53 protein-coding genes and 1 riboswitch (1 of these 54 running past the window's edge) are annotated in these 57671 nt (G+C 53.3%); of the genes, 14 read left to right on the forward strand and 39 right to left on the reverse strand.

The genetic code is table 11. The features are described 5' to 3' along the window. Positions 1-173 precede the first annotated feature (173 nt). The 20 genes from AC3WQH_RS13560 to AC3WQH_RS13655 form a co-directional block, all read right to left on the reverse strand. Positions 174-1088, reverse strand: a complete 915-nt coding sequence (locus AC3WQH_RS13560) for an LPXTG cell wall anchor domain-containing protein (RefSeq protein WP_492332086.1) — start codon at positions 1086-1088, stop codon at positions 174-176. 37 nt (positions 1089-1125) lie between these two features. Then, on the reverse strand, positions 1126-2091 hold the full coding sequence (locus AC3WQH_RS13565; RefSeq protein WP_122953018.1) for a hypothetical protein: 966 nt from the start codon (positions 2089-2091) through the stop codon (positions 1126-1128). Next, positions 2084-2959 carry a cell division protein FtsX gene (locus tag AC3WQH_RS13570; RefSeq protein WP_007778252.1) on the reverse strand — a complete coding sequence of 292 codons (876 nt, stop codon included), beginning with the start codon at positions 2957-2959 and terminating at the stop codon, positions 2084-2086. Before AC3WQH_RS13570 ends, AC3WQH_RS13565 begins: the two co-directional genes overlap by 8 nt. Further along, complete coding sequence (locus AC3WQH_RS13575) at positions 2956-3603, reverse strand: cell division ATP-binding protein FtsE (protein WP_007778250.1); 648 nt, start codon at positions 3601-3603, stop codon at positions 2956-2958. The genes AC3WQH_RS13570 and AC3WQH_RS13575 overlap by 4 nt, the downstream gene beginning before the upstream one ends. Then, positions 3603-4208: a hypothetical protein gene (locus AC3WQH_RS13580; protein WP_007778247.1), complete on the reverse strand. Its 606-nt coding sequence runs from the start codon at positions 4206-4208 to the stop codon at positions 3603-3605. Before AC3WQH_RS13580 ends, AC3WQH_RS13575 begins: the two co-directional genes overlap by 1 nt. Next, positions 4205-4852, reverse strand: coding sequence for a hypothetical protein (locus AC3WQH_RS13585; RefSeq protein WP_007778244.1), 648 nt, complete (start codon positions 4850-4852; stop codon positions 4205-4207). The genes AC3WQH_RS13580 and AC3WQH_RS13585 overlap by 4 nt, the downstream gene beginning before the upstream one ends. Before the next feature lie 44 nt (positions 4853-4896). Then, the gene (locus AC3WQH_RS13590) at positions 4897-5142 is read right to left on the reverse strand and encodes a hypothetical protein (protein WP_241752944.1); all 246 of its coding nucleotides are present in this window, start codon (positions 5140-5142) and stop codon (positions 4897-4899) included. A gap of 23 nt (positions 5143-5165) precedes the next feature. After that, entirely contained in the window at positions 5166-5723 is a 558-nt protein-coding gene (locus AC3WQH_RS13595) for an ATP-binding cassette domain-containing protein (protein ID WP_492332087.1), read from the reverse strand. 19 nt (positions 5724-5742) lie between these two features. After that, positions 5743-7458 carry a dipeptide/oligopeptide/nickel ABC transporter permease/ATP-binding protein gene (locus AC3WQH_RS13600; RefSeq protein WP_492332088.1) on the reverse strand — a complete coding sequence of 572 codons (1716 nt, stop codon included), beginning with the start codon at positions 7456-7458 and terminating at the stop codon, positions 5743-5745. Next, complete coding sequence (locus tag AC3WQH_RS13605) at positions 7455-8465, reverse strand: ABC transporter permease (RefSeq protein ID WP_005831122.1); 1011 nt, start codon at positions 8463-8465, stop codon at positions 7455-7457. The genes AC3WQH_RS13600 and AC3WQH_RS13605 overlap by 4 nt, the downstream gene beginning before the upstream one ends. Before the next feature lie 16 nt (positions 8466-8481). Beyond that, a complete protein-coding gene (locus AC3WQH_RS13610) occupies positions 8482-10143 on the reverse strand; it encodes an ABC transporter substrate-binding protein (RefSeq protein WP_007778231.1) in 1662 nt (553 codons plus the stop codon). Between the two features lie 398 nt (positions 10144-10541). Then, entirely contained in the window at positions 10542-11438 is an 897-nt protein-coding gene (locus tag AC3WQH_RS13615) for a LysR family transcriptional regulator (protein WP_492332089.1), read from the reverse strand. A gap of 157 nt (positions 11439-11595) precedes the next feature. Beyond that, the gene (locus AC3WQH_RS13620) at positions 11596-12162 is read right to left on the reverse strand and encodes a glycerol-3-phosphate responsive antiterminator (RefSeq protein ID WP_005831112.1); all 567 of its coding nucleotides are present in this window, start codon (positions 12160-12162) and stop codon (positions 11596-11598) included. Between the two features lie 20 nt (positions 12163-12182). After that, entirely contained in the window at positions 12183-12995 is an 813-nt protein-coding gene (locus AC3WQH_RS13625; protein ID WP_005831110.1) for a sugar phosphate isomerase/epimerase family protein, read from the reverse strand. 18 nt (positions 12996-13013) lie between these two features. Then, positions 13014-13817 (reverse strand): carbohydrate ABC transporter permease, encoded by an 804-nt coding sequence (locus tag AC3WQH_RS13630; RefSeq protein WP_007778221.1) that lies wholly within the window; start codon positions 13815-13817, stop codon positions 13014-13016. Positions 13818-13829: 12 nt separating this feature from the next. Then, positions 13830-14717, reverse strand: coding sequence for a carbohydrate ABC transporter permease (locus AC3WQH_RS13635; RefSeq protein WP_492332090.1), 888 nt, complete (start codon positions 14715-14717; stop codon positions 13830-13832). 33 nt (positions 14718-14750) lie between these two features. After that, complete coding sequence (locus AC3WQH_RS13640; RefSeq protein WP_005826898.1) at positions 14751-16100, reverse strand: ABC transporter substrate-binding protein; 1350 nt, start codon at positions 16098-16100, stop codon at positions 14751-14753. Next, complete coding sequence (locus tag AC3WQH_RS13645) at positions 16088-17233, reverse strand: ABC transporter ATP-binding protein (RefSeq protein WP_005826896.1); 1146 nt, start codon at positions 17231-17233, stop codon at positions 16088-16090. The genes AC3WQH_RS13640 and AC3WQH_RS13645 overlap by 13 nt, the downstream gene beginning before the upstream one ends. 90 nt (positions 17234-17323) lie before the next feature. Next, positions 17324-18130: an HAD-IIA family hydrolase gene (locus tag AC3WQH_RS13650; RefSeq protein WP_039970300.1), complete on the reverse strand. Its 807-nt coding sequence runs from the start codon at positions 18128-18130 to the stop codon at positions 17324-17326. Between the two features lie 194 nt (positions 18131-18324). Beyond that, positions 18325-18939 carry a TetR/AcrR family transcriptional regulator gene (locus AC3WQH_RS13655; RefSeq protein ID WP_005826892.1) on the reverse strand — a complete coding sequence of 205 codons (615 nt, stop codon included), beginning with the start codon at positions 18937-18939 and terminating at the stop codon, positions 18325-18327. A 313-nt stretch (positions 18940-19252) separates the two neighbouring features. Between AC3WQH_RS13655 and AC3WQH_RS13660 the strand changes: the two genes are divergently transcribed. The 11 genes from AC3WQH_RS13660 (at position 19253) to AC3WQH_RS13710 (ending at position 30988) form a co-directional block, all read left to right on the forward strand. Then, entirely contained in the window at positions 19253-19993 is a 741-nt protein-coding gene (locus AC3WQH_RS13660) for a (Fe-S)-binding protein (RefSeq protein WP_005826890.1), read from the forward strand. Then, positions 19980-21488 (forward strand): LutB/LldF family L-lactate oxidation iron-sulfur protein, encoded by a 1509-nt coding sequence (locus AC3WQH_RS13665; RefSeq protein WP_005826888.1) that lies wholly within the window; start codon positions 19980-19982, stop codon positions 21486-21488. The genes AC3WQH_RS13660 and AC3WQH_RS13665 overlap by 14 nt, the downstream gene beginning before the upstream one ends. After that, positions 21481-22161: a LutC/YkgG family protein gene (locus AC3WQH_RS13670; RefSeq protein ID WP_005826886.1), complete on the forward strand. Its 681-nt coding sequence runs from the start codon at positions 21481-21483 to the stop codon at positions 22159-22161. The genes AC3WQH_RS13665 and AC3WQH_RS13670 overlap by 8 nt, the downstream gene beginning before the upstream one ends. A gap of 103 nt (positions 22162-22264) precedes the next feature. Next, positions 22265-22981 carry a FadR/GntR family transcriptional regulator gene (locus AC3WQH_RS13675; RefSeq protein WP_025846912.1) on the forward strand — a complete coding sequence of 239 codons (717 nt, stop codon included), beginning with the start codon at positions 22265-22267 and terminating at the stop codon, positions 22979-22981. Positions 22982-23264: 283 nt separating this feature from the next. Continuing rightward, a complete protein-coding gene (efeO, locus tag AC3WQH_RS13680; protein WP_025846910.1) occupies positions 23265-24152 on the forward strand; it encodes an iron uptake system protein EfeO in 888 nt (295 codons plus the stop codon). Between the two features lie 4 nt (positions 24153-24156). After that, positions 24157-25431 carry an iron uptake transporter deferrochelatase/peroxidase subunit gene (gene efeB, locus AC3WQH_RS13685; protein ID WP_492332091.1) on the forward strand — a complete coding sequence of 425 codons (1275 nt, stop codon included), beginning with the start codon at positions 24157-24159 and terminating at the stop codon, positions 25429-25431. Between the two features lie 27 nt (positions 25432-25458). Then, a complete protein-coding gene (locus AC3WQH_RS13690; protein WP_492332092.1) occupies positions 25459-27246 on the forward strand; it encodes an FTR1 family iron permease in 1788 nt (595 codons plus the stop codon). 263 nt (positions 27247-27509) lie between these two features. Beyond that, on the forward strand, positions 27510-28436 hold the full coding sequence (locus AC3WQH_RS13695) for a decaprenyl-phosphate phosphoribosyltransferase (protein WP_035422928.1): 927 nt from the start codon (positions 27510-27512) through the stop codon (positions 28434-28436). A gap of 27 nt (positions 28437-28463) precedes the next feature. Further along, positions 28464-28820: an SMR family transporter gene (locus AC3WQH_RS13700; RefSeq protein WP_005826878.1), complete on the forward strand. Its 357-nt coding sequence runs from the start codon at positions 28464-28466 to the stop codon at positions 28818-28820. A 24-nt stretch (positions 28821-28844) separates the two neighbouring features. Further along, a complete protein-coding gene (locus AC3WQH_RS13705; RefSeq protein WP_007778189.1) occupies positions 28845-29279 on the forward strand; it encodes a divergent PAP2 family protein in 435 nt (144 codons plus the stop codon). A 23-nt stretch (positions 29280-29302) separates the two neighbouring features. Next, entirely contained in the window at positions 29303-30988 is a 1686-nt protein-coding gene (locus AC3WQH_RS13710; protein ID WP_327953402.1) for a hypothetical protein, read from the forward strand. A 112-nt stretch (positions 30989-31100) separates the two neighbouring features. Here AC3WQH_RS13710 and AC3WQH_RS13715 read toward each other — a convergent pair whose 3' ends face one another. From AC3WQH_RS13715 to AC3WQH_RS13730, 4 genes are all read right to left on the reverse strand, one after another. Then, positions 31101-32525 (reverse strand): aldehyde dehydrogenase family protein, encoded by a 1425-nt coding sequence (locus AC3WQH_RS13715; protein WP_005826871.1) that lies wholly within the window; start codon positions 32523-32525, stop codon positions 31101-31103. 18 nt (positions 32526-32543) lie between these two features. Further along, a complete protein-coding gene (gene gabT / locus AC3WQH_RS13720; RefSeq protein WP_005826870.1) occupies positions 32544-33893 on the reverse strand; it encodes a 4-aminobutyrate--2-oxoglutarate transaminase in 1350 nt (449 codons plus the stop codon). A gap of 196 nt (positions 33894-34089) precedes the next feature. Then, positions 34090-35493 carry a sigma-54 interaction domain-containing protein gene (locus tag AC3WQH_RS13725; RefSeq protein ID WP_005826868.1) on the reverse strand — a complete coding sequence of 468 codons (1404 nt, stop codon included), beginning with the start codon at positions 35491-35493 and terminating at the stop codon, positions 34090-34092. Positions 35494-35750: 257 nt separating this feature from the next. Beyond that, positions 35751-36548: an arylamine N-acetyltransferase family protein gene (locus AC3WQH_RS13730; RefSeq protein WP_005826864.1), complete on the reverse strand. Its 798-nt coding sequence runs from the start codon at positions 36546-36548 to the stop codon at positions 35751-35753. 600 nt (positions 36549-37148) lie between these two features. On the opposite strand from AC3WQH_RS13730, the gene AC3WQH_RS13735 reads away from it, so the two are divergent. Then, the gene (locus AC3WQH_RS13735) at positions 37149-38432 is read left to right on the forward strand and encodes a hypothetical protein (protein ID WP_005826861.1); all 1284 of its coding nucleotides are present in this window, start codon (positions 37149-37151) and stop codon (positions 38430-38432) included. A gap of 140 nt (positions 38433-38572) precedes the next feature. Here the strand turns inward: AC3WQH_RS13735 and AC3WQH_RS13740 are convergent, their stop codons facing one another. From AC3WQH_RS13740 to AC3WQH_RS13810, 15 genes are all read right to left on the reverse strand, one after another. Continuing rightward, entirely contained in the window at positions 38573-39664 is a 1092-nt protein-coding gene (locus tag AC3WQH_RS13740; RefSeq protein WP_005826859.1) for an acyltransferase, read from the reverse strand. Between the two features lie 14 nt (positions 39665-39678). Continuing rightward, positions 39679-41106 (reverse strand): hypothetical protein, encoded by a 1428-nt coding sequence (locus AC3WQH_RS13745; protein WP_005826858.1) that lies wholly within the window; start codon positions 41104-41106, stop codon positions 39679-39681. 293 nt (positions 41107-41399) lie between these two features. Then, complete coding sequence (locus tag AC3WQH_RS13750; RefSeq protein WP_005826855.1) at positions 41400-42452, reverse strand: enoyl-CoA hydratase/isomerase family protein; 1053 nt, start codon at positions 42450-42452, stop codon at positions 41400-41402. A 21-nt stretch (positions 42453-42473) separates the two neighbouring features. Beyond that, on the reverse strand, positions 42474-43256 hold the full coding sequence (locus tag AC3WQH_RS13755; protein WP_005826853.1) for an enoyl-CoA hydratase-related protein: 783 nt from the start codon (positions 43254-43256) through the stop codon (positions 42474-42476). Positions 43257-43292: 36 nt separating this feature from the next. Continuing rightward, positions 43293-44984: an acyl-CoA dehydrogenase FadE gene (locus tag AC3WQH_RS13760; RefSeq protein WP_005826851.1), complete on the reverse strand. Its 1692-nt coding sequence runs from the start codon at positions 44982-44984 to the stop codon at positions 43293-43295. A 128-nt stretch (positions 44985-45112) separates the two neighbouring features. After that, positions 45113-46021 (reverse strand): methylisocitrate lyase, encoded by a 909-nt coding sequence (prpB, locus tag AC3WQH_RS13765; protein WP_005826849.1) that lies wholly within the window; start codon positions 46019-46021, stop codon positions 45113-45115. A 13-nt stretch (positions 46022-46034) separates the two neighbouring features. Next, on the reverse strand, positions 46035-47474 hold the full coding sequence (locus AC3WQH_RS13770) for a bifunctional 2-methylcitrate dehydratase/aconitate hydratase (RefSeq protein ID WP_005826847.1): 1440 nt from the start codon (positions 47472-47474) through the stop codon (positions 46035-46037). 27 nt (positions 47475-47501) lie between these two features. Beyond that, entirely contained in the window at positions 47502-48611 is a 1110-nt protein-coding gene (gene mmgD / locus AC3WQH_RS13775) for a citrate synthase (RefSeq protein ID WP_122952405.1), read from the reverse strand. Further along, positions 48601-48846 carry a hypothetical protein gene (locus AC3WQH_RS13780; protein WP_122952404.1) on the reverse strand — a complete coding sequence of 82 codons (246 nt, stop codon included), beginning with the start codon at positions 48844-48846 and terminating at the stop codon, positions 48601-48603. The genes mmgD and AC3WQH_RS13780 overlap by 11 nt, the downstream gene beginning before the upstream one ends. Before the next feature lie 153 nt (positions 48847-48999). Further along, positions 49000-49199, reverse strand: a riboswitch (cobalamin riboswitch). A gap of 126 nt (positions 49200-49325) precedes the next feature. Beyond that, complete coding sequence (locus tag AC3WQH_RS13785; RefSeq protein WP_492332093.1) at positions 49326-52001, reverse strand: YhgE/Pip family protein; 2676 nt, start codon at positions 51999-52001, stop codon at positions 49326-49328. 207 nt (positions 52002-52208) lie between these two features. Further along, positions 52209-52754 (reverse strand): hypothetical protein, encoded by a 546-nt coding sequence (locus tag AC3WQH_RS13790; protein ID WP_005826838.1) that lies wholly within the window; start codon positions 52752-52754, stop codon positions 52209-52211. Positions 52755-52774: 20 nt separating this feature from the next. Continuing rightward, positions 52775-53488 carry an amidase domain-containing protein gene (locus AC3WQH_RS13795; protein WP_026557664.1) on the reverse strand — a complete coding sequence of 238 codons (714 nt, stop codon included), beginning with the start codon at positions 53486-53488 and terminating at the stop codon, positions 52775-52777. 402 nt (positions 53489-53890) lie between these two features. Then, a complete protein-coding gene (locus tag AC3WQH_RS13800; RefSeq protein WP_005826834.1) occupies positions 53891-54229 on the reverse strand; it encodes a zinc ribbon domain-containing protein YjdM in 339 nt (112 codons plus the stop codon). Positions 54230-54306: 77 nt separating this feature from the next. Beyond that, entirely contained in the window at positions 54307-55092 is a 786-nt protein-coding gene (locus tag AC3WQH_RS13805) for a gamma-glutamyl-gamma-aminobutyrate hydrolase family protein (protein ID WP_025846962.1), read from the reverse strand. Between the two features lie 86 nt (positions 55093-55178). Beyond that, complete coding sequence (locus AC3WQH_RS13810; RefSeq protein ID WP_286085948.1) at positions 55179-56666, reverse strand: alanine/glycine:cation symporter family protein; 1488 nt, start codon at positions 56664-56666, stop codon at positions 55179-55181. A 93-nt stretch (positions 56667-56759) separates the two neighbouring features. Here AC3WQH_RS13810 and AC3WQH_RS13815 point away from each other — a divergent pair, with 93 nt between their 5' ends. Together AC3WQH_RS13815 and AC3WQH_RS13820 are read left to right on the forward strand one after the other, a co-directional pair. Continuing rightward, positions 56760-57533 carry a transporter substrate-binding domain-containing protein gene (locus AC3WQH_RS13815; protein ID WP_005826827.1) on the forward strand — a complete coding sequence of 258 codons (774 nt, stop codon included), beginning with the start codon at positions 56760-56762 and terminating at the stop codon, positions 57531-57533. Positions 57534-57578: 45 nt separating this feature from the next. After that, a protein-coding gene (locus AC3WQH_RS13820; RefSeq protein WP_007778144.1) for an amino acid ABC transporter permease crosses the window boundary here: on the forward strand, positions 57579-57671 show its beginning. Its footprint extends 564 nt past the window's final position; only the first 93 of its 657 coding nucleotides appear in the window; its start codon is at positions 57579-57581; its stop codon lies off the right edge, out of view.

The raw sequence follows: 57671 nt of genomic DNA on the forward strand, positions 1-57671 counted from the left end.
TTTTTGGTTGTGTAGCTGAAAATGTCATTCAGAATACTTTGACAAATTACGAACGCATTTTTTATGCAACGCTAGTGAGGGCTGCCAGAAAAAAACAGGGGGGCCTCGCTTTCCGAAGCCCGCCCCGTTTCGTTCGCGTTCGCTTTCACTACGTCAACACCATAGCAGCGGCGTTATTTTCGTCTCCGCGCAAAAAGCCAGCCCCCGACGAGGGCGAGCAAAACGACCGCCACAACCAGCGGAACCATTGACGCCCCTGTCTCGTCGCCGCTCGCTGCCGCTGCGTGATCGGCATGGCCTGCGTGCGCGTGATCGGCTGTCGGCGCCTTTTCTGGTTGCGCGGATTGCCCGGAAGCGTCTGCGCTTTTGGCAAACAGGATCAGTTGAAGCTGTGGCTTGCCTGCCACGTTCATCAGCCACGCTTCCTCAACCGTTTTTCCTTCCCACTGCGCCGGATCGACCGCAGCCTGCAGCACGCGCGGATGCGCAGAGAGATCATGCACGGTGCCGGAGATAGTCAGCGAGTACACCTTGGAAGTTTTGCCTGCTGCATCTTTTTCTTCCCGGACCGCGACTTTTTCCACTTTGCCTGTCGGCCCGGCCACAAAACCGCGCCGGTCGTACAGGCTCTTGCCCTCGACGGCATCGTTTCTGTGCTCGAAGACAAACACGGCAAATTCTTCTTTGGTCAACTCGCGCGCGGCATCCTGCTCAGGTACAGCGAGCTTGCCCGCAAAATACGCCTGGTTGACATCCGCATAGGTGGCATTGCCGTCCAGCGAAGGCACGAGCCCTTTTTCCAGCGCAGCCGCCGTCACTTGCTCGCGGGCAGCCCCGCTCTCCTTCAGCTTCCAAAAAGCTCCTGCCCAATGCGCCAGTTCCTCGCGCGTCAGCTTTTCCTGTGGCGAAAACAGCGTGGAACCGTGATCGTAGGCAATGACCCCAAGCCCGCTCAATTGCACGATCTGCGGCGTGGCCTTGGAATATTGCAGGTCGTCGTACAAATTTTGTTCGTTGACGATGTGCGCCGATACGACCGTTGGCAACAGCAGCAAAAGCATCGCCAGCAAACACAAGCTCCTTCTCATGTCTTTCTCTCCCATCCAGATGGTGTGCCCGTTGCGGCTACTCTTTTGTCCGTACAATCAGCCCTCCGCTCGTTTGCTGGAGGTACAAAGGCACCTGTGCGTCCGGCAATTGCCCAAGCTGCGCGTACGGAATGCGGAAGCCTTGCAACTCCTCGATCAACGTCTCCGGCATCAAAAAGCCGTTGAAAAATCCCGCCTCAAAAACAAGCGCAGCCGCAGCGGGCGACTCTTCCAGCACCTGCCCGATCAAAATGACGTGCAAGTCCGGCTTTTGAAACACGACGTACACATGATCTGAGCGGAAAAAGTAGCGCAGCTCGCTGCGTTCGTTAAGCCAGCTCTCGTCCAGCCGATACGGATTCGGCCCGGAAACGGCTCGCGCAGAAGCCCAGGCGGCTGCCTCGTGTTCGGTCAAGGCGCGGTCTTTTGCCAATATCGCAAGCAAAGCCGGCTCGACCTCGGCCATCCAGTCGATGTCCAAATAATTGGCCAACTGCTCAATCGGCAGCTCCGGATTGTCCGCGAGAAACGCCCCTCTCGCTTGCAGATTCTCCTCGATGACGGCGAGCAGCTTTTCGTGTCCTTCCAGCGTCTCTTTGGTCGCGACCAGTTGCTTGTAAGCGAGGTACAGCTTGTCCAGCTCCGCCATGTAAGCGTCCAGATTGCGCTCGATCAGCCATTGGCTGCCGAGAATATCGACTGGCTCCTGCTCCTGCAGCAACAGCGTGACCCACGTATCCAGTCCCAGCTCGCTGTAAAATTGCAGCTTGTCGACCGCTACCTGCTGGTCGGCCTTGTAGCTTGCTTCCAGCTTCGCGATCTGCGGCATTAGCTCGGCAATCTGCTTTTTCGTCTGGGCTACTTCCTCTTTCAGCCGTTCGGTGGTGCTCTCGTCGTTGACCGTGACGAGAAAATTCGCAAACGCCCCCGTCAAATGAGCGTACGCCCCTGTGGCGCACAAAAGCAGCGCGACTGCCGCTGGTATGAACAGCTTTTTACGCATGATCGATCAGCTTCCTTGTCGACACGTAGCTGGCCGACAGTCCCACGAGAGAGCCTGCGACCGCCATGCCGCCCATCATTTCGTACACCATGCCCTGCGAAAAGTGGAACACCAGCGGAAAACTTTTTTGCAAAGGTAGCAGTATGCCCGAAAACAGCGCGTAAACAGCCAGCGCCGCGGGCAAGCTGCCGACGAAGCCGATCAGCCAGCCCTCAAACAAAAACTGCCCCCTGACGTGCCACGGATTCGCGCCGAGCAGCAGCCGGACGCGAATCTCCTGCTGCCGCTGGTACAAGGCCAGATTCATCGCGATAAACACCATGCCGAACGCCAGCGCCGCCATGCCGAGCAGAAGCCCCAGCCCATAGCGGTTCAGCTCGCTCGACCAGTGCAGGATCGTTTCGGCGAATTGCTGCGGATAGACGACCTTCGTGATGCCGTTCATCGCCTGTAGCTGCTCCGCGACGAGCTTCATCTGCGTCTTGTCTCGCAGCTCCAGCCGGATGGCGTCGGGAATCTGGCTCTCCTGAAACGAGACGAGCAGGTGCTCTCTCCCGGTAAAAAACGCCGCCAATCGGTCCAGCATCTGCTCCTTCGTCTCGATCTCAGCCGACTGGACGAAGCTTTTCTCCCGCAAAATGGTGGCAATCGCCTTCGTGTCCGCGGCAGGGTCTACATACAGCTTCATCGCTACCTGTGACTCCAGATAGCCCAGCAAATCCCCGACGCCGAACCGTCCGAGCAGCAGGATGCCCGCGATGAGCATTGCGACAAAAATCAGGACGGCTGCTGCCGCCGCAGCCCCGATGTTTCGCTGAATGCCTTCGCGCGCATCCCTGAGCATGTACATGCACGACTGTCTGTTCATACGACACGTACCCGCCCCTGCTCCATGATCCACGTCTTTGCCGGAAATTGTTCAATCAGACGCTCCGAATGCGTAACGATCAGCATCGCCATGTTTTCCTCCACGTGCAGCTCCTTTAGTAATTGCAAGACTTCAAAAGCCGTCTCGTTGTCCAGATTGCCTGTCGGCTCGTCTGCCAACAGAAGGCGCGGGCGATTCAGCAAAGCCCGCACGATGGCGACGCGCTGCTGCTCGCCCCCGGAAAGCTGGTCAGGAAAACAATCCTTCACGTCGGACAGCCCGACCCGCTCCAGCAGCCGGTTCGCCTCAGGCTCGATCTCCGCCCATGGCTTGCCGACGACCTCTCCGGCAAGCGCGACATTTTCCATGACAGTCTTTCGCGGGAGCAGCTCAAACGATTGAAAAATGACGCCCATCTTGCGCCGCAGCTCGAATTTCGGAATTTGCCCGATCGGGACGGCATCTATTTCGATGCGTCCCGTAAAATCGGTTTGCTCCCGGTACAACAGCTTGAGCAGCGTGCTTTTTCCCGAACCGGAGCGCCCTTGCAAAAAGGCGAACTCCCCTGCTTCCAAATGCAGGTGAAGGTCTTGTAAAATCACTCTTTTCCCATAGCTCTTGTACACATTTTCTAGCAAAATCATCAGACGTTCCCCTCTGCCAGCCACGGGAGGAAGCCGTCGAGGAACCGCTCTGTCGCTGGCATGAAGTACGAGCCGAAGTGGAAGTCCGGGTCGAGCGTGGTGACGATCCACGTCCCCGCCGTGCTGACTTTGTCGACGTAGAGTACAGCTCCGCCATCCTCGGTCGAGATCAGCACCTCCGCCCCTTCCGGCGGCCAGTAGACGCCGTGCTGGTGCCAGGTCGCATCCTCTAAGGTAATGTAGGAAAACAGGTCGTAGTCCGGCTTTTGCAGCACCAGTCCGCTCTTCGCGTTTTTGTCCAGCCACCACCAGAAATTCGTCGGGCGCAGCTCCCAGTTTTGTCCGGGAATCCATTCGCGCGGCTGCGGCCCGAATGCGACGACGATCCCGCCCCGCTCGGAAAACTCCCTGATTTTGTCGCGCGATTTCATCACCAGGCCCATGTGCAACTGCGAAGGGACGACTAATGCGTCAAATTCATCGAGAGACGTACGCTCCAAATCGGGCAGGTAGATGAGCTTTTCGTAATAGCGGCGGTATTTTGGTTCGTTCAGGCTGCGAAAATGCTGCGAGCTGCCGCCGTACAGGGCTGCGATTTTTCTCATACGTACGCGCCTCCTTCTTGAAGTTGCTGAAGCTGTCGGTATTCATCCCGCACCCACTTCGTGAGCTGGACCGCGATGCGTCCGGTTGATTTTCCCGGGTGGTTGTAGCCGAACAGGTCGTTTCCGGCATGGACGAGAATCGTTCCCTTCGTGCTGGTCCGGTCGATATAGGTAATCGGTTCGCCGCCTGGCAAGGTCAGCAGCACCTCGGCGCCTTCCGGGAGCGAGTGGTGTCCTCTGGCGAAAAAGCCTGCAACGCCTTTGTTGTACGTCATATCGTACGTCTCTACCCCGGCAAAAATCGGGTGTTCCTTGGCAATCCGCACGTCGTAGTCGGCATGGCTGCGAATTTGTTTCGGCACGAACCGAGACCCGCCCGGCAGCCAGGGCAAAAACAGGTTGCCGCTGAAAACGAGCACCTTTTTCTCGTCGAGAAAGCGGCGAATCTTGTCTTTTTGCCTGTACAAAAGCTCCTGGTCGATCAATCCGGTAATCACGAGGCATTTGTACGGCGACAAGTCGTGCTCCGGCAAATCGTACACATCAATGAAGGTAAAAAAATCCTGATAATTCGGGTCTTTCAGACGCGGCTCGCCAAAGCAGCAGCCCGAATCGAGCATCAAAAAATCGGTTGGTTGATTCATGTATGCCTCCTCGATCGTCGTTGTATCCGGTACAGCCGTTTCGGTTAAAACTGGTCAAGCTCCCGCACTGCCCCGATCAGCCGCAGCGTAAAAGGATGCTGCGGATTCTCCGCCACTTCCTCCGGCGTGCCTGTCTCCACGATCTGGCCCTGGTCGAGCACAAGCAGCCGATCGCAAAAGCCCCGCGTCAGCGCCAGGTCGTGGGTGATGAACAAATAGGCGATCCCGTGACGCAGGCTCAGCTCGCGCATGAGCCGCAGCAAATCAAGCCGCAGGGACGTGTCCAGCATCGAGGTCGGCTCGTCCGCCACGATCAACTGCGGGCGGGTGACAAAAGCGCGCGCCAGGCCGACACGCTGCCGCTCCCGCCAGACAGCTCATGGGCATAGCGGTGCATGTAGCGCTCAGGCGGCAGCGCGACTTCCTGCAACGCTTCCCGAACAAGCTCTGTCCGTCTTGCCGGGTCATTTTTGTACAGCCGGGCGATGACCAACGGTTCCGCGATCAACTGTGCAATCGTCATGCGCGCGGACAGCGACTCGTACGGGTCCTGAAAAATCATCTGGATAGACCGCGTGGCCTCCCTGCGCGCCTTGGGCTTCATCGACAGCAGGTCTTGCCCCTGGTAGATGAGCTTTCCCCTGTCAGCCTGCTCGATCCCCGCGACGATTCGCCCGATGGTGCTTTTTCCGGCGCCGCTCGAACCGACCAGCCCGACCGTTTCGTTTGCCTGTATGGAAAAGCTGGCCCCATTAATGACAGGCGCTGCCTGTTTGCCGGAGCTTTTGCCCTCGTAGGTCTTGTACAGTCCGGACACCTGCAGCAGTTCCTTTTGCCGCAGCATATCCCGCTCTTGTTTTTGCGCTTCCATCCTTCATGCCTCCGTGAGATTATCGTTGCTCCTGCAAGGAACGCTCCGGCGCAGGCGTCAGCCTGGGGATCGAATCAATCAGCCGCCGTGTGTACGGATGGGTGGACGTCTTCGCCAAGGCGAGCGTGTCGCCCTGATCGACAATTTTGCCCTGATTCATGATGATCGTGCGGTCAGCCAGGCTCAAAACGACAGGAAGATCGTGCGAAATGAACACCATGGACAGCCCGAGCGTGCGCTGCAAGTCCTTCAGCAGCTTGATGATCTCCACCTGAACCATGACGTCGAGCCCCGTCGTCGGCTCGTCGGCAATGACCAGATCGGGCTTGTTCATCAGCGCCATCGCGATGACGACCCGCTGGCGCATGCCGCCGCTCAGCTCATGCGGAAAAGCGGTGGCCCACTTCGGAGCGAGTCCGACTTGCGCAAGCACCTCGTCGATTCGTTTCTGCAACTCGTCCTTGGGCATTTGCTGATGCGATCTGACCGCTTCCGCCAACTGCTCGCGCACGCTCATCACAGGGTTGAGCGCGTTCATAGCCGCCTGGGGAATCAAGGCAATCCGGTTTCCCCGCAACTCCCTCATCTCCTCCGGGGAGAGCCGGGTCAGATCACGGCCCGCAAAATAAATCGCGCCGTGCGAAACGAGCGCTGGCGGCTTCAACAACTGCATGACTGCCGAAGTTACCGTACTCTTGCCGCTGCCCGACTCTCCGACCAGGCCGAGCACCTCGCCCTTGGACACCGTGAAGCTGACCTGATCCACCGCATTGACCACTCCGCTCTCTTTTGGATAGCGAACAGTCAGATTTTGGACTTCCAGCAGCGCCTCTGCTGTCGCGATCTTCGCAGCGGACGCGGACGGTCCGTTTTGCGGCGTCGTCTGGCCTCCCTTGGCAGAAGTCGCCTGATAAGCGCGCAGCCGCGGATTTACCCGCTCCTCCAAGTAGTAGCCGATCAACGAAAAGGCGAGCACCGTCACGACAATGCACAGCCCCGGCGGAATTACCCACCACATCCACGCCTCCGTCAAAAAGGCGCTGCGCGAGTTGGCGTAAAACAAAATGCTGCCCCAGCTTTTGGACAACGGATCGCCCATGCCCAAAAAGCTCAGCGAGGATTCCATCATGATCGAGACGTTGACAGCCTGCACGAACTGCGGAATCACCAAAGGCAGGATGCTGGGAAAAACGTGCCGACGCAAAATGTAGAGATGCCCTGCGCCCATCGACCGCGCAGCCTGGACCGGGCCTCGCGTGCGCAGCGACAACGTCTGCGCCCGGATTTTCCGCGCCTTTCCCGCCCACATGACCAAGGTAATCACTAGCACCTGCGTAAACAGGCTCGGGCCGATGTACACGCCAATCACGATCATCAGGGGCAAAAACGGCAGCGTCAGGCAAATATCCACGATTCTCATAAAAACAGCGTCCAGCCAACCTCCCGAATAGCCGGAGACCAGGCCGACCACCGTGCCGATCAGCGTAGCCAGCAAGGCGGCGACAATCCCAACCGTAAGCGAGGTCCTCGCGCCCACTACCAGCTCGGCCAGGATATCCTGCCCCATGTCATTTGTGCCAAGCCAATGCTCTCGGCCAGGCGGCTGGAACGGGGCGCCAGACTGCTCGCTGGCGTCGTACGGAACTGCGTAAGGTCCCACGAGCGCGAGCAGCAGGACGATTGCCAGCAAGACAACGCCAAGCCAGCCAATCATTTTGGAACCAATCCGACTCATGGGGACTCCTCCACCTGCTTTCTTTGGCGGGCGCGCGGGTCAAACAGCGGATAAGTCACATCCGCCAGCAGGTTGGCCGCAATCACACCCAGCGTAATGATTAAAAATACCCCCTGCATCATCGGGTAATCCCGTGCGATCACGCTCTCATAGAGCAAGCGACCGACGCCCGGATAGGAAAAGACTGTCTCCACGACAACAGCGCCGCTCACCAAAATACCGAGGCTCATCGTAATGTGCGTATAGACGGGCAAGAGGGCGTTTCGCAGGGCATGATTGAAAATCAGGCTGCGCTTGCTCGCCCCTTTTGCCTCCGCCATCAGCACATAATCCTGGCCCAGCGTGTCGAGCATCGACGACCGGGTCAGCAAAAAATTGCCTCCGACGGTAGCAACCGTAATCGTCATCACAGGCAGGGTCATATGCTTGAGCACGGCCAGCGCGTAGTCGGCACCGCCTCCGGAAAAGGCGATCGGCACCGCGCCAAAGGAAGGGAACCAGCCCATGCTGACGGAAAACACCGCAATCAGCAGCATGCCGATCCAGAAGCCGGGAATGGATTCAATCGTGAGCATCCCCGTCAAAAAAAGCAGGTCGCGCCGCTTCCCCCGGCTCCACGCGGCATAGGCACCGATAGCAATGCCTATGACCGCGCTCAGAACGAGGGAGGGAGCTACCAGCAGGAAAGTCCACGGCAGCCTGTCTGCCAATACTTCCGTCACTGGCTTTCCGTATTTGATGGAGCTGCCGAGATCAAACCGGAACACTCCTGTCATAAAATCCGCGTATTGCTGCCAGAGCGAGCGATCCAGCCCAAGCTCCCGCTCCACTTGCTGGCGCTGCTCTGGCGTCAGCTCGTTGATTGTCGTTTCGCCAAAGAAAAATTCCAGCGGATCGCCGGGTGCGAGCCGCGGCAGGGCGAAGTTGATCGTCAACGCCACGGCGAGCACCAGCACATATTGAATCAGTTTCTTGCCGAATGCCGCGGAGAACCCGCTCCCACTCATCACAGCTCCCCCCGTCTTACTCTTTGGCTACAGCCTTTTTCGCGCCGTCTGGCAGCATGGAAAACTTGTTGATGACGCCAAACCCGGGCGACTCTACCCATTTGTCAAACTTTTGCGCGTTGTAGGCGAACTTCTCTTCCGGGTAGTACAGCACGATGCTGGTCGGTTGCTTGTTGAACAGCTCCTGCATTTTGAACGCGATTTCCTTGCGCTTGTCTACGCTTGTTTCCGCCATCCACTGCTTGGTCAGCTCGTCCATCGCCGGATATGGAATCGTTTTGTTCCACAGGTAAGAAGAACGGTGAGACATGACAAACTGATCCGGGTCTGCTACCCCGTGCGCCCCGATGGTTCCGATCACGAGGTCAAAGTCGCGGGTTTGCGATACGGTCGCCATCGTGCCGGAGTCGAGCACTTCGACGGTAATTTTGATCCCGACTTTGGCGTACTGCTCCTTGAGCATCTCGGCCGCGCGAATCCACGCCGGCTCTGTGGAAGGCACTTTCAGCGAAAAGGCGAGCGGCTTGCCGTCTGCCATCTCGCGGACGCCGTCGTTGTTTTTGTCTGTCAGCTTCAATTCGTCCATGACGGCTTTTGCTTTTTCTGCGTCATACGGCGTGCTCAAGTTCGGGTTGGTCCACGGCGAATCCGGGTGAGGATAGCCTTTTAAGCCCGGACGCCCTTTTCCAAGCAAGACCGTATCCGTAATCGCCTGGCGGTCCACCGCGAGCGACATGGCATTGCGGAACGCTTCCTGATTGAATGGCGCCTTTTCGTAGTTGAGCTTCAGCTCGACCAGCGACAGCGGCGCGGTTTGTACCACTTTCATGTTGGCCTGGTTTTGGAAGGATGCTTCCAGCTCGGCCGGGACAGGTCTGGCGGAAATGTCGATCTCTCCTGCACGCAGTGCGTTGAAGATCGCGGTCGGGTCTTTGATGACCGGCATCACGAGCGTGTCGACGAGCGGGCTGCCCATGAAGTAGTCTTTGTTCGCTTCAAACTTGTAGTATTGATCGGCTTTGTACTCGACCAGCTTGTACGGCCCGGTTCCGATCGGCAAATCTGTATATTTGCGCGGGTTTTGCACCTTTTCCCAAATATGCTTGGGCAAGATCGGCAGGTCGGCAAAAGTAATCCGCTCCAGCGTCGGGCACGCGTAGGCGCAAGTGAAGCGGACCGTCGAAGGGTCGTCCAGCTCGATTTTGGAGATGTGCGGCACTTCGCTCACGTGGTGCGTATGGCGGTTGGCTGGACCGTCGCGATAGTATTCGTACGTGAATTTGACGTCCTCCGCAGTGAATGGCGTCCCATCATGCCACTTGATGCCGGAGCGGATTTTGACCACCCAGGTCACATCGTCCAGTTGCTGGGCCGATTCCGCCAGCCACGGCTGCGGCTTTTCCACGTAAGGCGACGGCGAGAACAATTTGTCAAACACAAGCTCTGTCAAATAGTCGATGTTTCCGGTGTAGATGTTCAGCGGGCCGGCGTCGCTCGGCAAGCCGATTTTCAACTCTGGCACTGTTTGCGGTGCGGCGCTCGCGGCTTCGCCGGATTTGGCCGCGTCGTTCTGGGGCTGGCTCGGTGCGGCGCCCTGATTGGACTGGCAACCAAGCACGAAGGTCGACAGCACTAGCAAATAACTGAGAAAAAGTCCGAAAGACTTGCGCTTCAACAAGGAAATAACCTCCTACATTCCTGTATGTGTTTGTATCCGAAAACTAGGTCCATCTTAATTTGATTGATAATGAATATCAATCCCACTTGTAGGGGGCGTTTTTTGAAATTCCGCGCGCTTCAACCGCCCTCATTCCCGCATAATATTTTTGAATCCATCTATTCATTTTCTTGATAGCACAAATCTTTCCAACGCTTGTCCCGCAAGCGTCGCGCATTAGCAAACCCGGCTGCGCCAAGCTACTGGCAAAGCCTTGGTGCCCACAGAGCACAAGCCTTGCTTTTTCGCTTCGTTCGCAGTCTCGCCATGTTGCGCTTATGAAAAACAGCCTGTCCCCCACACCGATACGTGCGGGAAACAGGCCGTCTTTTTTATGGCAATGCCAATGTCCACTAAACCTAAACCGTCCGCAAATACTGCTCGACGTTTTGGCAAAAGGCGCGATCCGCCTGGCTCAACTCGGCATTTTTGCGGAACACAAAGCCGTTTTGCCGTCTGATTTGCAAAGACGAGACGGGCACATTGACCAGCTCGCCTCTTTTCAGCTCTTCCTTTACCGCCCCGGATGGAAGGAAGGCGATGCCGTGGCGCGACTTGACCGCCTGCTTGATCGTCTCGAAGTTGCTCATTTGCAAAAAGCGCGTTTTCACCTGGCGGCTGCTCAAATGGTTGATGACGTATTGCTGCAAATACTCGCTTTTCGGAAGCAGCACGGTTTCATTGTGCAAGTCGCGCGCGTACAGCAGCCTTCTTTTGGCCAAAGGGTGGTCGACAGGCAAGATGAGCAGAAGCTCCTCCTCGAACAAAACAGAAGTCTCAAAGTTTTTGCGTATATAATCATCCTCGGGATAGATCGGCATTAACGCGTAGTGCGTCCGGCCCTCCTGAAAGCAGCGGATGAGGTCGCTGTAGCAATACGTATTGATCTCCAACGGCTTGTGCGGCAAAATCGCATGAAACTCATTGAGAATGTCGGAGAAAAAGTACCCGGCAATGTAGTTGCTGACGTAGACAGACAGTACCCGCTCCTGCTCGCTGATGCGCTTCAGCTCCACAGCCGCCTCCTCGACCAGATGCGAAATCTGCTTGGCATAGCGGAGCAAAATCTCGCCCTGCCGCGTCAGTTGCACCTGCTTCCCCGACCGTTGCACGAGCGGCGACTCAAACAACTCTTCCAGTTGTTGAATATGGTGGCTGATGGTTGGCTGTGAGCAAAAAAGCCGCTTCGCAGACTCGGTAAAAGAGCCGCATTCCGCGAGCACGATGAAGGTTTCCATTTTTTCCAGCGTATTCATAAGCAGCACCCCGTAAAAGACGCACATAAAAAGTAAACTGGTTATTTATTGAAAATGATTATTGTTATCAATTATCAACAATTTTACCTGATCCGCCAGCAAGTGTCTATGCGCAAATGTGCATATGTGTACCGGAAAACTGCGGCTTTCCCCCATCCTACTCGGTTATGTCATTCCACATCTCCGCCCTGCTCAAAGAAACGGCATCCGCGCCATTCGCCAGCGCTTCCGCGACCTGCTGCCTGTTCCAGATCAGCCCGCCCAAAATGATCGGCTGCGGCAAATGCTCCTTGATGTGCGCAATAATCGACGGGGCGATGCCCGGCATGATTTCGATGGCGTCCGGCTGGTTTTCCAGCACGTTTTTGATCGTCGTCGTAAGCGAGGTCGTATCAATTAAAAACACGCGCTGGATCGTCAGCATCCCTTCTTTTTTTGCCGCGCGAATCATCGGGCCTTTCGTCGTGACAATCCCGGTCGGTTTGATATACGCAGACAGGAAGCGGAACGACTCTTTGTCATTGGACAGGCCGTTCATCAGGTCTGTGTGCAAAAAAATCGGCTTGCTCGCCTGGCTGATCGCGTCCGCTTCGGCCATCAGCCGAGTCAGCTTCCCGTACATGAGCAAAATCGCGCAGGCCGCCGAATCCATCGCCTCTGCCAGCCGATCCTGCTCCGTCGCAGCGATAATCCGATTCGTTTTCAAAATCGTCTCCATATCCATAATAGGAGCCTCCTGTTCGTTTAAAGCTGCGCAATGATTCGCTCCACGCTGCGCCGTGCGCAGGCGAGCTGCTTTGTTTCGATCACCCGGCTTCCCGCAAAGCTTCCGGCTTGCAAAGCCGACCACACCTGCGCATACGGAATCGTCCCCTCCCCTACCGCCAGATGCTCGTCTGTCTCGCCGCCGTTGTCGCTGATGTGCAAGACAGAGACGTAAGGAAATACCGTTTCCAGCGCTTCAAGTGCGTACCCTGGGCGGATCAGGTGGGCGTGTCCGACGTCATAGGCAATTCCCAGATGCGCAGAATCAACGGCCTTGCACACCGCGAGCAAATCATCGACATTCCAGCCCAGCACGCGAGGATAAGGCGGCACGTTTTCCAGCACCAGCGTCGTTCTGCCGTCGCTGACTTCCGCCGTCAGCAGCCGAGCAGCCTCGCTGACATGCTCGACCCCGCGCGCACGGCTGTCCGCATCGTGAGCGTCGGCTACTTCCCCTGCGTGCATGACTACGTGCGTGCTGTCCAAAAAGCGGGCAATCGCCAGACACCGCTTCATCGTCTCCAACGTCTTTTCCCGGCTTGGGCCTGTGCCGGCGGCGAGGTTGCAGCCGCTGATCGGCGCGTGAATCGACCAGGTGATGCCCCGCTCTTCTCCCTGCTTTTTCAGCTCGGCAAGCTGCTCCCGGGACCAGGCCAACAGCTCGGCATGGCCTGCTTCGCACATGATCTCGATCGAAGTCCAGCCCGCGTCCATCAGCCTGGCGACGGCTTCGCGCAGCGGCAGGTCAAACAAGGCGTAGCTGGATACGGCAAAAGCACTTTGCTCCTTCATGGATCGTTCCCCTTTCCTTTATTTCACCCCGGAATGGATGAAGCTGTTGATGAACTGGCGTTGGAACAGCAAAAAGGCGAGCAGCAACGGAAAAATGACCATCATCGTAGCCGCGCTGACCTCTGCCCACTGTGCCCCGGTCTCAAACGACTGGGCAAAAATCGCCAGCCCTACCGTCAACGGGCGGTTTTCTACCGAGTTGGTGACAATCAGCGGCCACATGAAGTTGTTCCAATGATAGCTGACCGAAACGAGGCCGAACGCAATGTAGGTCGGCCGCGCCAGCGGAACGTACACCCGCCACAAAATTTGCAGCCAGGAGCAGCCTTCCATGCGCGCCGCTTCCTCCAGTTCGTGCGGGATCGTCTTGAACGTTTGCCGCAACAGGAACACGCCAAAGGCGGAAGCGAAGTACGGCAGCATGATGCCGATTTTCGTATCGAGCAACGCCAAGTCGCGCAGCACGTTGTAGTTCGGGAAAATAAGGATGTCAGCCGGAACCATGAGCTGCACGAGAAACAGCACGAACAGCACATCCCGCCCCCAGAAGCGCAGCTTGGCAAAGGCATACGCCGCCAGCGTAGCCGTAATCATTTGCGCGATCAACACGCCTGCGACGATCAAAAACGTATTGAAGTAATACTGGGCAAAAGGAGCCGCGTCCCACACCTTCGCGAAGTTTGCCAGCGTAAAGTCGGCGCTGAGTGTCCAAGAAGTCGCCAGCTCTCTCGGCCGAAGCGACGTCCAGAGCACCCAGAGCAAAGGGAACAGCCAGAGTACAGCCAGGACGTACATGCCGACGGTTGTAATTTTGCGGGCCATCTGCTCTCCCCCTCAGTTGTAGTGAATTTTTTTATCCAGACCAAAAAATTGCACAGCAGCCACCGCGAGCAGTAGCACGACCATCACGATGGTCAAAGCGGACGCCATCCCTTGATCCCAGAAGGAGAACGCCGTTTCGTAAATGTAGTACAGCAGCAGGTTGCTGGCATTGTCCGGGCCGCCCTTTGTCATGATGACCAGGTGATCGACCAGCTTGAACGAGTTCGTAAACGCGATAATGCTGACAAACATCGTCGTCGGCATGAGCAGCGGAAACGTCACGCGGCGAAACACCGTCCACGCCGATGCTCCTTCCATCGCGGCAGACTCGTACAGCTCCTGGGAGATGTTTTGCAGCCCCGCCAAGTAAAAGATCATGAAGTAGCCCGCTTCCTTCCAGATCACCATGAAAATCATCGCCCACATCACGTTCGCCTGATCGCCGAGCCAGTTGATATCGCCTTTTCCGAACCACTCCATCACGTGGCTGAGCGCCCCGTACTCCGGCGTGTAAATAAACAGCCAGACGTTGGCGACGGCAATCATCGGAACCACCGTCGGGTAAAAGTAGGCGGTGCGGACGAAGCTTTTGCCCCGCAGCGCTTTGTTGGCAAACAGCGCCATGCCGAGCGCCAGAGCCACGCTCGTCGGAACCGTTCCCAACGCAAACCAGAGATTGTTGGTCAGCACCTTCCAAAACACATCATCTTCCAGCATCTGCTTGTAGTTGTCTACCCCGTTAAAAAACGGCTCTGGGGAACCCAGATCCGCTTGATGAAAGCTGAGAATGACCGTTTGCCACACAGGGTAGAAGGTAAACAGCAGCAGGAAGATGAGGGAGGGAAGGAGCAGCAGCCAGGCGTACATATTCACTTTCCATTTTGCTCGTAGTTCCCCCATCGTCGCTCCTCCATATGCCTCGCTCGATTTCGCTTATTTGTTGAATGGCGCAAGCACTTTGTCTGCCTCTTCCTGCGCCTTTTTCAGCGCTTCCGCAGCACTCGCCTTTCCGGTAATGACCGCTTGCAAGTTGTCGTTCAGCGCTTTTGTCACCTTGCCGTTATTGTGCGTGGAAAACTCGGCATGGCCGTACTCCAACTGGTCGCGCGCGACTGCCGCTGCCGGGAAGTCCTTGACGTACTGCTTCATGATCTCTTCCTCATAGGCAGATTTGCGCGTCGCGACATAGCCCGTGTCGATGCTCCACTGTGCCGCGCGCTTCGGCTCGGTCATGAAGCGGATGAACTTCCAGGCCGCTTCCTGCTTCTTCGTATCCGTTCCTTTGAACATGTAGAAGTTGCCGCCGCCCGTCGGACTGCCGAAGTTCTTTTTCGCTGGCAAAAACGCTACGCCGAAGTCAAACTTGGCGTTGTTTTTCACGTTGGTCAAGTTTCCGGTCGTATGGAACATCATCGCTGTCTTGCCTTCGAGGAAGTCGGAAGGAACGGTCGCCCACTCGATCACGCCCTCCGGCATCGCCTTATGCTTTTTCGCCAGGTCGACCCAGTATTGCAGCGCTTCTACATTTTCCGGCGTGTCGAAAAACACTTTTTTGCCGTCCTCGGTCATCAGGTTTTTGCCGTTTTGCAAGGCCAGCGCCTGATACATCCAGTAGGTGAAGCCGGAGGAAGGGATTTCCAGACCCCAGCGTCCGTCCTTGGTCAGCTTGCTCGCGTACTCGGCCAACTCCTCCCACGTCGCAGGCGGCTTTTCCGGATCGAGGCCCACTTCCTTGAACGCTTCCTTGTTGTAATACAAAACGATCGTGCTGCGCTGGAACGGAATGCTGTACGTCTTGCCGTCGACCTGGGAGTTGGCCAGGAAGCCGGGGAAGAAATCGTTCACGTACTCGCTGCCGCCGTCTTTGGCAATAAATTCGTCCAGCGGCAGGATGGCGTCCATGTCCATCATCGTGTGCAGCTCGGTCGAGAGCATGACAGCTACGTCAGGTGGCGTTTTTCCTTGCACGGCCGCCTGGATTTTCGTCGTCGTGTCCTGGTAGCTGCCTGTGTAGACCGGCTTGACGGTAATGCCCGGGTTCGCCTTGTTGAACTCTTCTGCCATCCCGTCGACGATTTTGGTCAGGGGACCGCCGACTGCCACCGGATAAAAGAAGGACAGCTCGGTATTTTCCGCGGGCTTTGTCTCCGGCGTCCCCGTCTGCGCAGCTTGTCCCGTCTGCCCCGACGAATTGCCGCTTGTGGTGGAAGTCCCGCTGGAGCACCCTGTAATAAGCGCCAGACTCATGGCGACTGAAAACAGACTTTTCACTACTGTACGCATCGCAGTATCTCTCCCTTTTCTGTTCCGGCCGTGATGGCCAAATTTTTTCCCGATTGCGAATCAAACAGGCTGACTTGCTCTGCGGCAAAGCCGACGCGCAGCACATCTCCCCGGCGGCACGGCCATTGCCCGTTCCATTTTGCCTTCCACAGCTTGTCGCCCAGCCTGAATTCCACAATCGTCTCGGAACCGAGAATCTCCACGCCCTGCACGCTGACAAGCAACGAACGGCTCTCATCGAGCGGGCTGCCTGCCTCCAGCGGCTGCAACGCCTCGGGGCGCACGCCGAGCACAACGGGCGTCCCGCCCTTGATGCCTGCCTGTAGACCGAGCGGCAAAAACCGTCTGCTCGGGTCATTCGTCAGCTCGACGCCGGACTGCGCGCCATTGCTTCGCCAAACGCCCTCTGTCGTATTCATCGGCGGCGCCCCGGTAAATTCGGCCACAAACAGGTTCGCCGGACGGTTGTACACGTCGAGCGGCCTGCCTACCTGCTGCACCTCGCCGTCGCGCAGCACCATCATCCGGTCGCCCATTGTCATCGCCTCGACCTGATCGTGCGTGACGTAAATCATCGTGATTCCCAGCTCCTGTTGCAGTTGCCGAATCTCCGTCCGCATATGCCCGCGCAGCTTGGCATCGAGATTGGACAGCGGCTCGTCCATCAGACAGATCGGATGCTGGCTGACAATCGCCCGGCCGAGCGCCACCCGCTGCCGCTGACCGCCCGACAGCTCTTTTGGCTTTCTGTGCAAAAGCTGGGCGATCCCGAGCATCTCGGCCACCCGCTCCAGCCGCTTGGCCTGCTCCTGCTTGTCCACTTTGCGAACCTGCAAGCCGAACAAAATGTTATCTTTGACCGTCAAATGCGGATACAAGGCGTAATTTTGAAAGACCATGGATATATTTCGCCCGCTCGGCGCGACTTCGTTGACTCGCTTGCCGCCAATCAACAGCTCTCCTTCGCTGATGTCTTCCAGTCCGGCAATCATGCGCAGCGTCGTCGATTTGCCGCAGCCCGAAGGACCGACCAGCACAAAAAACTCTCCCGGCGCAATGAGCGCGCTGACTTCATTGACGACCTTTTGCCGCTCGTACATTTTGGAAATGCGTCGCAATTCCACTTCTGCCACGACAATCCCCCCTGAACCTCTGGCGTTGGTGCTTCATCACCCGATCATATCAACCGCTTGATAAGCAAATATTTGGAAAATGTAAAGCTTTCATCTACATTGCTGCTCTTGTCTGTCGTGCGCGCTGCCATCCAGCGTAGGCAGGACAAAATCCGGCCGGATGCCCGCACGCTCCAGCTCATGGCACGTCGTCACCCCTGTCAGCACGAGCGCGGTTTTCATTCCGCTGTTTTTGCCGAGCAAAATATCCGTCTCCAGCCGATCGCCTACCATCAGGCACTGTTCCGGCCGGACGTTCAACTGCTGAAAAACTTGCTCCGCATAGAAGCGGGACGGCTTTCCCGTCATGGCCCAGACAGTCGCGCCGCCTGCGGTTTCAATCGCCCGCGCCAGCGCTCCCGTATCCGGAATCGCACCGCCTGGTACGGGGCATACCGGGTCAGGGTTGGCTACAATCAGCTTGGCTCCGTTTCGCAGCGCATCGGCCGCCAGCAGCAATTTTTCGTAGGTGAACGTTCTGTCCATGCCGACCAGCACATGCGTAGCTTGCGACGGCGCTTGCACCTGCCTGATCTGAAAACTCGCCAGCTCTGCGGCAAGCGCGCGCTCCCCGACAACCAGCACACGCGCGCTGTCTGCCTGCTGCTGAAAATACAGGCCCGCCGCATAAGCTGCCGTCATGATTTCCTCGCGCTCCACGCAGAGGCCAAGCTTTTCCAGCCGCGCCTGGCAGTCCGCTCTCGTCTGCACCGTGGTGTTCGTCAAAAACATGATCTTCTTCTCGTTCGCACGCAAGGCGGCAAACGTTTTTCCCACGCCGGGCAGCAGCCGATCCCCAATGAAGATCGTCCCGTCCAGATCAAAAAAATACGCGTCATACAAAGCGGTATCTAACAAAGCCTCCTGCTCGCTCCTTTCTTTTTGGGGAAACACAAAAAGCCCTCACGCAAGACAACAGCATGCAAACAACAAACCGATACCATCGGTCCGCATTGCCAAAGCTGTCGCTGCATGAGGGCTTTCTCCACGTCTCGGCCCACTTACAGACGTTATTCACTTGGTGACTTTAAGACAAGCATAGCAGGGAAGTGTTAAGAGAGTGTTGAGCTTTGCTCTCGTTTGTGTAAATCGCGCCCGACTTTTGCCCCGTAGCCTTCCAGCATCACCTGAAAAATCAGGCGATTCCACTCTGTCTCGGCCACTCCCGGATGCTTGGGGATTTGGATGGCCTGAAACAACAGATTGGCGATCAGCTCGCTCGGAATATCGCCCCGAATCGCTCCGTCCTGCTTGCAGGTGTCAATCAGCTCGATCAGCCGCCGATTCAGCAAATGATGCTGCTGGCGCAGTGTCGTCATCGCCTCGTTCACGCCGGGAGACGACTCGCCGTTCACAAACGGAGCAAACAGCAAAATCTGGTGAATGTCCGCGTACTTCATAAACGAGTCAAACATCTTCCGCAATCTCGCCAAAGGAGCCGGCTCGCTGTCCGGTCGCTCGTATTCGCTCATGACTTTTTCCATCAAATGGACCATCAATGAGGCGATCAGCTCGTCCTTATTGGAAAAATACTCGTAGATGGTGCTGCGGCTTACATTCAATTGATCGGCTACCAGCTTGAAATGAAAGCCAGCGTAGCCTTTTTCCACGAGAATCTTGCCCGACACTTCGTACAGCTCGTCGATGTGCAGTTTTTGTCTCGCCATGCGCAACACCTTCTTTGCCTGCTTTTTTCCCTGAACGGCTTTCCGCTTTCGTCGCTTCCTGCCGCTTAATTATGAACAGTTTACACAAGCTGCTACCCAAGCTCAACCCTTGCGGCAGCACAAAAATCAGGCAGGAAAAAATCCCCTGGTCGCCCCCTGCCCCGGTACGTCCTGTGCGCATCCCAACGCCCAATACGAACGCTTCTGCCAGCTTTTCCGCTTTACGCGTCGATCGTTTCATTTTTCAGACTATTAACCTCCCGACATGTATAATAAGCTGATAAGTAAAAAATTGGTTTGAGAAGGTGATCGCGTGAAAGTCTCTCTGTTCATTACCTGTTTGAGTGACGCCCTGTATCCGCAGGTGGGAGAAGCGATGGTTCGCCTGCTTGCCGGATACGGCGTGCAAGTGCAGTTTCCCGATGTACAGACGTGCTGCGGTCAGCCGGCCTTTAACAGCGGATACTGGGACGAGGCCAGAGCTGCGGCCAAAACATTGCTTGCGGCTTTTGACGACAGCGACTTTGTCATTTCTCCGTCCGGCTCCTGTACGGGCATGATTCATCATTACTACCCGAAGCTGTTCGAGCACGACCCTGTGTTGCGGCAAAAAGCGGAGCAATTGCGCGACAAAACGTACGAGTTTACCCAGTTTGTCGTGAACGTGTTGGGCATCACGGACTTGGGGGCTGTTTTTCCGCACAAGGTTACCTACCATCCCTCCTGTCACGGGAGCCGCCTGCTCGGCGTCAGCGAGGAGCCGCTGCAACTGATACAGCAAGTTCGGGGACTCGATTTGGTTCCGCTTCCGTTTGCCGAAGATTGCTGCGGCTTCGGCGGTACTTTTGCCGTGAAAATGAGCGAAATATCAGGGGCGATGGTGACGGAAAAGGCCGATCACGTCCTGGAGACAGAAGCAGAGGTGCTCGTTGGCCTTGATCTGGGCTGTCTGCTCAACATCTCGGGCAACCTGCGCTTTCGCGGAGAGCCTGTGCGCGTGATGCATCTGGCTGAATTACTGTACGAGGGAGTGAAAAACGGTGAAAAGCGCTAAGAAAGCATCCGTTGCAGACAGGGCCAGGGCGGCTTTGCAGGACGAATTTTTGCGCAACGCGGTCAAATACACCACCGAGCGGCTGCGGGACGGTAAGCAGCTAGCAGCGTCAGAGCAAGGTAACTGGGAGGAGTGGCGCGAGCGCGGACGGCAAATTCGCTTGCATACGATCGCCCACCTCGACTATTACCTCAATCAGTTCATCGACAACGCCCGCGCGAACGGCGCCCAGATTCATTTTGCCTACACGGCGGAAGAAGCGGCGGCGATCACGCTCGCCATCGCCGAGAAACGCGGAGCGCGCACCGTCGTCAAGTCAAAGTCGATGGTGTCCGAAGAAGTACACATCAACGAAGCGCTGAAAGCACAAGGCATCGAGTCGATCGAAACCGATCTCGGCGAATACATCATTCAATTAGCGAAAGAAGGACCGTCGCACATCATCATCCCCGCCATCCACAAAAACAGGACGCAAATTGCGGAGCTTTTGTCGAAAGAAGCAGGCGAGTCGCTGCCCCCCGATACGGCCGTGCTCGCCGGGTTTGTGCGCCGGAAGCTGCGCGAAAAGTTCCTCGAAGCAGACATCGGCATGACGGGCGTCAACTTCGCCATCGCCGAGTCAGGCTCCATCGTCCTGTTTGAAAACGAGGGCAATGCGCGGATGGTCAGCACTGTGCCGAAAACGCAAATCTCGCTCATGGGCATGGAGCGCATCATTCCGACCTGGGCTGACTTGGAGGTCATGGCTACGCTCCTGCCGCGCTCCGCCACCGGGCAAAAGCTGACCGTCTACATGTCCGGCATCAGTGGACCGCGCCGCGCCCTAGACAGCGACGGGCCGGAGGAAATGCACATCATCATCGTCGACAACGGCCGCTCGCTGCAGCTCGGCGACCCGGATTTTCAGGAGCTGTTGAACTGCATCCGCTGCGGAGCCTGCCTCAACGCCTGTCCCGTGTATCGGCACATTGGCGGACACGCTTACGGCGGGCCGTACAGCGGGCCAATCGGGGCTGTACTCAAGCCTGCCTTGCAAAAAAACGTGGCGGAGTGGGACGACATCGCCTACGCTTCCAGCCTGTGCGGCGCCTGCTACGAAGCGTGCCCGGTCAAAATTCCGCTGCACGACATGCTCGTCTACTTGCGCAAGCGCAAGGCAGAAGCAGGCAATACCGCCCCCGAAGAAGCATGGGCCATGAAAGGCTTTCGCTACATCATGTCCGACCACAGACGGCTCAGGCGGGTCCTTACGCTGGGCAGGCTCGGGCAAAAGCTGGGGCTGCACGACTTTGCCATCAAAGCGAAGCGCGGACCCTTGCAAGGCTGGAGCAAGTATCGGCACACGCCTGCGATCCCTGCGCAGTCTTTTCGCGAAAAGTGGCCTGCCCTGGCGCACGTGCTCGGCGACGAACGCAAGGAACTAAGCCCGCAACTACAAGCCCGGCTGGAAGAAGAGCTGCGCAAACGCGAAAGGAGAGTCGACGACCATGAGTGACGCGCAAAAAGCCTTCATTCAAATGATTACAAACCGACTGGGCAGGCCGATGCCCGCTTCGCCGCCTGTGCACCCGTACAAAGGCGCTCCTGATTTTTGGCGAACCCACGCGCTTGCGCTGGAGGACAAGATCGCGCTTTTCCGCGACAATTGGCAAAAAGCTGGCGGACACTTCTGCCGTTTTGCGACCATGCGTGAAGCCAAACAGTTCATCGTGGAAAAAGCGGCCGAACTGAAGGCCCGCCAGTTTCTTGTGCAAAACCAGCCAGAGCTGCTCGCGCTCGGGCTGGCCGAAAGTTTGCCCGACTCCACCTTCACCGTCTGGCATCCAGCCAATCGCGACGTGCTGCTGGCACAGGCAGCCCAAGCCGATATCGGCATCGCGCTCGTCGATTGCGGCGTCGCGCATACCGGAACGGTCGTCGTGACCTCGTCGGAAAACAGCGGACGCTCGGTCAGCCTGCTGCCTGCCGTGTTTATCGCCATCCTCCCCGCAGAGCGGCTCCGGACAAGGCTCGGGGAAGCGTTGGCTGCCTACGACGGACGCGAGCTCGCAGACTTTCCTGCCGGGATTCATTTCATCTCCGGCCCCAGCCGTTCCGCCGATATCGAAAACGATCTGACCATCGGGGTGCACGGCCCTGGCGTCGTGTTTGTTTTGCTCGTCGGCTAAGCACCCGGTCGCGCCCTGGCCTGCGGGAAGCGCGCTCTTTTTCCGGCGTCGTCACGTGTTACAATAGCTTTTGGAAAAAACCGGATTGTACAGGAGTGTTGAAATGGATCTCTCTAGGCTCGCCAAAAAAAACCATTACGAACACATCACCGAGCAGTTAAAAGCGCTCATTCTCAACGGAGAGCTGCCACCCGGAGCCAAGCTCCCCTCCACCAAGGAGCTGTCGGAGCGATTCGGCGTCGGCCGCTCCACCACGCGCGAGGCGCTCAGTGCCTTGAAGGCGATGGGGCTGATTGAGATTCGCCAGGGCGGCAATTGCACGGTAAGAAGCATCCCCTCCCCTGCGCACAGCCTGCTGCCTGATCTCAGCGGCTTGCAAACGAACAAACAAACCATTCTCGAACTGATCGAGGTGCGAAAATCGCTGGAAGTCTCCAACGCCGCCATCGCTGCACTCAAGCGTGACGATCACGACCTGCACTCCTTGGAAGCCATCCTCGCGGAAATGGAGCAGCACGTCGGCGACGAGGAAGTAGGCGAGCGCACCGATTTGCTTTTTCACTTGACACTCGCCAAAGCCACCCACAACTCCATCCTGGCGCATCTGTTTGAATCGCTCTCCCACCAAATGGAAATCGGCATTCGCGAGACTCGCAGAATGGAAATTTACTCGAACCACTCCGTCTCCGCGCAGTTTTTCCACGAGCATAGAGCGATCTACGAAGCGATCAAGAGCAAAGACCCCGAAGCGGCCCAGTCCAGGATGAAGGAACATCTGCTCCACGAAAAGAGCATTCTCCTGAAGTATTTGGCTGATTGAACCCCGCGCAAAAGGCTTGTCGAGCAACGGACTCGGCGGCCTTTTTTTCTGTCTCGCTCCCCCCTCGTTCCGGCATGCAAAATAAACCGGTAGGCAAGCCTGTCAGAAAACTTGGCGCAGACTTAGTTGCGCTGATACTGGATAAGAATCTTATACATTCTTCTCTGTACAAAAAAATATTGCAAACCGCCAAAGAAAGGTTTACATTTTTTCTGAATGATAATGATTTTTATTATCAATGTATAAGAATCTACTTATATGGTAATTAAGGGGATGTTTTCAGATGATGAAAAAATGGGGTTACCCGCTGTCCGCCGTTGTGCTCGGATCTTCTCTCTTGTTGTCTGCTTGCGGCAGCACCGAGACGGCAAAGGAAGAGAAAAAGCCTGAAGCCGCTCAACCGGACAAGCCGGCCGCTGCCGAAACCGCCGCGAACACCGCTGCCGTAGACCTGCAAGCTCCCATCGACGCCTACCGCAAATGGGTCATTGAACAGACAGACCAGTTGGTAAAAGCGACGGAAAGCTTTACGGCCGCCGTCAAAGCTGGCGACATGGAAAAAGCGAAAAGCGAGTACGCGCCAGCTCGCGCCTACTTTGAACGAATCGAGCCGATCGCGGAATCGCTCGGCGACTTCGACCCGTGGATTGATGCTCGCGAAGGCGATGTTCCCGATAACGAATGGCGCGGCTATCACAAATTGGAAAAAGCTCTCTGGGAAACCAAGTCCGTCGCTGACCAAGGCCCGGTGGCAGACCAGCTTCTGCAAGACGTCAAGCAACTGCGCGTGAAAGTCGAGAGCGTGGATATCGACGTGAAAATGCTCGTAACAGGCGCAGTAGAGCTTTTGAACGAAGTTTCGACCAGCAAGGTGACAGGCGAGGAAGAGCGCTACTCCCACACCGACCTGTACGATTTCGCGGCAAACGTAGAGGGCGCACACGAGATTTTCAAAGTGCTCAAGCCTGCTGTCGATGCCAAGGACGAAGCTTTGTCCAAAGAGATCGAAACCCGTTTTGCCGAGCTTGACGCAGCGCTCGCGCCTTACCGCAAGGACAACGGCTACGTGTTGTACACCGAGTTGAAGGAAGACCAGGTGAAAAAACTGAGCCAGTCTCTCGATGCCCTGGCTGAACCACTGTCCAAAATGGGCACGATCATTGGGGGCTAACCTGATGGAAAACAAGCATCCCGCAAGCGACAACACAAAGCTGACACGTCGCGAGGCACTGAAGCTGGCGGGTGTCGGCGGACTCGGGCTGATTCTCGGCGCTACCGGCGTGAAATCGCTGCTGCCGTCCGCTTCTTCCAGCGAAAAAGCCGCTGCAGCGCCTGTGCTTGCCGACGGCATCATTCCTTTTTACGGCAAGCATCAGGCCGGGATCATTACACCTATGCAGGATTTTATCTGCATGAGTGCTTTTGATTTAACGACGGCCTCGCTCGACGATGTGCGCAAGCTGTTCCAGAGCTGGACCGCAGCAGCAGCCCGCTTGACGGCTGGCAAAACCGCGGACGAGGAAAGCGGCAGCCCTCACCTCCCGCCTGCCGATACAGGCGAGAGCGCGGGGCTGAACCCGATGCGCCTGACGATTACGTTTGGACTCGGCGCTTCCTTCTTCGACGAGCGCTTCGGACTGTCTGGCAAACGGCCCGCCGCTCTGGTCGACTTGCCCCGCTTCAACAGCGATGAAATACGCAAGGAATGGTCTGGCGGCGACGTCGTCGTCCAGGTGTGCGCCAACGATCCGCAGGTGGCTTTTCACGCGCTGCGCAACCTGGCCCGCATCGCGCGCGGCAAAGCTGTCCTCCACTGGGTTCAGGAAGGCTTTCAGCGCACGGGCGCAGCCGATCCGAGCGGTTCTACCCCGCGCAATTTGATGGGCTTCAAGGACGGAACCAACAACCCGAAGGTCAGCGACCCGGCTGTAGCCGATGAAGTCGTCTGGGTGCAACCTTCCGACGAACCGGCCTGGATGACTGGCGGCAGCTACATGGTCATGCGTAGAATCCGCATGCGGATCGAGGTCTGGGACCGCTCTGCCCTGGACGACCAGGAAAATACGTTTGGCCGACATCGCGACTCCGGTGCGCCGCTCGGAAAAACAAACGAGTTCGACGATCTGGAGCTGGACCGCAAAGACGCTAACGGCAATCCGGTCATTCCGGCTGACTCCCACGTCGCTCTCGCCCACATGGAGGGCAAAGTCAAAATACTGCGCCGCGGCTACTCTTATTCGAGCGGACTGGATGCGCGGACCGGGCAGTTGGACGCCGGACTGCTGTTCATCTGCTTCAACCGCGACCCGCGCAAGCAGTTTATCCCGATGCAACAAAAGCTCGCATCTGTCGATTTGCTCAACGAATACATTACCCACGTCGGCAGCGGCCTGTACGCCTGTCTGCCGGGCGCCAGCGAAGGCGGCTACATCGGAGACACACTGTTTTAACCAACTAGCAAGGATGGAGTGAATCCCTTGATACGCTATCTTTTTTCCGTTTTCCTCTGCCTGCTGCTGCTTCTCTCCGGGCTGTCGTCTGCCTTCGCAGCGCCACTTGCTTCCGAGCAGCTCAAACAGTTGATCGCCCTCTCCAGCGACGCGCTCATCAGCAGCGGCGATAAAAATTGGGACGAAGCGACAAAAGCCGTTGCCAGCATGAAGACGATCTGGGCTGCGAACGCAGAGGATACTTCAGCAGACGCACAGGCGCTGTCGGCTGCCATCGCGCAAGCCGAGCAAGCTCTCGCCCAGGTACAGTCCAAGCCGGAGGACGCGGCCGCAGCCATCTCCAACCTGGCCAAAGCCGCCGATCGCTACGTCACGGCCCAGGAATCACCGGCACAGCCAAAAGAAAAGGCGCACAAGCAAATCGCTGCCCTGCTGCCTTTTCTGGAAAAAAGCCTGGCTGCAGTCGAAGCAAGCGACTGGACACAAGCCAAGCAGCAGTACAACAGCTTCGTCGAAGGCTGGTACAAAGCCGAAAGCCTCGTTCGTTCGGAAAACGCCCCCGTCTACGGCGATATGGAAGTGAAAATAAGCGGCGCGCGCATCGCCTTGAACACCGAGCCGCCCAATCCGCAAAAAAGTACGGAAAAGCTGCAATCGCTGCTGCAAGCGGTCCAAGACTATGTGTCAGGAAAAGCCGGGCAGCAGGCGGCGGGGGCGACAGACTCCACAGAGCAGCCGTCCATCTCCACCCTGCTTGAACTCATCGGCTCTGTGGAGGCGGACATCGCCAGCCAGAACGCGGAGGAAGCGGCCGGAAAAATGGACACCTTCATCGCCACATGGCCTCTGGTGGAAGGCGTGGTCATGACCAAATCGCCCGCGACCTACAGCAGCATAGAAGCCAAGATGGTCGCCGTACCGACGCTGATTTTGTCCAGCCCGCCACAGTGGGACAAAGCAGCCGCCCTGCTCGCTGAGATGAAGGCAGAGCTGGAGCCGTTCGCCACCGCTTCCTCCTACACCGCCTGGGATGCGGGACTGATTTTGTTCCGCGAAGGCTTGGAGGCGATACTGATTATCGTGTCGCTGCTCGCCTTCCTGCAAAAATCAGGCAATGCGGACAAGCGCAAATGGATTTGGTCAGGCGCCGCGCTCGGGGTAGCGGCTTCGGCGATCCTCGCCATCGTGCTCAGCATCGTCTTTTCCAACCTCACGACAGGCAGCTCCCGCGAGACAATCGAAGGCATTACCGGACTCATTGCCGTGTTCTTCATGCTGACCATCGGCGCCTGGCTCCACAAAAAGTCGAATTTGCAGGCGTGGAACGATTTTGTGCAAAAATCAATCGGCTCCTCGCTGGCAAAAGGCGCGCTCTGGTCGCTTGCTTTCACTGCGTTTCTCGCTGTCGTCCGCGAAGGCGCGGAAACGATCATTTTTTACATGGGGATGGCCGCGACGATTTCCATGACCGACCTGATGCTCGGCATCGTCGGAGCGCTGGTCGTGCTCGCCGTCATCAGCTTCGTCATCATCAGGCTGAGCGCGCGGATTCCTGTCCGTCCGTTCTTCCTCGTCGCCAGCCTGCTGCTTTACTACATGGCCTTCAAGTTTATCGGGGTCAGCATCCATGCGCTACAGGTCACAGGCACCCTGCCTGCGCACAGCGAGGACTTCCTGCTCCACCTGCCGGACCTCGGCATTTATGCGAACTGGGAGACGACGATTCCGCAGCTTGTCATCCTGGCCGTCATTTTGCTCAACTTGTCGATTTACTCGTGGAAAAGGCCAGCCAAAAGGGTCCCACGCGTAAACTGACCGGAACAGAAGGGAAAAAAACGCAGCTTGCTGGCACTCCGCTTTGCCAGAAGCTGCGTTTTTTCGTGAGATCGCCAACCATTTGCCCCACCGTCCGCCGCCTCCGAATGACCAGTTACAAAATTTTACAAAATCTCCATAAGATATGGACAAACCACAAATTTTACGCAAAAATGAAGCGTTATATTGGCGAGGTGTAACTTTCCATTTACATTTTTCGTCATTAGGAGGATAGCAATATTCTTTTTGGATTGGAGAGAAATATGGGGGTAACATCTAATTCCGTAAAAGTTGACGTGAAAACGGCTTCCCGCGTCCGGCAAAATATCGTCTACCTGCTGATTCGTCAATTGCGCCCACACCAGTGGACGAAAAATTTGCTCGTCTTCGCAGCACTGCTCTTTTCCTTGCACAAAGTCAGCACGGATGTCATTGGCAAATCGTTGTTCGCGTTTTTGTTGTTCTGCTTTGTATCCGGCTGCGTCTACATCCTGAACGACTTCGTGGACATCAAAAACGACCGGAACCACCCGGAAAAGCGGTTTCGGCCCATGGCCTCCGGCACCCTGCCGCCTGCGCTTGCCCTGGCGTTTGGTGCGCTGCTGTTGGCTGGCTCGCTTTTTTCCGCCTTTTACTTTGATCGGTTGTTCGGGGTTGTCCTCGCTGTTTATTTTGTGCTCAATGTCGCCTATTCGCTCAAGCTCAAGCACGTAGTCATTCTCGACGTCATGATTATTTCCGCAGGGTTTGTGCTGCGAGCCATCGGCGGCAGCCTGATGATTAACACGCCGTTCACGCCGTGGTTTTTGCTCTGCACCATGCTGCTGGCCCTGTTTTTGGCGATCAGCAAACGGCGCCACGAGCTGCTTCTGCTGCAAGCGGACAAAGGAACGCATCGCAAAGTACTGGACAGCTATTCGTCCGAATTGTTGAATCAGCTCAATACAATTGTCACTACGGCGACGATTATCAGCTACAGCTTGTTCACCTTTACTTCGGGACGCACGATTCATCTGATGTGGACAATCCCGTTCGTGATCTTCGGCATTTTCCGCTACCTGTACCTGATTACGATCACAGACAAAGGCGGCAGTCCTGAAAAAGTGCTGCTGCAGGACAAGCCGATTCTCATCACAGTCGTGCTCTACGCCATCACCGTAGCGGGCATCATTTACACCTTTGAATATTAATCACACAGACAGGTTGTGGATCACACTATGCCATCTATCGTTCTCATCCTCATCTCGGTGCTGCTCAGCGCCAGCGGTCAGATTGCCATGAAAATGGGGGCGTCTTCGCTGTCCGGCAACAATGACATGCTGCTGTTGAAGTTTCTGCATTATTTCACCAACCTGCCGATCATGGCGGGGCTTGCGCTTTACGGACTGTCTGCGTTCATCTGGATCGCCGCGCTGGAAAAAGTGCAGCTTTCCTACGCGTATCCCATGGCGGCCCTCGGGTACGTGCTGGTAGCCGGGCTGTCCTTTTTGATCTTTCACGAGCCGCTGTCGCTCACACGTATCGTCGGGCTGGCGATCATCGTCGTTGGCGTGGTTGTCATTTCCCAATCGTAATCACCAAGAAAGAGGAGCTTGCCCATGTTTTATGCGATCGCGCCATTTATTGGCTGGCTTGTGTCCGGAGTAACCAAATTTTTGATAAATTACCTTCGCTTTGGACCAGAAGCGAAAAAGATGGTCGGAAACGGCGGCTTTCCCAGCACGCACACGACCGTCATGGTCACCACCGTGTTTTTGATCGGCTTGCAGGAGGGCTTCACTCATCCTGTTTTCGGTCTGGGCGTGGCGGTGACGTTTATTGTCATCATTGACGCAACCGGGCTGCGCCGAGCCGTAGGCAAGCATGCCGCCGCACTCAACAAGCTGGCAAAGGAGCACCCTGGCAGCCTGTTGCCCACGCCGCTGCGCGAGAGCATGGGCCATACCAGATGGGAAATTGCCGGAGGGCTGGTGCTGGGGATCATGCTCGCCACGCTCCTGCACCTGTTGGCTGGCGCCTTCCCAGTCCTTTAGCTTGCAAAACAGGAGACATACAGATGAATAACCGTACTGCAACGTATTCGTTTTTGATCGGGGCCGCTTTGCTGTTTTTTATGGCCGCGATCGTGCTTTGTACCTCGATTTTCTTTTTGTTGGGCATCCCGGTCACGGCCGTCAGCTTCTGGCTCGCCGTCTTCGCCGCTTTGGCCTGCATGCTCGCCATGATGGCCGTATTTGTGCCTCTCCGCCGTCCAACCTGGCTGCTCGCCCTGCTCGCGGGACTTGGCCTCGTCGTCGGAAGTAGCTGGTACATCAGCGCCAATACGTTCGACCTTTCCTTTGACGGGCAGACCTATCACCAGGAAGCGATCATTTTGCTGAAAAACGGCTGGAATCCGGTCCACGACGCGCCCGTGCTCAAGCCGCTCGCCAAGCCAATCGAGGAAATGGACAACAAGGAGATTTTGTCCGCGTTCCACCTCTGGATCAATCATTACGCCAAAGGGCCGTGGATGCTGGATGCCGTCATGTACAAGGTGACCGACCAGATTGAAGTCGGGAAAATATTCAACCTGCTGCTCATGGCCGCTTCCTTTTTCTTCAGTCTGGCTGCCATAAGAGTCGCCTTTCCCGCGAAAAAAGGGCTGGGGATCGTCCTGGCGCTGCTTTTGGCCGGCAATCCGGTCAGCGTCACGCAGGCTACGTCCTACTACATTGACGGACAGCTCGGCTCGCTCGTGCTCATCATCTGCGCGCTCGGGTACTTGCTGCTCAAGCGCTATCACACCTGGATCATGCTGGCTCTCTGCTCGGCGCTCATGCTGCTGGCACAGATCAAATTCACGGCGCTGGTGTACGCCGTGCTGCTCGGCTGCGCCTTGCTGGTGCTCTTCTTTTTCTACGATCGGCAAAAGCGCTGGAAAAGCCTCCTGGCGTGGCTCGCGGCGAGTCTGGTTATCACCGTCCTGGTAGTGGGCTACAATCCGTACGTCACCAACACGCTCGCCAAAGGGCATCCGTTTTATCCGCTGGCGGGCAAAGGCGCGGTCGATATTATGACCTCGAACAGCCCGCATGATTTCAAAGGCATCAACCCGGTGAGCAAGCTCGCGATTTCGCTGTTCGCCAAATCAGAAAACATCGCCACGCCAAAAGAAACGACGCTGAAATGGCCCTTTACCGTCTCGACTCCGGAGTTGAAAGTGTTTCTCTCCCCGGACGTCCGCGTGGCAGGCTTCGGGCCATGGTTCGGGGGAGCTGTGCTGATCGCCCTCCTGCTCGCGCTTGGCTTGCTTGTAGACCCGGAGCGGAGAAAAGCCGTGCCGTTTTTCATCGCGAGCGGCATCCTGCTCGCCACGGTGCTCGTCAACCCGGAAAGCTGGTGGGCGCGGTATGTTCCCCAGCTCTGGCTGATTCCCGTTCTCGTGGCATTGGCAGGCTGGGAGGCGCGCTCTGCCTTGTTGCGCTACGGAAGCACGCTCCTGGTCGGCGTCATGTTCGTCAACATGCTGCTGGTTGGCAATGCACATCTGCTGGCGCAAAAATCCGTCAACGAAATGGCGCGGCAGCAGTTACAAGACATCAAAGCTGCGAACAAGACGATGGTCGTCGATTTCCGCCACTTCAACGCCAACCGCGTGCGGCTGCAGGAAGCCGGGATTCCGTTCGTAGAGCAAAAAATCAGCGACGAGCAAAACGTCAAAGGCATTGTCAGCTCGCGGGCGATCTACTACTTGCAGTAACCCGCTTCGTATGCACAGACGGGATCAAACAAAAAACCTTCTCAGCGACGCTGAGAAGGTTTTTTCATGTGGTGCTGCACTCTCCTGTTTACTCGTGGAAAAACAGCGGCAGCTACAGCTTGATCGCAATCAGTTTCAGCTCTGTCAACTCTTCGACGGCATACTTGATGCCTTCGCGGCCAAAGCCGCTGTCCTTCACGCCACCGTATGGCATGTTATCCACCCGGAAGGTCGGGATGTCGTTAATCATCACGCCGCCCACTTCCAGCTCTTCTGCTGCGCGCATGGCTGCATGAATATCGCTCGTGTAAATCCCTGCTTGCAGGCCGAAACGGGAGTCGTTTACTGCCGCAATCGCCTCGTCCATCGTCTCAAACGGCGTGACGACAACGATTGGCCCAAACACCTCCTGGCAAGACACGGAGGAATGGCTGCTCACGTTGGTCAGGATCGTAGGGGCAAAAAGTCGGTCGCTCACGGCTTTGCCGCCTGTTACGACGCGCGCTCCGGCGTCAACCGCTTCCTGTACCCACGCCCCCATCCGCTCATGATCTTTGGCGGAAATGACGGAGGACATGTCGGTTGCCTCCTGCAGCGGGTCACCCAGCACGAGCTTTTCTGTCGCTGCCTTGAACTTTTCCAGAAACTGTTCGTACTTGCTCTGGTGAACGTAGACGCGTTGCAGCGAGATGCACACCTGGCCGCTAAAGGAGAAGGCTCCTGTCACGCAGCGATCGACCAACGCTGGCGTGATCTCTACGTTGTGGTCGATAATGACCGCGGAGTTGGAGCCAAGCTCCAATGTCACGCGTTTCAGACCTGCCTTGTTTTTCATCGCAATCCCGACCGCAGGACTGCCCGTAAACGTAATCGCGGCGATCCGGCTGTCGCTGACGAGCTTTTCGCCTACGACCGCGCCTTTTCCCGGAAGGATGTTCAACGCGCCGGCCGGCAATCCGGCCTCGGCAAAAATATCGGCCAAAATCAGCGAGCTGAGCGGAGTCTGACTGGCTGGCTTCAGTACGACCGTATTTCCTGCCGCAATCGCCGGACCTACTTTGTGGGCAACCAGGTTAAACGGGAAGTTGAATGGCGTAATCGCCCCGACCACGCCGATCGGCTTGCGCACGGTAAAAGCGAGTCGTCCCTCGCCTCCCGGAGCCGCATCGAGCGGTACGGTTTCCCCGTGAATCCGCTTTGCTTCCTCTGCCGCGAATTTGTACGTCTGAATCGTGCGGGCGATCTCGACCCGTCCCGTGCGCAGTGGTTTGGCAGCTTCCTGGGCGAGAATCACAGCCAGTTCCTCTTTGCGCGCTTCCATGATCGCCACCGCTTTTTCCAAAATCAGCGCCCGCTGGCTCGCTGGCAGCTTCGCCATCACTTTTGCTGCGGCGCTGGCCGCGCGGATCGCCTCGTCGACATCCGCCTCGTTCGCCTGGGCGACCTCTGCCAGCAGCTCGCCGGAATAAGGCGAGTACAGCGGCGCGTATTCCGTTGCTTCTTTCCATTGACCGTTGATATACAGATGCTTTTTCATGCGTACCTCCCAGATGAATTAGTGGGTCACGTATTGGCTTTTCAGCACATCGGTCATGATGTCCAGCGCTTCTTGCAGTTGCTCGTCGGTAATCACCAGCGGAGACAGGAAACGCAGCACGTTGCTGTGCACACCTGCGGAAAGCACGATGACGCCGGACTCGTAGCAGCCTTTGGTCAGGCCCGCCACAAGCTCTTTGGCAGGCTGCTTCGTTTGCGGGTCGATAAACTCTACCGCGCACATTGCCCCCAGTCCGCGAATTTCCGCAATCACAGGGAACTCGGCTTGCAGCGCCTGGAAATGCGTCTTGATCGCCTTGCCGATCTCTTTTGCGCGCCCGGACAAATTTTCGCGCTCCATTTTTTCGATCACAGCGAGCGCCGCTACGCAACCGAGCGGGCTGCCGCCGTAAGTGCCGCCGATTTCCCCCGGATTTGGCGCGTCCATGATCTCTGCGCGACCTGTCACAGCAGAGATTGGCAAGCCAGCCGCAAGCGACTTCGACATCGTAATGATATCAGGCTCGATTCCGAAGTGAGTCGAAGCGAACATCGCTCCGGTCCGGCCGAAGCCTGTTTGAATTTCATCGGAAATGAACAAGATATTGTGCTTTTTGCAAATTTGGAAGACGCCTTGTACGAATGCTACTGGCGGCACGATGAAGCCGCCTTCGCCCTGGATCGGCTCCATGATGACAGCCGCGACTTCTTCCGGCGCGACTTCTGTCAGGAGGAAGTCTTCGAATTGGCGCACGCAAAATTGCGCGTACTCATCCTCTGTCATGGAAGCAGGCTTGTTCAGCGGATAAGGGAATTGCGCCTTGTAGGTAGCTGGCGCGAACGGCCCCATCTCGAATTTGTACGGCTTCACTTTGGAGGTCAGCGACATGCCGAGCAGTGTGCGTCCGTGGAAGCCGCGGCTAAACGATACGATACCGGGACGTCCGGTGTATTTGCGGGCGATTTTCACGGCGTTTTCCACCGCTTCCGCTCCGCTGTTGGCAAACATCGTTTTCTTTTCGAAGCTGCCTGGCGTGATTTCGGCGAGCTTTTCCGCCAGTGCCACATACGGCTCGTACATGCCTACGTGGAAGCAAGGATGGATGTATTTGTCCAGTTGCTCTTTGACCGCGTCGACTACTTCCTGCGGACAATGCCCTGCGTTCAAAGTGCCGATAGCGCCTGCCAGATCAATGAACGTGTTGCCATCTACGTCTGTCACGAGCGCGCCGGAGGCTGTCTCTACAAAAACCGGGGTGTTGTTGCCGATGCCTTTTGGCACAAACTGTTTTCTTTTCTCGATCAGGGCGGACCCCTTCGGACCAGGTACACCAGCGGCTACATTGACGAATTTGCGTTGTTTGGACATATCGTGATCTCTCCTCGTATGAGATTGATAACAGCAAGGTGATGCCTTCGCTGACGATATGTAGCAATACTCGTGCCAAGCGAAAAAGCTTGCCGGAAGCGCATTTGCCGCACGCGCGCGGTGTACGTTTATTCAAAAATGAATTGAAGACCACGAAATTCCCGATTCATTTTTGAATGAAAAATTCATTTTTGAATCAAGTGGAACGAATCCGGTATTTTTGCAGCTTGCGCACGACAGACGGCTGGCTGATGCCGAGAAACTCCGCCATCTCTGCTGTCGTCCGGCAGCGCTCTGCCGCATGGCGCAGCCATTTTTCCTCCACCTGCTCCAGCGCATCCCGCAGCGACATTCTCGACGCCGCTACACTCGGCTCCATCGCTGCCTGCTCCTCTCCGACCGCCCGGATTTCGGCAGGCAGGTGCTGGGGCGTAATCACGTCTTCGTCCGCCGTCACGACCATCCGCTCCAGGACGTTTTCCAGCTCCCGCACGTTCCCCGGCCAGGCGTACTGCATCAAGGCGTGGGTCGCCGCTGCATCAAGCCGCTTGTTCATTCCGTACCGCTCATTGAGCGTGCGCACGACAAGCTTCAACAGCGCGGCAATATCCTCTGGCCGATTGCGCAGGGCGGGCACATGAATCGGCACGACGTTCAGCCGGAAATACAGGTCCTGGCGAAACTTGCCTTCCTTGACCATCTTCTCCAGGTCGCGGTTGGTCGCGGCAATCAGGCGAAAATCCACGTCCCGGTACTGCATGCTGCCCACTCGCTGCAGCCGTTTTTCCTGAATTACCTTCAGCAGCTTGGCCTGCAAAGTCAGCGGCAGCTCTCCCAGTTCGTCCAAAAGCAGCGTCCCCTGATTCGCCATCTCGATAATCCCTTGTTTGCCCTGCTTGCCTGCGCCGGTAAACGCGCCTGCCTCGTAGCCAAACAGCTCCGACTCCAGCAGCCCTTCCGGAATCGACCCGCAGTTGATTTCCACGAACTGCCCGCCAAAGCGGCGGCTGTTGCGGTGAATCTCGCGCGCGATCACGTTTTTGCCGACACCCGATTCCCCCAGAATGAGCACGGTCGAGTCGACCATCGCCACCTTTTTGATGAGGCGGTCAATGTCGCGCATCGGCTGACTGACAGCCACGAAGCCATCCTGATTTTTCTCACGCAGCTCCTCGATTTCTGATTCAAACTGCTTCAATTGCTCGGTCAGGCTCTCGTAGCGACGCTTCAATTCCAAAATTTCCGTCAAATCGTGCGAATAGCTGATGACCGAATGCATGCTCCCATCGGCATTCCACAACGGATAGGCCGTCACCATCAGCTTGCGGCCTCCGGGTATTTCCTGCATCATCGTCTGCGGGGTCTTCGTATCCATGACCTTGCGCGTGACGGAAGGCGAAAATACTTTTTCTTTTTCCAGCTCGATGACGTTTTTGCCCAGCAGCTCGTCTTTGCCGATCCCGTACATTTCGTAGGACGAATCCCCGACTAGCTGAATGTAGCCTTCCGGGTCCGTGATGAGCAGATGATCGCGCGACGTCTCCACGATGCCTTCCAGCACGCGGCTCATCCATCGCGCCCGGCTCTCTTCATTATTCATTCGTCCGCCTCCTTTTGGCCTCAGGCTGCTGTCGCCGCTCCCGCTTGCTTGCCCGCCCGTAAAATCTGCCTTGTCCCAAAACCCGTGTCTGCCTTCACAGTTGTCTCTGAATCCTGTTTTTTACTCTCATTATAGAAAATAACGCTTGCCAGAACAACGAATGCCCAGAAAGCTGAGCTTTTATCCACCACACACGTGTTCATGCAGCATCGCAACTGCTCAGCAAAAAAAGACAGCTTTTCAAGCTGTCTTTTTGCTCATTCGTACGAATCCCAGTCTCTCCAGGCAAAATGCTGCTTCGCCAGCTCTTTGAACCTCGCGCTGTCGATGCTTTCTTTTGTAACGACGCCATCGGCCCATTGGGTAAAAGACGTATTCGTCAGCGTAATATTTCCGCTTGCGGTAAGCTTTGTGAGCAGCGGGTTTTTGTTGAAGGGAGATTGCTCGTGGGATACGATGATCGCCTGAATCTCGTCGCATTCGGACAGTCCGGCTATCGGCTTGTTTGCATCAAAAGCATAGCCGATGCGCCAGTCGGTATCCTTGTGCTTCAATTTCATTTCAAGCACATGATCGCCGTGTTCGCTGTTTTCCTTGCGTACCCGAAACTCGCCGTTGGCTGAGCTTACCACCTCGCCGCTGAGCGGAACGGGCTTCAACGGCAGGTTGCCGCCAAACCCGGTATCCACCAGGTACGTCTGCCCCGCGTGCGCAAGCAAAATCGTCAGGTGCGTTTTTCCGATCTCCAAATACTGCTGCTCCGCTGGCCTGTAGACGACACCTCGGGTCAGCACGGCGTCAAAGCCGTTTTCGATCAGGAAAAAGTAGAGCAGGGAGTTCAGCTCGTAGCACAGCCCGCCTTCGCGATGGAGCAAAATTTTGCTTGCAACGTTTTCCTTCGTGATCGCTGTCGTCTTCCCCTCGATCACGCGCAAGTTTTCAAACGGGATGCTCAGCGCTGCCTTTTCCAGTACGGTGTCCAGCTTGTCAAACGTAATCGCTTCGTGTTCGGAAATGCCGATTCTTTTTCGAAACAACGCATTCAGCTCGCTCATGCTTTCTCCTCCAGATGGTTTGTTTTATACATTCTCCAAATGCCGATGCCCCGCTCTTCTGCAACCATTTGCTTTCAGATCAGTCCCATGGCGCTGCTGGGACGCGTAGCAGCTTGGGATGGAACGGCAGCGGCATCTCGCCAAATGGCCCATCACTAGAGAGCTTACTTGACGGCTACGAAATAGGGCGCGCTTATACTCAACTCCCCTCCCTCGGTCGACGCTTGCAGTCACACCTCCTTACTTATGAAAAAGCTCGACGCATATTTCACATAAAAAAGGCATGGGCAATGGTGTCCATGCCTTTTGTTATGCCAGCAATTATTCTACCACTCTGCTCTTTTCTGAATTGTATCCTAAATCGCTACTCTTTCATCTAGTTTATTGTTAATCGCTTTCCAATTTCTAACGAACACCTCTTAGAGCTGCCACCACAATGGAGCACTCAAATAAAACCAGAATATTTAGACTTAAAATCACATTATTTACATATTAAGTATTTAGAGTTAATATTATGCAGTAAGTTTATTCCATAAAAAGGGTTATGCTTCTTCTTGTTCTATTTTTTTACATATCATAATATAGAGTGGAGAGAAAATTATGAAACTAACCTCGAAAAGTATTCTAGTAGCATCATTAACCGTACTTCTAGTCACGAGTGTCACAAGCATCACAACTGCAAAGAAGTCTGAGGTAGCATTAGAAATCGCTGGCGTTACTTTTACTGAAAGAGAAATTGAAGCTAAATTGCGAGAGTCTAAAGAAAATTCTGAACTTAGCGCACAAAAAGATCTTGCACTGATGGAAAACCCCCAAATAGTTCCAGAAGATATTGGGCAGTATAGCTGGGGTACCTATACTAATCCAGTAAAATTATCATTTACAAATGGTGGAAACAAACAAATGTATTCCAATAATCCAGAGCCCATTCTCGGTAGTTATCTAAACGGAGTTGGCGCAACAATCTTAGAAAATAAGCTCGTAGCTAACGAACTGTACACCAGCGAGCTATACCATCACAATAATACTTCCTTAAACGGTGTTATCTTCGGAGTAGCGATTAAAAACAATAATAGTTACAACGCAAATATTACAGTATATGGAAATAAAATCGATTATACTACAAATAACTACCCTAGTATGGCTGCTAGTGTCCAAACGGCTGTCTTAAACTCTAGTGAGTCTACAAAATATACGATCTATCCTGGTTCAACTAAAGTGATTCTGAGCAAAGCCGTTCCAAATCAAGCGGTTGTTGACGGCGTCGTCAATTTTAAAGCTCATGAACCAAACATGGTAGCGCGTCATTTTGTGTTGGCTCCTGGTACTCCAGAGCATAAAATTTTTTCTACCAAAATTTTAACCTCTAGCGATTTGGAGAAATATAATTCTAAAATGACAACTGCGACTCTTCCAAATAATACTCACATTAGTATTATTGACGGAGAAAGCTATTTAAGCAAAAGATCCTATTCATATATTTTTGGCTTCCCTAGCACAGGAAATAAAGATGAGTATGAGCCAGCTATAACTTCAACAAGCAATTTGATTGGCTCAAATATATTGAGCGGAAACTATGGACATCGCTATATTTTAGCTATTAGAGACGTAGCGGGTAAAAAACTTCGAGTCACTGCTAATGTTAATACCTCCGGTTGCACTAATGTCCCGGCCAATTTGGTCTATTCAACCGACTACAGTAAAACTGCTAAAGATTTGACTAATTGGAAGAAGATATCGCCAGTAATCACCTCCAATTCAAGCCAAAAATATTGGGATATAACAATTCCTCCTTATGTTGCAAGTGATTTCAAGTTAAGCAATGTTGGACTTATGTTGCCATCTGGTGGTTGCGGAGACTATAGAATTGAGGTAGTAAATTAACATTCTGAATAGTCTTTGTCACGCAAGGAAAGGTATCTAAAAACCTGCTGATTTCCTCCAACACTAAGAGAAGCCAGTCACACACTTTTATATCGAGTGTGGACTGGCTTCTCTATTTTGTTATCATCAGAAAATTGCTTTCATAATAGTATACACTTCTCGTTATTACTTTTGGTTTTACCAGATTTTGCATGAGTTAACCTCCCTGTATACACTCCCCCTAAAATATGTATTAGTTTAAATTTGCTTCCTATATAAGTTAAAAGTGTTGACAAGATTATTGTACTGATAAATATTTGAAGCAATCCAATTGTCCCGCCCCAATTATGTGGAAAAACCAATACCAAACAACTAATTATGAACGGATGAATTAAATAAACAAAGAATGAATGAGTAGAGTACCAAAGTATAAGAGAAGACATTTTAGGTGTAACATTGGCTGCGTAACTAAGTCCTTTAAAAAGGAACACGAGACTCGACAGTGTATACAGGATCGTACTTGGTTTAGTAGAAGAACCAGAAGTATTTGTATACTTACTATCTAAAAGCAAAATAATTAGCGTTAACAACCAAATTAATGTAGTTTTTACGAAGGTTATCTTTTGAGTTAATCTTATAAAACGTTCAATTTCTATAGAGATATACATCCCTAACACAAAATAAAAGACCCAAACAGGAGAAAGTATTACATACGGAACTCCTAAACTTGGAAGCACGATAATACCAACTGCATGTAAATATATTGCCAAGTGCATACATAAAGAAATAAAAAATGATCCAACAAGCGTATGGTATCGCTTTTCTAGAAGCCACTTTTGAAGTACAGGAAACACCAGATACAACTGAATCATAATAACTAAAAAGTAAAGATGTACATAAGCAGTTCCACTGTATAGTTGTTTGATTAACAACGGAAAAAGCTCCATAGCATCTGTAGAGATAATCTGGTGTCGATTTGAAAAAATGAAATATATGATGCTCCATAAAAAGTATGGAAGTAAAATCTTGTTGTACCTTTTCTTTAGAAAAAGGAGAAAAGTGGTATTCTTTTTCCTCTCCGAAAAAGCAAGCCCAAATCCAGATAATAAAATAAACAACGGAACAGCATAACGAGCAATCTGATTTAACATGTAAGCAATAGAATTTTGATCGATATACCCAGCAGTTACATGGATGGCTATAACCGAAAATGCACAAAATGCCCTCAAATAATCAATCTCTTTAATTCGCATAGTTCATCTCTTTTCTATTGCCGGAATGGATTTCTTACATTATTATTCTGCATCCACTTTCCTTTATTGTTTATAAGTATATTTATTTCGTTGTTATCACTCCCGTAAATAAGCCTATGCCACTTTTGCGTCTCTAATAAATCATTGTAGGTTAAATAAGGATAATCTGTTCTCCCAAATTCCCCATTTCCAAAATATGCGTAATGTAAGTCACCATTCTTAGCAATCCATCTGCTTCCCAAATTAGTCACACCATACAATAAGTTCTCAGCAAGTTCTTTATAACTCGGGTCTTTGAAATGGCTGTACATTTTGTATAGATAATTAATCTCGGCTAACTGATGATTCAGAGAAACATGAGTGGGCTTATTTCCATTTGGGTGAGCATAATCAGGTACTAACCATCCATCTCTAGAACCTCTTACAATATATTTGTTTTTTACTGCATGGCTTTTGAAATAATTTAAGAATCTTTGGGTTGCACCACAAAATTTTCTCTCCCCATACTTTCTACATCCCTCAAGAAATAAATCTGCCGCTCCAATATTAAATCTTGTATCGAAAAAACCGTCTTGAATCAAATAATCTTTTTGAAGCCAAGTCGATAAAGGGAGTGTATCCCAATAGCCCTGTTTATTTTGATTTTGTAATGCTGTATCCAGCATCACATATCCCATATCATCTGCAGCCCTACTTTCCCCAGTATACAATAAGGATTTTAGAATATAATTCTCAGGAATTCTCCAGAAAGAATAAGCTGTATGAGGTAAATAAGATTCTGGAGTTTTTATATAGTATCCATCATAGGACCATTTTCCTTTACTGGTTAAATCGAGGGCTAGCCATACATCAGACATCTTCTTGTAATTCCAAGGAACTAGCTGAGCGTCAGATTCAAGTGCCCATACCTCACTTATTAACCCTTGATAAACTGGCAAAGTAACTTCCAAGTTATAACCTTTTTCGTCTTTTGCTACTTTTATTTCCTTAGATAAATTGTATTTCTCCTCCATCGTCCCTTTACCTAATTGTGAATATACATTTGGCATACCAATCCACAAATTTTTTCCGGAAGTTTCTATAAATCCTGTCGATAGGGGAAGAGTCTCTATTTCATCCAACTTTACTATTTTCCAGACTATTTTATCTTTCTTACTATCCTGATAATCTGTATACCGAAACACTCCCTTTCTACCAGGGATATATAGCGTTAGTTTGTAAGGTGAAGAGTTTTTTTTAGCCTCGATTCTTTTGATCCAATAAATATCGTCATTAGAAAACAGGTACGTTTTTTCTTTGAGCAGACCGAAATCCTTTTCCGTCTCCAGCGCCATAACAATTGGTTTTTCAAAACCATGTGTTTTCTGACCTTCAAGAAGAAAAGGAACTACAAGCATAAACAAAGCTAATAATACCAACCATTTTCTTGGTGCTTTACTCATTTAATCACCTGCTAGATGTTGTTTTTTAATCCATCGAAATAAATGGGGGTTTCATTAACTATATAACAAAAATGCAAAAAATTGGATACACAACTTTTGACGTATGAAAAATGAATTTGTTACAACTGAATTTACTTTTTATTAAAAGCTATATGCAAACCGTTACCATTCGAGGAACCAATGGCCCTATGTCGCTTATACCCGCCTTCTTGGCGTCTGTCGTAAAAAAGCCAAAAAGTGTCCTCGCGAAAAGTTGTCTTTTCGACGGGACACTCTCTTGTTTTGCGATCAGGTCACCCTGTCGCTTGAACGAAAAAGGCTTGGACCACCTCCTGCGACACATCCTCCAACGTCCGGTACGTATAGCGGGGAGAGCGGTCTTTATCAATCAGCACCGAGCGAACCCCTTCAAAAAAATCGGGGTGCCGCATAAAGTTTTGCGCAAGCACAAGGTCTGTCGCAAAGCATTCTTCCCTCGTTTTGCTCTTGCCATCAACGAGTTGCTTCAAGGTGACCTTCAAGGAGCTTGGAGACTTGGACAGCAGAGCTTGCTTGGTTTCCTCGGCAAACTCGCTCGCCTCTGTCTCCAGGGAAGCCAAGATTTCCTCCATCGTTGCAAAAGCAAAGTGGCGGTCAATCTGTTCGCGCAGAGCAGCAAGCTTCCCCTCTGCTGCTGGCGTCTCTGCGTACGCCTGAATCAACTGGTCCAGCTCTGCTGCCGCCTTTTCTCCCGACCAATTCTTCTGCTCCAGCTCGCGACAAAACGCTTCCAGCCGCTCGCTGGTCATGTAAACGTTCGCCGCCTGGCTGTACAGCACATCAGCCGCCTGAATGACAGCGGTGGTCAAAGCGAGGTATCGGCCGACGTGTCCTGGCGCCTGGTTTAAAAAATACGCTGCGCCAACGTCCGGGAAAAAGCCGATATTCATTTCCGGCATGGACCATTTCGTGCGCTCGGTCACGATTTTGTGGCTGGCTCCGTAGGTCAACCCGACTCCGCCTCCCATCACCACTCCGTCGAGTACAGCGACGATCGGTTTGGCGAACGCGTAAACCATCTGGTCCACCTGATACTCGTCCGCAAAAAAACGAACGGCTTGTTCCATCGCTTCCGCACTTGTATTCGCCTCGTACAGCGCTTTTATATCTCCGCCTGCGCAAAAGCCTTTTGTCCCTTCTCCCTTCATGAGCACGAGGCGGACGTTCTCATTGCCCGCCCATTCCCGCAGTCGTTGCCCGATAGCCAAAACCATGTCGTGCGTAAGCGAATTGATCGCTTGCGGGCGATTCAGCGTGATCGTAGCCAGGCCATTGTCACCAACGGAAAACAGCACATCGTTTGTCATCGAATCCGCTCCCTCCAGGTTCTAGGAATGAGTAAAATGAGGCGTTCGCTTCTCAATGAACGCTTGAATCCCTTCTTTGGCATCGGCTGTCGTGAACAGCTCGGCAAATTTTTGCCGTTCTTTTTCCAGCCCTTCCGCCATGCTTCCTCTCGCGCTGTGCGTGATGCACGCCAATGCCCGGGCAACGCTCGTCATGCTCTTGCCTTCTATCAGTGAGCGGGCGATCACCACAGCCGCAGGCAGAAGTTCCTCCGGGGATACAACAGCCTGAACGAGTTGGAGCTTTGCCGCTTCTTCCGCTGTCAGTTGCTTGCTGCTCAAAATAAGCTGCATCGCCGCGGCGGTTCCGATTGCTTTGCTGAGCCGCTGTGTGCCGCCAAAAGCGGGAATCAGCCCCAGCTTCAGCTCCGGCAAGCCGACGATAGCGTTGTCGGAGGCGATCCGGTAATGGCAGCCGAGCGCCAGCTCCAGCCCTCCGCCAAGCGCGGGGCCGTTGATTGCCGCGATTACCGGCTTTTTCATGGCTTCGACTTCGTTGCACAAAGCTTGCCCTGCCTCGGCCAGAGCGAGTGCTTTCGCGGTATCATCAAATGCCGACACAAATTCCTTGATATCCGCTCCCGTCACAAAAAAGCGGCCAGCTCCCGTCAAAATGACGGCCCGCGTCTCTTCGTCCTGGGCAAGCTCGCGGAAAATGGCGCGCAGCTCGTGAATGCACGCAAAAGACAGCGTGTTTGCCGGCGCGTGGTCGATTTCGACCGTCGTGATTCCTGTATCCTTTTTTACGTTTGCAAATGAATACATAGCATAGTTGCCTCCCTTCGTTTTGCTTCCCGCTGTTCAGACAACATAACGGGCGCGATTTGTGATCTCATGGGCGATGGCTCGTTTTTTCACAAACAAGTTTTCATAGAGAGGAACCGGGAGATGGCGGATTTCCTTGAGTATCGCGGCCCGCTTCTGCGCGTCTGCCTGCGCACCGGAGATTATGGATATCACCGCTTCCTCGACCCGCCGATAGCCTTCCTCGCACAGCACGTCTGTCATGGCTTTCCGGATGGCTTCTTTTTCCGGGCCGTTGATACGAATGGCCTTGTGCGTGCGCAGGAGTGCCGATTCCATCACATACAACTCCTTCATGATGTCAGCGACAAGGCGCATGTATTCTTGCTCCTGTTCAAGCTGTAGCGTGGAATGCACGATGGTGTGCAACGCTTGCTGGCCCAATCGCCTCGACAGCTCGACAAACTGCTCGTTTCTTCCTGCTACCTCAGCCTCGCAAGCCACAGGCTGCAACGGAGCCTCAGCGTTTTGCGCATATTTTTTCACCGCGATTTTGCCAATCGTCAAGCGATTGATCTCGTTTGTCCCTTCAAAAATCCGGCTGATTCTCGCATCCCGATACAACCGCTCTACCTCGTATTCCTGCATGTAGCCGTACCCGCCGTGTATTTGCACGGCTTCGTCCACGATCTGATCCTGCATCTCGGAGCTGTACACTTTATTGATGGCACATTCCATGGCAAAATCGGCCAGCCTCCTGGTCATTTCATCGCTGCTGTCCACTGCCTGCAGAGCTTCGTCCAGCGCCCCGGCGGTCCGGTAGGCCGCGCTTTCCGCTCCGTAGATGGACACAGCCATGTTGGCGATTTTCTCCTGGATCATCGTGAAATCGACCAGCGACTTTTGAAACTGCTTGCGAACCTTGCCGTACGCGACCGCAAGCTGCAACGCCTGCTTGGCCGAGCCGATGTTGGAAAAAGCCAGCTTCAGCCGCGCCATGTTCAATATATTCAAAGCGACCCGATGGCCTTGCCCGGGCTTGCCGAGGACATTGGACAAAGGAACCTGCACATTGTCCAGGAGCAACGTAGCCGTGGACGAGCCTTTGATCCCCATTTTCTTCTCTTCCGGTCCGACAGACACGCCGTCAAACCCGCGTTCCACGATAAACGCCGTCATGCCTTCGCCCGTATTGGCAAACACAACATACACGTCCGCCAGTTGGGCGTTTGTAATCCATTGCTTTTCCCCGTTCAGCAGCCAACTCGTTCCGTCCTCGTTCAAAACAGCGCTCGTTCTCGCATGCAGCGCATCAGACCCGGCATTTGGCTCTGTTAACGCATACGCGCCAATCCACTCCCCGGAAGCGAGCTTGGGCAAATAGCTCTGCTTTTGCGCCTCCGTGCCGAAATACACGTATGGCAATGTCCCCACACCTGCGTGGATGTTGTAGGACACACTGAACGATCCGGCAAAGCCCATTTTTTCCGCGACCAGTCCGGCGACTTTCTTGTTGAGGGAAAGCCCTCCGTATTCCACCGGCACCTCGATTCCAAGCAAGCCAAGCTCCCCGGCTTTGCCAAACAGCTCTCTCCCCGCAGCATAATCGTGCTGCTCGATCGCTGACAGCTTCGGAGCTACCTCTTGTTTGACAAACAACTCGGTCGTTTTGGCAATAAGCTGATCTTCCTCCGTAAAATCCTCTGGCGTAAAACCATCCTGATACCAACGCAGCTTTGCTGTTTCCACGCTTGCCCCTCCTTCACCTACAGACGGAAGAAAAAAGGCGATGATCCGATTCGCTGTAAGCATGAAGTGTGCCCAAGGATGCGTATCATCGCCTGTGAGGTTGTAGGCCGTCTTTTCCGTGTCTGGCGCTATTGTTCGTCCGTGAGAACCGTCCGGGAAATCCGTTTGTCCAGCTCCTCGTATCGGTAGTACGAGATCGCCTCGTACAATTCGCTTCGCGTCTGCATGTCGGACAGTCCCTCTTTTTGCGTTCCCTGCTCCCGGATCAGCGAGAAAATCCGTTCATACGCCTTCGCCGCTGCCCGAAGCGAGGTCACGGGGTAAATCACCATCTGATAGCCCATGTCCGCAAACTGCTGTGCCGAATAGTAGGGCGTTTTTCCAAATTCCGTCATGTTGGCGAGCAAAGGAACCGTGATTTTTTCCGCAAACAAGCGGAACTCTGCTTCTGATTCCAGCGCTTCTGGGAAAATCGCATCCGCTCCCGCTTCCGCATAAGCGGTTGCCCTCGCTACCGCTGCCTCCAGCCCTTCCACAGCACGCGCATCTGTCCGGGCCACAATCAATAGCGTAGGCGCGACTTCTTTCATGACGCTGATTTTTTGCACCATCTCTTCTGTTGTGACCAGTTGCTTTCCGTTCAAGTGGCCGCATTTTTTCGGAAGCTGCTGATCTTCTATTTGCACCGCCGCGACATGGGCTTCGACCATTTCCCGAGCGGTGCGGGCCGCGTTCAGCACGCCTCCGAAACCGGTATCAATATCGACCAGCACAGGCAAGTTGGTTGCCCGGATGAGGTCTTTGGCACGCTCAGCCGTTTCCGCTGAGGTGACGATGCCGAGATCCGGCAACCCTCTGCTCGCGGTATAGGCAGCTCCCGACAAGTAAAGAGCGGAAAATCCCGCCTGCTTGGCGACGATAGCTGCCATTGCATCGTGCGCCCCGGGTATTTGCAAAATGTCAGGCGCTGTCATGAGCGAACGAAACCGCTCGGCCAGCTCCTTTTGCGTCAAAGGTTGATCCACAATCCACGCCAAGCGAAACGCCTCCTTATCCCAGCAGGAACAAATTCACGAACTCGTTTACGCGCATCTGCGCAAGCTTCTCGTGGTCAAAGCAGACTTGCTCGATTTTTCGCTGCTGCCCGCTTGGGAAATGGGTGCGCAATGTATCGGAGAACTTCTCCTCGATCTTAGGAATGGCTTCCTGCCTGCGGAAACGGTGCCCGAGCGGATATTCGCACTCGACTTTTTCCGTCTCGGTGCCATCCTTGAAATGAATCTGCACGGCATTCGCAATCGAGCGCTTGTTCGGATCGAGGTAATCGTACGTGTACTGCTTGTTCTCGATCACCCTCATTTTCGCCCGCAAGCTGTCGATTCGCGGATCGCTGGCGGTTTCATCTTCATAGTGCTCCGCTGTAATCGTGCCTTTGAGCAGGGCGATTGCGGTAATGTATTGCAAGCAATGGTCGCGATCGGCCGGGTTGTGCAGCGGGCCGACCTTGTCGATAATGCGGATGGCCGATTCATGGGTAGTAATGGTGATCGAGTCGATGTCATCCAGGCGGTCTTTTACTTGCGGATGCAGGGCTACTGCGCATTCCGCAGCGGTTTGGGCGTGAAATTCTGCCGGATACGATACTTTAAACAGCACGTGCTCCATGACGTAGGAGTCGAGCGGGCGCGCGAGCTTCAGTTCTTTTTTGTTGAACAAAACATCCTGGAATCCCCAGCCTGGCGCAGACAGAGCGGACGGATAGCCCATCTCTCCCTTGAGCGCCATCAATGCGAGATGAACGCCCCGGCTGGTCGCGTCCCCGGCTGCCCACGACTTGCGCGATCCCGTATTTGGCGCGTGACGATAGGTGCGCAAGGCGGAATTGTCGATCCACGCATTGGACAAAGCGTTGATAATTTCTTCCCGGCCGCCGCCCAGCATCTTCGTCACGACAGCCGTTGTGGCGATTTTGACGAACAGCACGTGATCCAGGCCGACGCGGTTCAGGCTGTTTTCCAAAGCGAGCACACCCTGGATTTCGTGCGCTTTCACCATCATTTCCAGCACATCGCGCACGACGAGCGGTTCTTTTCCTTCTGCCAGGCGTACGCGGCTCAAATAATCGGCTACTGCCAAAATACCGCCGAGGTTGTCCGACGGATGCCCCCACTCTGCGGCCAGCCACGTATCGTTGTAATCGAGCCAACGGATCATGCAACCGATATTGAACGCTCCGCGCACCGGGTCAAGCACGTACGAGGTTCCCGGTACACGGCAACCGTTCGGAACGACGGTTTCAGGCACGATCGGCCCGAGCAGCTTCGTGCACTCCGGATAGGACAGAGCCAAAATGCCGCATCCGAGCGTATCCAGCAGCACGTAGCGTGCGGTCTGGAACGCTTCTTCACTCGTAATCTCCTTCGTCAGCACATAGTCTGCGATTTCCTCCAGCAACTGGTCTGTTTTTGTCCGTTCATTCATTTTCAGCATGCGAATCATTCCTTTCTCTTTTTGGATTTACGCGCGGCGTTGGCCGATGTAGTTGACCCGGGGCCGGAACAGGCGGTTGTGTTTATGCTGCTCGATCACATGCGCGCACAGCCCTACTGTTCTCGCACTGAAAAAGATCGGGGTGTACAGCGGAATCGGAATCCCGAGCATCCAGTACACCGGAGCGGCGTAATAATCGAGATTCGGGTAAATGCCCTTCTCGCACTCCATGATTTTCTCTCCGGCTTCGCACATCTGATACAGCAGGTCGTCTCCTTTGGCGTCGCACAGTTGCCTCAAGGCGTCCTTCATCATGAGGGCACGCGGATCGATCTTTTTCATGTACACGCGGTGGCCGAATCCCATAATCCGCTCTTTGTTGGCCAGCTTGGACTCCAGCAATTGCTCAAATTCCTCGACCGAGCTTGCCTCAAGCAGCATGTGCATCACCGCTTCGTTTGCTCCGCCGTGCAAGTTTCCTTTCAGCGAAGCGACCGCTCCGGTCAATGCCCCGTACAAATCCGACAAAGTGGAGGCGATCACCCGCGCCGTAAAGGTCGAATTGGGCATTTCGTGCTCGCTGTACAAAACCAGGGATCGGTCGAAGATGGCCTCTTCGAAGGCAGACGGGATTTTGCCCGTAATCATGTAGAGAAAATTGGCGCTGTACGACAGCTCCGGCAACGGTGCCACCAGCTCGGCTTTTTGAATCACGCGGTAGCTGTTGGCGACGATGTTCGGCACTTTGCCGAGCAGCTTGTAGGCCCGCTCCTTGTTGGCTTGCGGCGAGCAGTTGTCGAGGTGACTGTCATAGCCGGCCAGCGCCGACAGCCCCGTCCGCAAGCCGTCCATCGGATGCGTTTTTTCCGGCAGCAGCTTGAGCATGTCGAACACTTCTCTCGGGATGTCGTACTCGCTCTTCAGCTTCTCTTCTACCGCCCGCTTTTGTTCCTCGTTCGGCAGCGCTTCCTCCAGCAAAAGATGGACGATATCCAGGTAACGGTACGCTTTGGACAGCTCGATCAAGTCGTACCCTTTGATGACGATTTCTCCTTGCTTCGTATCCAGAAAGGAAATGCTCGTTTCCGCAGCCACTACCCCTTCCAGACCTGGAAAAAACTTTTCTTCAACTCCCATGTTCCTCATCCTCCGCCCCAAATAGGTTGATCTTTAGACGTTGATAAGCCTTGTCGAGATTTTGCAAAAGCTTTTCTTGATCCGCTGGACTGTCTGATCGCCTGATGACCTCGTCTTTTAATTTCGAGTAATGCGCCTTGATAACGCTCGGGTTCTCTATCGTCAAGTTGTTCATAATGCACGCCTGAAAATCGTTGGTAAAATACTCAACCGTTCCAAACAAAAAATCGCTCATCCGTCACGTACCCTCCTGAAAATCCGCACAAAAAAACAACTTCCGCAGAAGTTGTTAAGAGGCGAATGAATACTCAAATAAGCATGCTGATTGTCCAAATCAAAAACACGCCTATCCATTTCGCACTTAACACCCCCTATCCTCGTAGGTATTGATGTTGTGCTCAAACAGGCAGGTCTCCTGGCTTATGTTCATCGCTTTTCGAACCTTCCCATTTTCGGCTGGCGAAAACAGTGGCATCTTCGAATCGCTCCCAATTACAGTTGCGGGACAGCGTCGGATTCTAACCGAACTTCCCTTTTAAGCAGATAAAAGATGGTGAATTTATCTGCACCTGTTTGTACACGTATTTAGTTTGTCTCGAATATACCACCGATTCAGAAAATTAACAATTGGATTCTTTCCTAAAAATTGGGTAACCCGATTGAACGCACACGAAAAAACCAGCCAATAACGATGATTGGCTGGTTACTGATGGCTTACCCGATAATTTTTGTCTTCTTGGCATTCTCCATCGATTTTTGAATCAGGCCGCTCAACGGACGCTTCAGGGCGAGCGCGATGAACAGGCTGATTCCGATGAAGCCGAACAGAAAGAGAATGTCCCGGGTCGCCGTCTCCCACAGCACCCCGCCTACGCCCTCCCGCAGCAAGCTGATCGCGTAGGTGAACGGCATGAACGGATTCAATGCCTGGAAAAAGGGAGCGGTCATGCTGATCGGGAACGTCCCGCCCGAGCTGGAAAACTGGAACACCATGAAAATGATCGCGATGCCTTTGCCCACGTTGCCGAATACGGACAGCAGCGTGTACGTGATCGTGACGAATACCATGCTGACGAGCATCGCGAAAAGCACAAACGGAACTTTATCCGCAACATAAGCTTCCAGAATGTAAATGTCTCCAAGCGTAATGCACAATGCCTGAAGCAGACCGATCGTCACAAACGTGCCCAAACGCCCCAAATAAAGCTGGTACGGCTTGTAGCGGCCATCCGGATTTTCCGCATCCGGCTTGAGCAGGGAAATCAGCAGCGTGGCCCCGACCCATAGCGACAGGACGCCGTAAAAAGGAGACATCGCCGAGCCGTAGTTCGGGATCGGGTATTTGCGGTTTTCCTTGATCTGCACCGGGCTGGCGAGAAATTCGCTCTCTTTTTGAATATCCCCGCGCAAAAGCTTGGCGAGATCGGCGAAGTTGTTGTTCGCCTCTACCTCTCTCAGCTTGTCTGCCGCCTGCGAAATCGCGCTCTCCAGCTTGGGCAAATCGTCGCGAACCAGCGCCGCCACTCTGTGGACGCCGTTCTCCACCTCCGGCAGCTTGTTGCGCACGAAATCAGCCAGCTTCACAAGTTCCGCTTCCGCCTGCGGCAAATCGTTGCGAATGAATGCCGCCGCCTGGTCGAGCTTTTGCCCGATGGCTGGCAAGTTTTCCTTCAAGAACGGAGCCGCCGTGCGAATCGCTTTGGCAAAAGCGTCCGACTTCGCTTGCAGCGTTTGCGCCAGCTCGTGAACCCGCGCCTGAATTTGCGGCAGCTCCTGCTCGATTCGTTTCAGCTCTGCCAGGCCAAGCTCCAGACCTGCCTTCGTTTCCTTGAGAATCGTCTCGATATCCGGGAGCTTTTCCTGCGCTTTGTGCAAAAGCTCGGCGGACGTTCCCGTGATCGTCTTCAGCTTTTCAATGCCTTCCTCGATTTTCGGAACGATTTCGCTATCGTAGCGCCCGAGAATATCGCCCAGTTCCGCGCTCGTGTTTTTCGACAGTTCGTTCAGGCTCTCGACCAAGTCTCGCGCTGGCTTTTTCCCGTTTTCCAGCGCGTCTGCAATCGTGCCGAGAATTTCGATTTGCCGATTCATCCTGTCCTCGAGCCCGTGCAGCCGCTCTGACAAACGGTCCAGCGGCTGTCCGGGGATGTAGCCGTTCAGCTTGTCGGCCAGCGCTGCGGTATGTTCCAGCACGCGCACGACTCGGGACAGCCTGTCCTGGACGGCATGAACCTCTTCTGCTGTCGGCAAGCGCTCCGGATTGAGCTGCAAAAGCCTGTCTGTAAGCTGCGCAAGCGCATCGGCAGCTTGCTGGGCCAGCAGGAGATTTTGCTTAATCAGCGGCGCGATTGTGTCCCATGCGCCGTCATGGGTTGCAAAAAACCGATTCAGTTGATCGGCCAAATCGGCTCCTTTGTCCGTCAGCTCGGCAATGCGCGGCAGGGCGTTTTGAGCCGCCGAAACAATCTCAATTGCCTGACTGGCCTTCTCTGTGGCCGTGGTGACCGCGCTTGCGACTTTGCCGAAGTTTTGATCGAGCTCGGCAATGCGCCCGACCGCCTGCTCGATTGTCGGCAGCTTGTCTTCCATGCCGATGATAACCGATGCGGCTTCGTTGATTCGCGGCCAGTTTTGCTGGACTTTCAGCACGGCATCGGCCGCCTGGTTGATTTCCGGGAGGCGCTTTTCCACTTCCGGGATGATTTGCGCCTTCTCGTGAATTTCCGGCAGCTTCTTTTCAATCTCCAGCACCTTTTGCCCCGCTGCATGAATCTCGGGCAGCTTTTTCTCCAGTTCAAAAATACCGCTCTCGATTCGGCGAATGGTCGGCAGTTGCTCCTCGAGCTTCACACCGATTTCCGTCAGCTTTGTCAGCAGAGCCTCGCTGACCTCTTCCGTGAAGCTTTCGTTGATCTGCTTGGCGATGGCCGAGACGCCGGAAGAGGTGATTTTGGGAGCCACGGCGTTGACTTTTTCGTTGACCGTATAGATCACTTCGGGCCTGTCCAGTCTGCCGTTGACGATCCCGGTAATTTTCTCGGAAAAGTCGGCCGGAATCAGGATGCTGGCGTAGTAATCCCCCCGATCCACGCCGCGCTCGGCCTCCTCCTTCGTCACGAAGGTCCAGCCCAGCTTATCGTTGTGCTGCAAGCTCTTTAGCAGCTCGTCCCCGATGTTGATCTGCTTGTCCATGACCGTCGCGCCCTGGTCCTCGCTCGTTACCGCCACTTTTACGCCTTGCGTATTGGCGTACGGGTCCCAGACCGACTTGATGTTGACCCAATCGTACAGGCATGGGAGCAAGATGATCGCGACAATGAGGAAAATTCCCGTCGGTACTTTGAATATGTTGATCCAGTCCGTTTTGTAAATCTGCCATATGGAACGCATGCATGTACCACCTAATTTTGGAGGAATGAGGGCCATCTGATACTTCCATGACAGTCTACCATAAAAGGAAATAAGCAGGAAGGAAGCTGCCAGTAGTAGCATGAGCCGCTGCCTGTCATTTTATGTTTGGCCTGTCCACCTGGACTGCTCATGAAAAGGGCGCTGCCCTGGTGAGCAACGCCCTTTGTTTTTCGCGTACATGTAGCCTTATTGGTCGCTTTGCGTACTGATTGCATCTTTTTCCTGTTGAAATTGTGCCAGCAACTGTTCTGCTTCTTCTTTGGCATCTTCAGACTGCCTTGCCATCTTTGCTCTATTTTTTAAAGAAGCCAATTTCTCTTCAAATTTTGCAACGAGTTGTTTCTGCTGTTCGATTTGCGCTAACATTTTCGTTACCTCGGGGTCGTTTGCATCTGCATCGCTGTTTTTGTAGCTTGATTCATGAATGAGTGTCATTTCTTTGAAACCAGCTAGCTTACGTGCCAATACATCCTCGGGGTTTTCGGGGTACAGCTCTTTTTTCAGCTTGCCTATCTCCCACCCCAGATCTTTTATTTTTTGTCTTTCTTCACTTGGCGCATTTGGATCATCTTGCTCGGCCAGCTTTTGATACTCTTCTTCCATTTGCTTAAGCATTTCTGTTTTGGATGCATCATTCGCATATGCTTGATACCCCAAAAAACTTGCAACGCCTAAAATGGCAAGACCGCCTATTGATGCAGCGATAAGTTTTTTGGTTCGCTGTATAAACATGGTATCACCCCTTTAGTGTTTTATTTCTTGATTTTTATTGTTACAACATATGCTCCGCCATAATCGAGCCATTCACTTAGCGGAAGGTCTGTCCCCCATGTATAATCACTGTCATTTAACGAATGCTGAGCCATATACACTTCCCCATCCTTAAAGTGATGAACTACTTGTGAATGAACAGTTCTTCCAGCACTGTTCACATACTGAACAATATCACCTTCATACAAATCGTTGTAAATGTCTCTAAAGTTCTTTTGTGCATCTTTGACTGAGTACTTTTTGGCCTGATACGCAAATTCTCCTCCGGAACCATTAACTACTGCCCAGTGTTCTCTAAATTGATGAGCTCCAGTCCAAGATGATGTGCGGGATTTTTTATCATTTGTATTTTTGGGAACATTAGGGCCATAATAATACCAATCCTTTGTATTCCTATTATAACCAACTTTTCCATGGAAATCCAGACCTCCACCCTCATGTAATACTTGAGAAACAAAGTTTGTGCAGTCACCACCATCGCTGTTACTTCCATAATTCGCGTACTTTTTATTCCCAGGTCGTTCAGCATACTTTTCAACGTATTTTTTTGCACCTCTTCGGTCAAAATCGCTATTTATTTTCGAGTCCTTATTCGTAAACATAATCTCTGGTGCTGCAAATGCTTGTCCAGTCAGTAAAGTTGTTCCTAAGAACGTAAAAATCAACGTTTTTTTCAAAGCCTTCTTCAAATTCATCATCCCTCTCCAAGGAAATTTTTGCAAAATATCTTCACTTTATTTTTATGTCAAAACTCCCAAAAAAATCAATAAATTTCCTTTTTAATTCTATTTATTATTCGTTTCTCCTATTCCTTGCTTCAGACAACATGAAAGACCTGTCCCGTCTGTTCAACACGGAGACGTTCGTCGCAAGTCATCCACGAAAGCGAGACAGGCGGCGAAAAAAGTTTTACCTTATCGCGCGGGGACGTGTCGAAGTTGTCCTGTCTTTCCTTAACCGTTCCAATTGAAAAAAGTGGTTGGCAACGGAAAATGTTGCTCAACCACTTTTTATATGTTATATGTCTGCCGTCTGAGGGAAGCGTATGCAAGATGAGAAAAAAAACCAGCCTCTCTACAGAAGCTGGCCTGACGTTGCTACACCTTTTTCACAAACTCCGACTTCAATTTCATCGCACCGAACCCGTCGATCTTGCAGTCGATATCGTGGTCGCCGTCCACCAGACGAATGTTTTTTACCTTCGTCCCGATTTTCAAAACCGACGAGCTCCCTTTTACTTTCAGATCCTTGATGACGGTTACGGTATCGCCGTCTTGCAGGATGTTGCCGTTCGCGTCCTTGATTACTTTTTCGCCGCTGTCCTCGGCTTCTGCTTGCAGTGTCCACTCGTGGCTGCATTCCGGGCAGATCAGCATGCTTCCATCCTCGTACGTGTACTCGGAATTACATTTCGGGCAATTTGGCAATTTACTCATGCATTTCATACCTCCATCCAATTACGGCTCATTTTAACACAAATGCCCGTTGGATACATGTCTTGCCGCCCAATTTCTTAACGGTTGGCAGAGGTACAAAGGTTATCCATGTCTATTCGCCTCTTCTTGGCGGACTCGATAAATAGCATAAACAGCTTCAGTTGTTCCTCATCTGTCTGAAACATCATCTCGGGATGCCACTGAACAGCCAGTAAAAATGGATACTGCGGATGTACAATCGCCTCAATGATGCCATCCTCTGCGGTTGCAATCGCTTCCAGACCTTCTCCGAGTCTTTCGATCACCTGATGATGAAAGCTGTTGACGTCCAGCTCCTCCTTGCCAAAACAACGATAAAGAACATGCTCCTTTGAAAGCTTTACCTTGTGAGCAATACTGGATTTTGGCCCTATATACCCGGCGTGGTTGATCTCCGTGGAATAGCCTCGCTCAATGTCTTGCACGAGCGTCCCGCCAAAATACACATTCAGAAGTTGAAGTCCGCGACATATCCCGAATATCGGCATCTTTCTTTTTACCGCTTTGTCCAGCAGCTTCCATTCAAACTGGTCCCTGGCCGGATTGATCTGACCAAGACCTTTTTTATACGGCTGCCCGTAGAAGCTTGGGCTAATGTCGCTCCCGCCAATAAACATCAGGCCATCGAGACGATCCAATAGCGACTCCAGATAACTGTCATCATCAATGAGTGGAATCGGTACAGGTATTCCGCCTGCACGATGAATACTCTCAGGATCGTCTATCGCTGACATAAAGTGGTCCTGGGCAATGACAAATCGATGTTTGCTTTCCTCAAAGGCACTGACGTAATAGGTTGTACAACCAATGAGAGGCTTCGTCACATTCCATTTCTCCTTCATCTGCTGATCTTATGTGACCGATTTTAGGGGAAAAATTCTGGAGAAAAATCAAAAAATTATGTGATCGCTCACTCAATTGTCTTTGTAGCGCTGGCCATTCCCTTATCTTCATAAAACAGTCGGACATCTTCGTCAATCTGCCCGATGTTCAAATATCTGGCTTTGTAATCTTGCAACAGCTTTTTAAACTGATGGCTGAGAACCAGCAGGAAAAATATGTTGATAAAGGTAGGTACAGCAGTCATGATGCCTGTCATCAACCATACATCCTTGTCGGGAAAGTGAAAAGTGACGACATAGACGACAAAGAGAAATTCGGGAAATGCGCAAAATATCTTCAAATATTTCAGTACATGTTTTTTAGCGACCTTCTTTTTATTCAGCAGGTGTTTTACCATTATTTCCCTGCTCACATACCAGCCGCTTGCCGACGTTAGTGCAAACAAGAAAATGATGACCGTCACCATGTATTTGCCCGCTAACCCCAATGTTTGTTCAAACGAATGCAAAGCCAGTTCAATCCCCGTTCGTCCGGAAACCCAATCATCAGACAAAATCACCACGAAAGCCGTAATTCCACAAATCACAATGCTTGTAAAAAACACCTCAAAACCACCCCACAGCCCTTGCTTTACCGGATGGTCGACATTGGCCGTCGAATGAACAATCGGTGTAGTGCCCCAGCCGAATTCGCTGGTGTACACTGCCTGGGATACCCCGATCGTAATGACCTGGGCCAAGGTTGCTCCCGTGAAACCACCGATGGCGGCCGAGCCATAAAAGGCGTGCCGAATAATCAATTCCAGGGTCGGGATGACTTTTTCCACGTTCATCAAAATAATCAGGAAACCTAAAGCAAGATAAGCCACGATCATGAACGGCACTATGAATAAAAATATCCTTGCCAAATACGGAATGCCGCGCACAATGATGAAATAAACCAAAAGCGCAAACAAAAAGGATACGCCAAGAATGTTCATATGAAACGTGGTGCTGATAGCGACGGAAGCCACGTAGTTTTGGATCGAGAGAAAAATGGGCGCGATCATGCCAATCACAAACAACACGACCAGAAACATCCAATTTTTTACATTCATTTCTTCACCGATACCTTTTTCGATGTAAACAGTCGCCCCCCCGATGAATTGCCCATCCTCGTCTCTCGTTCTGTAATAGACGGATAAAGTTACTTCTACCATTTTGATAATCATCCCGACTGCGGAGGCAACCCACATCCAAAATACCGCTCCCGGACCGCCGATGGAGATGGCTGTAGCCACCCCGCCTATACATCCAACCCCTACCAGACAGCCAAGGGCAATATTTCCGGCGATGTAAGAAGGCAGTCCTCCTCGTTGGCTTGTTTTTTCCGTTTTTTGGCGAGTGGAGCCCCAAATGTGGCGAAATATATGCAAAAGCTGACGAAGCTGAAAAAACCGATTATCCACCGTAAAAAAGAAGCCCGCGAAAAGAATAGCAAAAGGCATGGGGATATCCCAAAGGATGTTGACGATGGAGTTTGCCATTTTCTCTATCAAGACGACCAAACCTTTCACGAATTTTCACACATTTCTTTGAAATTTATTTTACATTATTTTTTTATGATATAGGCACAAAGTACGTATCTTTTTTCAAAGAGGAGGGTTTTTATGCTTCGTCGTAAACATTGGATTTCTTTCGTAGTAAGCTGTTTGACAGCCATTGGATTGGTAGGGTGCGGAGCCCAAGAGACCGGGGGCAGCGCAAACAATACTCTCATTTTTGCCGTCGCTCCAGATGGAGGCGCTTTCAGTTCCCGAGACAGCTCCGGCAAACTGACCGGATTTGATATTGAACTCGTTGAGTCACTCGCTGCGAAAGAAAACCTCAAAGTAGAGTGGAAAGAGATGAAATTCAACGGAATTATCCCTGCCTTGCAAGCGAAACAGGTTGATGGCGCTGCAGCTTCAATCACCATTCGTGACGATCGTAAGGCAGTGACGAATTTTACCGACCCCTATTTTGATTCCGGCCTTGTGATGGTAGTGAAAAAAGATAGCCCGATCAACTCCGTCGATGACTTGAAGGACAAGACAATCGTCGCCAAACAAGGAACATCCGGACTTGAAAAAGCAAACGAGCTCGCCAAAGAAAAAGGCGCCAAAGTAAAGATTTTGGAAGATGAAGCCACACTCTATATGGACGTGGAAGCGGGAGGCTCCGATGTGCTGATTAACGACTTCCCTTTTGTCGCCAATAAAATCAAATCCGGAACAGCTACCAACTTGAAAATCGTTGGAGACAAATTGACAGGTGAAGAATACGGGATCGCCATTGCAAAAGGAAAAGAAGACATTCTGGAAAAATTCAACAAACACCTGAAAGAAATGAAAGAAAACGGCGAGTATCAAAAATTATACGATAAATACTTCGGTTCAAACTAACGGGTGCAGATTGCACCTTATTTCTTTCAGGAAAGGAAGCGAAGCATGGACACATTAAACCTGATTGCAGACGCATCTCCCCTTTTGCTGAAAGGGCTTGAGAATACGATAAAAGTAGCTTTTCTTTCTTTGCTTTTT

The sequence above is a fragment of the Brevibacillus sp. FW301-21C12A genome, assembly GCF_058788915.1.

Coding starts and splice junctions, on each gene's coding strand:
- AC3WQH_RS13560 (WP_492332086.1), bottom strand. CDS start 1,088: ATGAGAAGGAGCTTGTGTTTGCTGGCGATGCTTTTGCTGCTGTTGCCA.
- AC3WQH_RS13815 (WP_005826827.1), top strand. CDS start 56,760: ATGCTTCGTCGTAAACATTGGATTTCTTTCGTAGTAAGCTGTTTGACA.
- AC3WQH_RS13750 (WP_005826855.1), bottom strand. CDS start 42,452: ATGACAAACGATGTGCTGTTTTCCGTTGGTGACAATGGCCTGGCTACG.
- AC3WQH_RS13595 (WP_492332087.1), bottom strand. CDS start 5,723: ATGGAAGCGCAAAAACAAGAGCGGGATATGCTGCGGCAAAAGGAACTG.
- AC3WQH_RS13670 (WP_005826886.1), top strand. CDS start 21,481: ATGAGTGACGCGCAAAAAGCCTTCATTCAAATGATTACAAACCGACTG.
- AC3WQH_RS13705 (WP_007778189.1), top strand. CDS start 28,845: ATGTTTTATGCGATCGCGCCATTTATTGGCTGGCTTGTGTCCGGAGTA.
- AC3WQH_RS13615 (WP_492332089.1), bottom strand. CDS start 11,438: ATGAATACGCTGGAAAAAATGGAAACCTTCATCGTGCTCGCGGAATGC.
- AC3WQH_RS13565 (WP_122953018.1), bottom strand. CDS start 2,091: ATGCGTAAAAAGCTGTTCATACCAGCGGCAGTCGCGCTGCTTTTGTGC.
- efeB (WP_492332091.1), top strand. CDS start 24,157: ATGGAAAACAAGCATCCCGCAAGCGACAACACAAAGCTGACACGTCGC.
- efeO (WP_025846910.1), top strand. CDS start 23,265: ATGATGAAAAAATGGGGTTACCCGCTGTCCGCCGTTGTGCTCGGATCT.
- AC3WQH_RS13700 (WP_005826878.1), top strand. CDS start 28,464: ATGCCATCTATCGTTCTCATCCTCATCTCGGTGCTGCTCAGCGCCAGC.
- AC3WQH_RS13570 (WP_007778252.1), bottom strand. CDS start 2,959: ATGAACAGACAGTCGTGCATGTACATGCTCAGGGATGCGCGCGAAGGC.
- AC3WQH_RS13790 (WP_005826838.1), bottom strand. CDS start 52,754: ATGTTTATACAGCGAACCAAAAAACTTATCGCTGCATCAATAGGCGGT.
- AC3WQH_RS13755 (WP_005826853.1), bottom strand. CDS start 43,256: ATGTATTCATTTGCAAACGTAAAAAAGGATACAGGAATCACGACGGTC.
- AC3WQH_RS13605 (WP_005831122.1), bottom strand. CDS start 8,465: ATGAGTGGGAGCGGGTTCTCCGCGGCATTCGGCAAGAAACTGATTCAA.
- AC3WQH_RS13600 (WP_492332088.1), bottom strand. CDS start 7,458: ATGAGTCGGATTGGTTCCAAAATGATTGGCTGGCTTGGCGTTGTCTTG.
- AC3WQH_RS13745 (WP_005826858.1), bottom strand. CDS start 41,106: ATGAGTAAAGCACCAAGAAAATGGTTGGTATTATTAGCTTTGTTTATG.
- AC3WQH_RS13675 (WP_025846912.1), top strand. CDS start 22,265: ATGGATCTCTCTAGGCTCGCCAAAAAAAACCATTACGAACACATCACC.
- AC3WQH_RS13640 (WP_005826898.1), bottom strand. CDS start 16,100: ATGCGTACAGTAGTGAAAAGTCTGTTTTCAGTCGCCATGAGTCTGGCG.
- AC3WQH_RS13740 (WP_005826859.1), bottom strand. CDS start 39,664: ATGCGAATTAAAGAGATTGATTATTTGAGGGCATTTTGTGCATTTTCG.
- AC3WQH_RS13780 (WP_122952404.1), bottom strand. CDS start 48,846: ATGAGCGATTTTTTGTTTGGAACGGTTGAGTATTTTACCAACGATTTT.
- AC3WQH_RS13795 (WP_026557664.1), bottom strand. CDS start 53,488: ATGAATTTGAAGAAGGCTTTGAAAAAAACGTTGATTTTTACGTTCTTA.
- AC3WQH_RS13625 (WP_005831110.1), bottom strand. CDS start 12,995: ATGAAGGAGCAAAGTGCTTTTGCCGTATCCAGCTACGCCTTGTTTGAC.
- AC3WQH_RS13635 (WP_492332090.1), bottom strand. CDS start 14,717: ATGGGGGAACTACGAGCAAAATGGAAAGTGAATATGTACGCCTGGCTG.
- AC3WQH_RS13785 (WP_492332093.1), bottom strand. CDS start 52,001: ATGCGTTCCATATGGCAGATTTACAAAACGGACTGGATCAACATATTC.
- AC3WQH_RS13710 (WP_327953402.1), top strand. CDS start 29,303: ATGAATAACCGTACTGCAACGTATTCGTTTTTGATCGGGGCCGCTTTG.
- AC3WQH_RS13730 (WP_005826864.1), bottom strand. CDS start 36,548: ATGAGCGAGCTGAATGCGTTGTTTCGAAAAAGAATCGGCATTTCCGAA.
- AC3WQH_RS13725 (WP_005826868.1), bottom strand. CDS start 35,493: ATGAATAATGAAGAGAGCCGGGCGCGATGGATGAGCCGCGTGCTGGAA.
- AC3WQH_RS13715 (WP_005826871.1), bottom strand. CDS start 32,525: ATGAAAAAGCATCTGTATATCAACGGTCAATGGAAAGAAGCAACGGAA.
- AC3WQH_RS13585 (WP_007778244.1), bottom strand. CDS start 4,852: ATGAATCAACCAACCGATTTTTTGATGCTCGATTCGGGCTGCTGCTTT.
- gabT (WP_005826870.1), bottom strand. CDS start 33,893: ATGTCCAAACAACGCAAATTCGTCAATGTAGCCGCTGGTGTACCTGGT.
- AC3WQH_RS13655 (WP_005826892.1), bottom strand. CDS start 18,939: ATGGCGAGACAAAAACTGCACATCGACGAGCTGTACGAAGTGTCGGGC.
- AC3WQH_RS13770 (WP_005826847.1), bottom strand. CDS start 47,474: ATGCTGAAAATGAATGAACGGACAAAAACAGACCAGTTGCTGGAGGAA.
- AC3WQH_RS13590 (WP_241752944.1), bottom strand. CDS start 5,142: ATGCTGGACACGTCCCTGCGGCTTGATTTGCTGCGGCTCATGCGCGAG.
- AC3WQH_RS13620 (WP_005831112.1), bottom strand. CDS start 12,162: ATGGATATGGAGACGATTTTGAAAACGAATCGGATTATCGCTGCGACG.
- AC3WQH_RS13695 (WP_035422928.1), top strand. CDS start 27,510: ATGGGGGTAACATCTAATTCCGTAAAAGTTGACGTGAAAACGGCTTCC.
- mmgD (WP_122952405.1), bottom strand. CDS start 48,611: ATGGGAGTTGAAGAAAAGTTTTTTCCAGGTCTGGAAGGGGTAGTGGCT.
- AC3WQH_RS13630 (WP_007778221.1), bottom strand. CDS start 13,817: ATGGCCCGCAAAATTACAACCGTCGGCATGTACGTCCTGGCTGTACTC.
- AC3WQH_RS13580 (WP_007778247.1), bottom strand. CDS start 4,208: ATGAGAAAAATCGCAGCCCTGTACGGCGGCAGCTCGCAGCATTTTCGC.
- AC3WQH_RS13735 (WP_005826861.1), top strand. CDS start 37,149: ATGAAACTAACCTCGAAAAGTATTCTAGTAGCATCATTAACCGTACTT.
- AC3WQH_RS13800 (WP_005826834.1), bottom strand. CDS start 54,229: ATGAGTAAATTGCCAAATTGCCCGAAATGTAATTCCGAGTACACGTAC.
- AC3WQH_RS13575 (WP_007778250.1), bottom strand. CDS start 3,603: ATGATTTTGCTAGAAAATGTGTACAAGAGCTATGGGAAAAGAGTGATT.